Origin of the sequence: Kitasatospora sp. NPDC048286 (assembly GCF_043201735.1) — a bacterium.
Classification (GTDB): domain Bacteria; phylum Actinomycetota; class Actinomycetes; order Streptomycetales; family Streptomycetaceae; genus Kitasatospora.
The window spans coordinates 1-57306 of the sequence record NZ_JBICZE010000017.1 but is presented as its reverse complement, the minus strand read 5'-3'; the positions used below and the strand labels follow the sequence as shown (position 1 = coordinate 57306).

Annotated in this window: 51 protein-coding genes and 1 pseudogene; 39 read left to right on the top strand and 13 right to left on the bottom strand. The window is 72.4% G+C overall.

Annotation, left to right across the window (positions count from 1 at the left end; translation table 11 throughout):
* Positions 1 to 72: 72 nt before the first annotated feature.
* Positions 73 to 837 (bottom strand): sugar isomerase domain-containing protein, encoded by a 765-nt coding sequence (locus ACGF13_RS33070; protein WP_392882367.1) that lies wholly within the window; start codon positions 835 to 837, stop codon positions 73 to 75.
* A 221-nt stretch (positions 838 to 1058) separates the two neighbouring features.
* Here ACGF13_RS33070 and ACGF13_RS33065 point away from each other — a divergent pair, with 221 nt between their 5' ends.
* Complete coding sequence (locus tag ACGF13_RS33065; RefSeq protein ID WP_392882365.1) at positions 1059 to 1751, top strand: metal-dependent transcriptional regulator; 693 nt, start codon at positions 1059 to 1061, stop codon at positions 1749 to 1751.
* 397 nt (positions 1752 to 2148) lie between these two features.
* Here the strand turns inward: ACGF13_RS33065 and ACGF13_RS33060 are convergent, their stop codons facing one another.
* Complete coding sequence (locus ACGF13_RS33060) at positions 2149 to 2862, bottom strand: bifunctional DNA primase/polymerase (RefSeq protein WP_392882363.1); 714 nt, start codon at positions 2860 to 2862, stop codon at positions 2149 to 2151.
* Between the two features lie 306 nt (positions 2863 to 3168).
* Between ACGF13_RS33060 and ACGF13_RS33055 the strand changes: the two genes are divergently transcribed.
* Entirely contained in the window at positions 3169 to 4545 is a 1377-nt protein-coding gene (locus tag ACGF13_RS33055; RefSeq protein WP_392882361.1) for a transcriptional regulator, read from the top strand.
* A 229-nt stretch (positions 4546 to 4774) separates the two neighbouring features.
* The gene (locus tag ACGF13_RS33050) at positions 4775 to 5938 is read left to right on the top strand and encodes a hypothetical protein (RefSeq protein ID WP_392882358.1); all 1164 of its coding nucleotides are present in this window, start codon (positions 4775 to 4777) and stop codon (positions 5936 to 5938) included.
* A gap of 74 nt (positions 5939 to 6012) precedes the next feature.
* Here ACGF13_RS33050 and ACGF13_RS33045 read toward each other — a convergent pair whose 3' ends face one another.
* On the bottom strand, positions 6013 to 7143 hold the full coding sequence (locus tag ACGF13_RS33045; RefSeq protein ID WP_392882357.1) for an ABC transporter substrate-binding protein: 1131 nt from the start codon (positions 7141 to 7143) through the stop codon (positions 6013 to 6015).
* Positions 7144 to 7568: 425 nt separating this feature from the next.
* Between ACGF13_RS33045 and ACGF13_RS33040 the strand changes: the two genes are divergently transcribed.
* Both ACGF13_RS33040 and purU read left to right on the top strand, forming a co-directional pair.
* Positions 7569 to 8003 (top strand): hypothetical protein, encoded by a 435-nt coding sequence (locus ACGF13_RS33040; protein ID WP_392882355.1) that lies wholly within the window; start codon positions 7569 to 7571, stop codon positions 8001 to 8003.
* A gap of 109 nt (positions 8004 to 8112) precedes the next feature.
* Positions 8113 to 8979, top strand: coding sequence for a formyltetrahydrofolate deformylase (purU, locus tag ACGF13_RS33035; protein ID WP_392882352.1), 867 nt, complete (start codon positions 8113 to 8115; stop codon positions 8977 to 8979).
* 10 nt (positions 8980 to 8989) lie between these two features.
* Here purU and ACGF13_RS33030 read toward each other — a convergent pair whose 3' ends face one another.
* Genes ACGF13_RS33030 through ACGF13_RS33020 form a run of 3 tightly spaced genes read right to left on the bottom strand, consistent with a single transcriptional unit; the run spans position 8990 to position 10721 of the window.
* The gene (locus tag ACGF13_RS33030) at positions 8990 to 9136 is read right to left on the bottom strand and encodes a hypothetical protein (protein WP_392882349.1); all 147 of its coding nucleotides are present in this window, start codon (positions 9134 to 9136) and stop codon (positions 8990 to 8992) included.
* A gap of 50 nt (positions 9137 to 9186) precedes the next feature.
* Positions 9187 to 10158 carry a zf-HC2 domain-containing protein gene (locus ACGF13_RS33025; RefSeq protein ID WP_392882347.1) on the bottom strand — a complete coding sequence of 324 codons (972 nt, stop codon included), beginning with the start codon at positions 10156 to 10158 and terminating at the stop codon, positions 9187 to 9189.
* Positions 10155 to 10721, bottom strand: coding sequence for a sigma-70 family RNA polymerase sigma factor (locus ACGF13_RS33020; RefSeq protein ID WP_392882344.1), 567 nt, complete (start codon positions 10719 to 10721; stop codon positions 10155 to 10157). The genes ACGF13_RS33025 and ACGF13_RS33020 overlap by 4 nt, the downstream gene beginning before the upstream one ends.
* Before the next feature lie 647 nt (positions 10722 to 11368).
* Here ACGF13_RS33020 and ACGF13_RS33015 point away from each other — a divergent pair.
* Complete coding sequence (locus tag ACGF13_RS33015) at positions 11369 to 11842, top strand: ATP-binding protein (protein ID WP_392882342.1); 474 nt, start codon at positions 11369 to 11371, stop codon at positions 11840 to 11842.
* Between the two features lie 401 nt (positions 11843 to 12243).
* Here ACGF13_RS33015 and ACGF13_RS33010 read toward each other — a convergent pair whose 3' ends face one another.
* A complete protein-coding gene (locus tag ACGF13_RS33010; RefSeq protein ID WP_392882340.1) occupies positions 12244 to 13254 on the bottom strand; it encodes a GlxA family transcriptional regulator in 1011 nt (336 codons plus the stop codon).
* 120 nt (positions 13255 to 13374) lie between these two features.
* Between ACGF13_RS33010 and ACGF13_RS33005 the strand changes: the two genes are divergently transcribed.
* From ACGF13_RS33005 to ACGF13_RS32985, 5 genes are all read left to right on the top strand, one after another.
* Positions 13375 to 14697 carry an MFS transporter gene (locus ACGF13_RS33005; RefSeq protein ID WP_392882338.1) on the top strand — a complete coding sequence of 441 codons (1323 nt, stop codon included), beginning with the start codon at positions 13375 to 13377 and terminating at the stop codon, positions 14695 to 14697.
* A gap of 110 nt (positions 14698 to 14807) precedes the next feature.
* A complete protein-coding gene (locus ACGF13_RS33000; protein WP_392882335.1) occupies positions 14808 to 15335 on the top strand; it encodes a GNAT family N-acetyltransferase in 528 nt (175 codons plus the stop codon).
* A 132-nt stretch (positions 15336 to 15467) separates the two neighbouring features.
* Positions 15468 to 15827, top strand: a complete 360-nt coding sequence (locus tag ACGF13_RS32995) for a DUF4229 domain-containing protein (protein ID WP_392882333.1) — start codon at positions 15468 to 15470, stop codon at positions 15825 to 15827.
* Between the two features lie 35 nt (positions 15828 to 15862).
* On the top strand, positions 15863 to 16927 hold the full coding sequence (locus tag ACGF13_RS32990; RefSeq protein WP_392882331.1) for a LacI family DNA-binding transcriptional regulator: 1065 nt from the start codon (positions 15863 to 15865) through the stop codon (positions 16925 to 16927).
* 180 nt (positions 16928 to 17107) lie between these two features.
* Positions 17108 to 20512, top strand: a complete 3405-nt coding sequence (locus ACGF13_RS32985) for an SdrD B-like domain-containing protein (RefSeq protein ID WP_392882329.1) — start codon at positions 17108 to 17110, stop codon at positions 20510 to 20512.
* A gap of 75 nt (positions 20513 to 20587) precedes the next feature.
* Here the strand turns inward: ACGF13_RS32985 and ACGF13_RS32980 are convergent, their stop codons facing one another.
* Positions 20588 to 21796 carry an MFS transporter gene (locus ACGF13_RS32980; RefSeq protein WP_392882327.1) on the bottom strand — a complete coding sequence of 403 codons (1209 nt, stop codon included), beginning with the start codon at positions 21794 to 21796 and terminating at the stop codon, positions 20588 to 20590.
* Between the two features lie 468 nt (positions 21797 to 22264).
* On the opposite strand from ACGF13_RS32980, the gene ACGF13_RS32975 reads away from it, so the two are divergent.
* Complete coding sequence (locus ACGF13_RS32975) at positions 22265 to 23611, top strand: dicarboxylate/amino acid:cation symporter (protein ID WP_392882324.1); 1347 nt, start codon at positions 22265 to 22267, stop codon at positions 23609 to 23611.
* 297 nt (positions 23612 to 23908) lie between these two features.
* Here ACGF13_RS32975 and ACGF13_RS32970 read toward each other — a convergent pair whose 3' ends face one another.
* Positions 23909 to 24112 (bottom strand): cold-shock protein, encoded by a 204-nt coding sequence (locus tag ACGF13_RS32970; RefSeq protein WP_316526772.1) that lies wholly within the window; start codon positions 24110 to 24112, stop codon positions 23909 to 23911.
* A gap of 372 nt (positions 24113 to 24484) precedes the next feature.
* Between ACGF13_RS32970 and ACGF13_RS32965 the strand changes: the two genes are divergently transcribed.
* The 6 genes from ACGF13_RS32965 (at position 24485) to ACGF13_RS32940 (ending at position 30830) form a co-directional block, all read left to right on the top strand.
* Positions 24485 to 25411 (top strand): menaquinone biosynthetic enzyme MqnA/MqnD family protein, encoded by a 927-nt coding sequence (locus ACGF13_RS32965; protein WP_392882321.1) that lies wholly within the window; start codon positions 24485 to 24487, stop codon positions 25409 to 25411.
* A 209-nt stretch (positions 25412 to 25620) separates the two neighbouring features.
* A complete protein-coding gene (mqnC, locus tag ACGF13_RS32960; RefSeq protein WP_049651178.1) occupies positions 25621 to 26841 on the top strand; it encodes a cyclic dehypoxanthinyl futalosine synthase in 1221 nt (406 codons plus the stop codon).
* 30 nt (positions 26842 to 26871) lie between these two features.
* On the top strand, positions 26872 to 27597 hold the full coding sequence (locus ACGF13_RS32955; RefSeq protein WP_392882319.1) for a hypothetical protein: 726 nt from the start codon (positions 26872 to 26874) through the stop codon (positions 27595 to 27597).
* A 250-nt stretch (positions 27598 to 27847) separates the two neighbouring features.
* On the top strand, positions 27848 to 28435 hold the full coding sequence (locus tag ACGF13_RS32950; RefSeq protein WP_392882318.1) for a hypothetical protein: 588 nt from the start codon (positions 27848 to 27850) through the stop codon (positions 28433 to 28435).
* 169 nt (positions 28436 to 28604) lie between these two features.
* Entirely contained in the window at positions 28605 to 29300 is a 696-nt protein-coding gene (locus ACGF13_RS32945; RefSeq protein ID WP_392882316.1) for a demethylmenaquinone methyltransferase, read from the top strand.
* Positions 29301 to 29519: 219 nt separating this feature from the next.
* On the top strand, positions 29520 to 30830 hold the full coding sequence (locus ACGF13_RS32940) for a geranylgeranyl reductase family protein (RefSeq protein ID WP_392882315.1): 1311 nt from the start codon (positions 29520 to 29522) through the stop codon (positions 30828 to 30830).
* Positions 30831 to 31023: 193 nt separating this feature from the next.
* On the opposite strand, the gene ACGF13_RS32935 is transcribed toward ACGF13_RS32940, so the two are convergent.
* The 3 genes from ACGF13_RS32935 to ACGF13_RS32925 form a co-directional block, all read right to left on the bottom strand.
* A complete protein-coding gene (locus ACGF13_RS32935; RefSeq protein WP_392882312.1) occupies positions 31024 to 31392 on the bottom strand; it encodes a MazG-like family protein in 369 nt (122 codons plus the stop codon).
* A gap of 103 nt (positions 31393 to 31495) precedes the next feature.
* Positions 31496 to 32203, bottom strand: a complete 708-nt coding sequence (locus ACGF13_RS32930) for a peptidylprolyl isomerase (protein WP_392882310.1) — start codon at positions 32201 to 32203, stop codon at positions 31496 to 31498.
* 84 nt (positions 32204 to 32287) lie between these two features.
* Positions 32288 to 32938 carry a TetR/AcrR family transcriptional regulator gene (locus ACGF13_RS32925; RefSeq protein WP_392882308.1) on the bottom strand — a complete coding sequence of 217 codons (651 nt, stop codon included), beginning with the start codon at positions 32936 to 32938 and terminating at the stop codon, positions 32288 to 32290.
* A 94-nt stretch (positions 32939 to 33032) separates the two neighbouring features.
* Here ACGF13_RS32925 and ACGF13_RS32920 point away from each other — a divergent pair, with 94 nt between their 5' ends.
* Both ACGF13_RS32920 and ACGF13_RS32915 read left to right on the top strand, forming a co-directional pair.
* Entirely contained in the window at positions 33033 to 33698 is a 666-nt protein-coding gene (locus ACGF13_RS32920; protein WP_392882305.1) for a CatB-related O-acetyltransferase, read from the top strand.
* A 176-nt stretch (positions 33699 to 33874) separates the two neighbouring features.
* Entirely contained in the window at positions 33875 to 34873 is a 999-nt protein-coding gene (locus ACGF13_RS32915; RefSeq protein ID WP_392882302.1) for a DMT family transporter, read from the top strand.
* Positions 34874 to 34886: 13 nt separating this feature from the next.
* Here the strand turns inward: ACGF13_RS32915 and ACGF13_RS32910 are convergent, their stop codons facing one another.
* Positions 34887 to 35462 carry a hypothetical protein gene (locus ACGF13_RS32910; protein ID WP_392882300.1) on the bottom strand — a complete coding sequence of 192 codons (576 nt, stop codon included), beginning with the start codon at positions 35460 to 35462 and terminating at the stop codon, positions 34887 to 34889.
* A gap of 203 nt (positions 35463 to 35665) precedes the next feature.
* On the opposite strand from ACGF13_RS32910, the gene ACGF13_RS32905 reads away from it, so the two are divergent.
* From ACGF13_RS32905 to ACGF13_RS32815, 19 genes and pseudogenes are all read left to right on the top strand, one after another.
* The gene (locus ACGF13_RS32905) at positions 35666 to 36745 is read left to right on the top strand and encodes a sensor histidine kinase (RefSeq protein ID WP_392882298.1); all 1080 of its coding nucleotides are present in this window, start codon (positions 35666 to 35668) and stop codon (positions 36743 to 36745) included.
* A gap of 58 nt (positions 36746 to 36803) precedes the next feature.
* Positions 36804 to 37502 carry a response regulator gene (locus tag ACGF13_RS32900; protein ID WP_392882296.1) on the top strand — a complete coding sequence of 233 codons (699 nt, stop codon included), beginning with the start codon at positions 36804 to 36806 and terminating at the stop codon, positions 37500 to 37502.
* Positions 37503 to 38084: 582 nt separating this feature from the next.
* Positions 38085 to 38444: an NADH-quinone oxidoreductase subunit A gene (locus ACGF13_RS32895; RefSeq protein WP_030060100.1), complete on the top strand. Its 360-nt coding sequence runs from the start codon at positions 38085 to 38087 to the stop codon at positions 38442 to 38444.
* Between the two features lie 128 nt (positions 38445 to 38572).
* The gene (locus tag ACGF13_RS32890) at positions 38573 to 39127 is read left to right on the top strand and encodes an NADH-quinone oxidoreductase subunit B family protein (RefSeq protein WP_355265622.1); all 555 of its coding nucleotides are present in this window, start codon (positions 38573 to 38575) and stop codon (positions 39125 to 39127) included.
* On the top strand, positions 39124 to 39837 hold the full coding sequence (locus tag ACGF13_RS32885) for an NADH-quinone oxidoreductase subunit C (RefSeq protein ID WP_392882293.1): 714 nt from the start codon (positions 39124 to 39126) through the stop codon (positions 39835 to 39837). Before ACGF13_RS32890 ends, ACGF13_RS32885 begins: the two co-directional genes overlap by 4 nt.
* The gene (locus tag ACGF13_RS32880; RefSeq protein WP_392882290.1) at positions 39837 to 41177 is read left to right on the top strand and encodes an NADH-quinone oxidoreductase subunit D; all 1341 of its coding nucleotides are present in this window, start codon (positions 39837 to 39839) and stop codon (positions 41175 to 41177) included. The genes ACGF13_RS32885 and ACGF13_RS32880 overlap by 1 nt, the downstream gene beginning before the upstream one ends.
* A 17-nt stretch (positions 41178 to 41194) precedes the next feature.
* The gene (gene nuoE, locus ACGF13_RS32875) at positions 41195 to 42034 is read left to right on the top strand and encodes an NADH-quinone oxidoreductase subunit NuoE (protein ID WP_392882685.1); all 840 of its coding nucleotides are present in this window, start codon (positions 41195 to 41197) and stop codon (positions 42032 to 42034) included.
* The gene (gene nuoF, locus ACGF13_RS32870; protein ID WP_392882288.1) at positions 42034 to 43395 is read left to right on the top strand and encodes an NADH-quinone oxidoreductase subunit NuoF; all 1362 of its coding nucleotides are present in this window, start codon (positions 42034 to 42036) and stop codon (positions 43393 to 43395) included. Before nuoE ends, nuoF begins: the two co-directional genes overlap by 1 nt.
* Positions 43392 to 45869 (top strand): annotated as a pseudogene (locus ACGF13_RS32865) (NADH-quinone oxidoreductase subunit G); the annotation flags it as partial. The gene nuoF and the pseudogene ACGF13_RS32865, both read left to right, overlap by 4 nt.
* Positions 45870 to 46018: 149 nt before the next feature.
* Positions 46019 to 47347 carry an NADH-quinone oxidoreductase subunit NuoH gene (gene nuoH / locus ACGF13_RS32860; protein ID WP_392882286.1) on the top strand — a complete coding sequence of 443 codons (1329 nt, stop codon included), beginning with the start codon at positions 46019 to 46021 and terminating at the stop codon, positions 47345 to 47347.
* Between the two features lie 6 nt (positions 47348 to 47353).
* Entirely contained in the window at positions 47354 to 47962 is a 609-nt protein-coding gene (nuoI, locus tag ACGF13_RS32855) for an NADH-quinone oxidoreductase subunit NuoI (protein ID WP_392882284.1), read from the top strand.
* Complete coding sequence (locus tag ACGF13_RS32850; RefSeq protein ID WP_392882683.1) at positions 47962 to 48930, top strand: NADH-quinone oxidoreductase subunit J; 969 nt, start codon at positions 47962 to 47964, stop codon at positions 48928 to 48930. The genes nuoI and ACGF13_RS32850 overlap by 1 nt, the downstream gene beginning before the upstream one ends.
* Entirely contained in the window at positions 48927 to 49226 is a 300-nt protein-coding gene (gene nuoK / locus ACGF13_RS32845) for an NADH-quinone oxidoreductase subunit NuoK (protein ID WP_030060110.1), read from the top strand. The genes ACGF13_RS32850 and nuoK overlap by 4 nt, the downstream gene beginning before the upstream one ends.
* A 14-nt stretch (positions 49227 to 49240) precedes the next feature.
* Complete coding sequence (nuoL, locus tag ACGF13_RS32840) at positions 49241 to 51160, top strand: NADH-quinone oxidoreductase subunit L (protein ID WP_392882282.1); 1920 nt, start codon at positions 49241 to 49243, stop codon at positions 51158 to 51160.
* A gap of 34 nt (positions 51161 to 51194) precedes the next feature.
* On the top strand, positions 51195 to 52814 hold the full coding sequence (locus ACGF13_RS32835) for an NADH-quinone oxidoreductase subunit M (protein ID WP_392882279.1): 1620 nt from the start codon (positions 51195 to 51197) through the stop codon (positions 52812 to 52814).
* On the top strand, positions 52811 to 54448 hold the full coding sequence (gene nuoN, locus ACGF13_RS32830) for an NADH-quinone oxidoreductase subunit NuoN (protein WP_392882277.1): 1638 nt from the start codon (positions 52811 to 52813) through the stop codon (positions 54446 to 54448). The genes ACGF13_RS32835 and nuoN overlap by 4 nt, the downstream gene beginning before the upstream one ends.
* 311 nt (positions 54449 to 54759) lie before the next feature.
* Positions 54760 to 55770 (top strand): polyprenyl synthetase family protein, encoded by a 1011-nt coding sequence (locus tag ACGF13_RS32825; protein WP_392882275.1) that lies wholly within the window; start codon positions 54760 to 54762, stop codon positions 55768 to 55770.
* A 115-nt stretch (positions 55771 to 55885) separates the two neighbouring features.
* Positions 55886 to 56548, top strand: coding sequence for a response regulator transcription factor (locus ACGF13_RS32820; protein ID WP_359827817.1), 663 nt, complete (start codon positions 55886 to 55888; stop codon positions 56546 to 56548).
* A gap of 246 nt (positions 56549 to 56794) precedes the next feature.
* Positions 56795 to 57306: 2-oxoacid:acceptor oxidoreductase family protein (locus tag ACGF13_RS32815; RefSeq protein WP_392882273.1), on the top strand; the 512-nt coding region annotated here is incomplete at its 3' end.

Genomic DNA, 57306 nt, shown 5'->3' with positions numbered 1-57306 from the left:
GCGGCGGTCGGCGGGCGTGCGCGGGCGACCGGCCGGGGGTGGGCGGGGCGGTCCGGCGGGTGCGGGAGGGGCTCAGTAGGTGTAGAAGACCCGGTCGGCGTTCTCGGCCATCTGCTTGGCGTTCCACTCGGTGCCGCCGGGGACGTTGCCGGAGCGGAACAGCGGCGGCGCGGGGCACTCCCCGGCGGCCGCCCGGTCGGCCAGCCGGCCGACCGCCGAGGCGACCACGGCCTGCATCAGCGCGCTGGTCACGATGGTGGACACCGGGCCGAAGGTGGTCTCGGCGCCGGGGTGGGTCAGCTCGCCGTCGCCGACCGCGATCTTGCTGTCCAGCACCACGTCGCAGTGGTCCTTCAGGTAGGTGCCGGTCGGGTGCGCCGAGGAGACCTCCGCCGGGTACGCCAGCGAGGTCACGCCGACCACCTTGAGGCCGCGGTCCCGGGCGTACCGGGCCAGCTCGACCGGCATCACCTGGCGGCCGGAGAGCGAGATCACGAACAGCAGGTCCCCGGTGGTGGCCGGGGTGAGGTCCAGGGTGGCGGTGGCCAGCCCGGAGACCCGCTCCAGCGCGCTGGACAGCGGTGCGGGCATCACTGTCACCCCGGCCATCCCGGGCACGTTCAGCAGGTTCATCGGGACCAGCCCGCCGGCCCGGTACACCACGTCCTGGGCCGCCAGCGCGGAGTGCCCGGCACCGAAGGTGAAGACCCGGCGACCCTCGGTCATCGCCTCCGCCAGCAGCGCGGCGGCGGCCTCGATGGTGTCGGCCTCCTCCACGCGGACCCGCTGGAGGTGGGCGATCGCGGCGTCGAAGTACCGGTCGACCAGGTCGTTCATCTGCTGCCTTCGCTCTCTGCCGGGTGGGGGATCCGGCCGGGTGGGGTGGTCCGGGTGGTCCAGACCGCCGGTGGAGAAAGCTTCGGCGAGCACGGTCGCGCCCCGGCGGCACCGTTGTCAACAGGAACGAAACGGGCCTCCGGAGCCCCGGGGCGGGCCCGGTTGTCGGTCCCGTACGTCAGAATTGGCGGTGAGGACACCGAAGAACGGAGCCAGCGGCGATGTCTGGGCTGATCGACACCACTGAGATGTACCTTCGCACCATCCTGGAGCTGGAGGAGGAAGGCATCGTCCCGATGCGCGCCCGGATCGCGGAGCGCCTGGAACAGAGCGGCCCCACGGTCAGCCAGACGGTCGGCCGGATGGAGCGCGACGGGCTGCTCCAGGTCGCCGGGGACCGCCACCTCGAACTGACCGAGGAGGGGCGCCGGCTCGCGGTGCGCGTCATGCGCAAGCACCGCATCGCCGAGTGCCTGCTCGTCGACGTGATCGGCCTGGAGTGGGAGCAGGTGCACGAGGAGGCCTGCCGCTGGGAGCACGTCATGAGCGAGACGGTCGAGCGCAAGGTGCTCGCCATGCTCGGCCACCCCACCCAGTCCCCGTACGGCAACCCGATCCCGGGCCTGGACGAGCTGGGCGACACCAAGGCCGAGGGCGAGGGCTTCGACGCCGGGCTCGTCCCGCTGGACACCGTCAAGCCGGGCGAGGCCGGGGCCGACGTGGTGGTCCGTCGGATCGGCGAGCCGATCCAGACCGACAGCGCCCTGATGAGCACCCTGCGCCGGGCCGGCGTGCGGCCGGGTTCCACGGTCAAGGTGAGCGCCGGCGTCGGCGGCGTGCTGGTCGGCACCGGGGACAACGCGGCGGAGCTGGGCAAGGAGATCGCCCAGCACGTCTTCGTCGCCCAGGCCTGAGCCGCATCCGTCGCACCGAGAAGGGGCCCGCTGCTCTCCAGGCAGCGGGCCCCTTCGCCCTCCCCGTTCCCTCCCTCTCCCCTCCGCCCCTCCCGGCCCCTCCCGTTCCCCTCCACCTCCACCGCCGCCGCCCGGCTTCCCCGTCCGAGCGCCCCTGCCGGCGTCCCCACACATCGCAATTCCTCCCCTCGGCCGATCATGGCAATCCTTGAGCGCTGTCACTCGTACGAGGGGCTTCGTGGGTTGACCAGCGGGTACACGGAAGCCTTATCCGGACATGCGTATGACGGGCCCCGTCCCCGGTGGGAGACAAGGCCCGTCACGTGCGCGCGTTGTGTCGCGCGGTGCGCGCCCTCACCCGATCGGCAGAGGGCGGCCGTTCCGGGGTGAGCGGTGTTCAGCCCACCGGCGCCGGCTGGGCGGCCCGGGCGGTCCGGGCCGAGGCCGTCTCGCGGCCGCAGGCGTACGCGAGCGGGCTGATCAGTTCTGCGGCGTCCGGCAGCCAGCGGTTGAGTGCGGAGGGGGAGCGGGCCCACTGGGCGTACCCCAGGGAGCCGATCCTGGACGGCGGGGCGACCGTCCAGTCCCCCTCGCCGCGGGCGACCAGGTCCAGCCGACCGGGCGGCCAGCCGAGCCGGCGGAGCATCTCCGGGAGCCTGGCCGCGCCTCCGGGCAGCACCAGGAAGTGCAGCCGCCGCCCGATCCGCCCGGGCGCGGCGGGCTGGACCACCACCGGGCCGAGCTGGAGGTCCATCCGCTCCATCCGGGCGAGCGCCAGGCAGCCGGCCGTCTCCGGGACGTCCAGGACGTCGAAGGAACGCCCGGTGGGCAGCAGGACCGACGCGTCGGGCCGCTCGGTCCACCAGCGCCGCACCGCACCGGGGCCGGCGCTCGCCTGCCTCGCCCAGTCCGGGTCCAGCGGGTGGGCGCCCGGCAGGGTGCAGCGCCGGTCGGCGCAGGAGCAGCGGACTGCGCCGTCGCCGTCGTCGACCAGCCAGGCGCCCGGGGCCACCTCCCAGTGGCGGGTCTCGGCGTAGCCGACGGCTTCCACGAGTAAGAGGGGCGGGTCGGTGCTCTCGTTCCGGTCCTGGGCGTCGGGGATGTCTTCCACGGGGTGCTCAACTACCGTGTGTGAGGCTGGTTACGGCCCGATGGCGCCCGGTTGGGTGTATCCCGGCAATGTCACCCGTTCCGGTTAGTCGGCCGAGTTGAAGGGGCTGAGGGCAGGCGCAGCGGGGGCGCACAGGAGCATTTCCCGGGGCGCAAGGGGGGTGCGGTTCGTCACCGTGGGTATCCCGCTGGCGTTGCTGATCGCTAACCTTGTGTCAGATTCCTTGGATGGTCGGACAGTCGGCAACAGATCAGCAGAAGCGTCGCCCGCCGGCCGGGACCGGAGGGTGTGGGGAGGCGAAGCCCAATGGCCGCGAGACCACTCGTCGCACGACAGCCCAACGAGCGTCTGCAGCAACTGATCCAGGAGGCCAGCTGTTCCAACGCCGGCCTGGCCCGGAGGGTCAACCTCTGCGGCGCCGAACACGGGCTGGACCTTCGGTACGACAAGACCTCCGTGGCCCGCTGGCTGCGCGGCCAGCAGCCGCGCGGGCAGGCGCCGGCCGTGATCGCCGAGGCCCTGGGCCGCAAGCTCGGCCGCAGCGTGTCGGTCGAGGAGATCGGCATGGCGGACGGCAAGAACCTGAGCTCCGGCATCGGGCTCCAGTTCGCGCCGACCATCGGTGCCGCCCTGGAGCAGGTCTGCGAGCTGTGGCGCAGCGACGTCGGCCGGCGGGACTTCCTGACCGGTGCGACGGTCGCCGCCTCCGCGCTGGTGGAGCCCAGCCGGGACTGGCTGATCACCCCGCCGGACCCGGTGGTGGCGCGGGCCGGCGGCCCCCGGGTCGGCCCGACCGACGTGGCCGCGGTCAAGGCGACCACCGCGATGCTGGTCGACCTCGACCACCGCTTCGGCAGCGGCCATGTGCGCCCGGTGGTGGTGCACTACCTCAACTCGGTGGTCTCCGGCCTGCTCGGCGGCGCCTACCGGGAGGAGACCGGGCGCCAACTCTTCGCCGCGGTGGCCCGGTTGACCGAACTGGCCGGCTACATGGCGGTGGACACCGGGCAGCCCGGGCTCGCCCAGCGCTACTACATCCAGGCGCTGCGGCTGGCCCAGGCCGCCGACGACCGCGGCTACGGCGGCTACGTGCTGGCCGCCTCGATGAGCCACCTGGCGGCGACCCTCGGCAACCCGCGGGAGATCGCCCAACTCGCCCGCGCCGCACAGGAGGGCGCCCGCTCGGTGGCCACCCCGACGGCGATGGCGATGTTCTACGCCGCCGAGGCCCGCGGCCACGCCCTGCTCGGCGACGCCCGCTCCTGCGAGGCGGTGTCGGCCAGGGCGCTGGAGATGATGGAGAAGCGCCGCCCGGAGGACGACCCGGACTGGATCGCCCACTTCGACGACGCCTACCTCGCGGACGAACTGGCCCACTGCCACCGGGACCTGGAGCAGGCGGGCCAGGCCGAGCACTACGCCCGCCGGGCGCTCGACCTGCACCCGCCGACCAGGGTCCGGCGCCGCGCGGTGGACCTCGTCCTGCTGGCCACCGCTCAGCTCCAGCAGCGGGACCTGGAACGCGCCTGCGAGACGGGTGCTCAGGCGGTCCGGCTGCTCAGCGGGCTGCGCTCCAACCGGGGCGTGGAGTACCTGGACGAGTTCCGGCGCCGGCTGGAGCCGTACCGGGAGCAGCGGGTGGTCCGCGAGTTCCACGCCCGGGCGGACGCCGAGGCGGCGTAGCGTCCGCCTCCGCGGCTCCTCCCCGTCCCCGGGGCCCGGGCGTCGGCCCGAGCCCGGGGCGGTCGCGGATCGTCTGTGCAGGGAGCGTGATGGATGTCCCGCCCACGTGGTCACCCGGTGAGGCGAACCGGTAGCGTGGGCGCGACGTCCAAGGAACTGTGATGCTCCCAAGAACCGACGAGATGTGGTCCGCCATCAGTGCGCGGTCCTGCACAGGTGAGGAATCGCGTTGAGTCAGCGCCGCTCGTACCCGAACTCCGGTGACTTCAACCTGGACGACCTGTTCCGCCCCGAGCCCGGCCAGCCGGGGCAGCCGCAGGCCCACTCGGCCGTGCCGCCGGTGGGGCAGCCTTCCGGGCAGCCGGAGTACCTCGGCGAGGGTGCGCACGCGCTGCCGACCCAGGCCATGCCCGCGCAGCCGATGCCCGGGCCGGGTGCCTCGTGGGGCGGGCAGCAGCCCGGTTACGGTGCCCCGCAGCCCGATCCGGCCCCGGAGACCCAGTACCTGCCGCCGTACCCGGCCGGCGACCCGCAGGCCGGCTACCCGGCGGCGCAGGCCCAGCCCGGCTACCCGCAGCCGCAGCCCGCGCCCGGCTACCAGGCCTACCCGCCGGCCGCGCAGCCGCAGCCGGGCTACCCGGCCCAGGACTACCACCAGGGCTACGCCCCCGAGCAGGGGCAGAGCTACGGCCAGGGCTTCGAGCAGGGCTTCGACGCGACCCAGGCGGGCGCTCAGGGGCGCGGCGGCCGCCCGTCCAACAAGCTGATCATCGGTGGCGTGGTGGCGGGCTGCGCGGTGGCCGGCATCCTGGTCGCGGTGCTGATGGGCGGCGGCGACGGCGACGCCAAGGACGACAAGAAGTCCACCCCGGTGGCCGCCACCGCCAGTACCGCCCCCACGGCCGGGACGCCGAGCACGAGCGGCTCCGGCGCGGCCGTCGACCCGGACGTCAAGGCCCAGGCGCAGCCGCTGTCGGACCTGCTGGGCACCGCGAGCGACAGCCGCAGCGCGGTGGTGTCCGCGGTCGCCTCGGTGCAGAAGTGCGACAAGCTGCCCGAGTCCCAGCAGGCGCTGTCCGGCGCGGCCGGCAAGCGGCGCGAACTGCAGAGCAAGCTCGGCCAGCTGAAGACCGACAAGCTGCCCGGCGGCCAGCAGCTGGCCGACCAGCTCAACGCGGCCTGGACGGCCTCGGCCCAGGCCGACGACGAGTACGCGGCCTGGGCGCAGGACGCGCAGGGCTCCTGCGACGCGAAGAAGCAGGACAACCAGCACTACAAGAACGCCGTCCAGGCCAGCGGCACCGCGACCACCGCGAAGAAGCAGGCCGCCACGCTCTGGAACGCGATCGCCGCCCAGACCGGACTGCCCAACCGGAGCGATGGGGACCTGTGAGCGACCGGGGCCTGTGAACGACGAGGGGGACGGACCCGAAGGCCCGTCCCCCTCCCGCTCCGGCGCGGTCCGCGTCAGGCCGGCGGACGGCCCCCGGTGAGCGCCCAGCGGATGTCCACGAAGCCCGGCTGCTGCAGGGTCATCCGGCCGTTCTTGACCACCTGGTAGGTGACCCAGGTGTTCACCAGCCGCGGCGACCCGCTGCTGGGCAGCATGTTGGTGGTGCCCCAGTTCAGCGGCGGGGTGATCCCGACGTCGATGCCCTCGCCGCTGTCCAGCAGCGAGGAGACGGCCTTCGAGGTGACCGGCTTCCCGGCCTCCGCCAGCTTCTGCGCCGCCGTCCGGAACACCTCGTACGCGACCCAGGTGGTCTGCACGCCGGGGTCGGAGACGTCGATGGGGTGCCCGCCGGTGGTGTCGGTGCGCACCACCGCGCGCAGCCCGTCCCAGATCTTCGCGGACTCCGGCGGGTACCAGCTGGTGACGTAGGCGCCGCCGAGCGGGCCGGTGTCGCCGCCGGTGGAGTCCACCACCGACTGCTGGACGCTGCCGATCACCGAGGCGATCCGGGTGTTCTTCACGCTGACCCGCCGGTAGGCGTCCAGCAGGTTGCCGGTCGGCTCGGCGGCCAGGGCGCTGGTGATGCAGTTGCCCTGTTCGTCCTTGCCGATCGCCTTGCGGATCACCGGGGTGTAGTCGGAGGACTGCTCGGGCGCCTTGACGTCCGTCAGCTTGATCCCGGCCGGCCGCAGCGCGGTGCCCAGGTAGCCGAGCAGGTTGTCGCCGGCCGGGGTGTCCGGGCGGATCAGGGAGACGGCCTTGCAGCCGGCGTCGACCAGCTGGCGGCCGTTGCCCGCGATCAGCGCCGGCATGCCGCCGTCCACCGGGTAGGACAGCGGGCTGGAGAACTCCGGCTGGGAGAGCCCGTAGCCGCCGATCAGCGGGATGCCGGCGCGCTCCAGCACCGGCATGAACGCCTCGCCCCACTGGCTGTAGGAGCCGATCACGGCGACCGCCTTGGCGTCCACCGCCTGCTGGGCACAGGCGCGGGCACCGTCCGGGGTGTTGTGCTCGTTGCAGGTGATCACGCGCAGCCGGTGGCCGTCCAGTCCGCCCTTGGTGTTGACGTCCTGGCCGATGGCGGAGGCGAGCGCCGTCATGCCGGGGCGGTCGGCGGAGCCCGTGCCGGCCGGCGCCCAGGTCATCACAACAAGGTCATTGCCGCTGGTGGAAGCATCGGCCGATCCGCCGCACGCGGAGGCCGAGAAGAGGGTGGGGAGCAGGGCCGCGGTGGTCGCGGCGGCTGCGATCGGGCGTCGGCGGCGGCGTCGCCCGACCTGGGGACGGGCTTGGAAGGAGTCCCTTCGGCTGGTCATCGGCATTCCCTCTCTGGGCGCCCTCCGGCGCGCCGGAGCAAGCCAAGCCCCGGTGCCACAAGTCGAGAGGGCCGAAGTGCGAACGAATGGCGAACGGCCGCCGAACTCCGAGGAGGTACGCGTGTAGATCGCGAGTGGAGCGCGAACAGACGGGGAACGTACGATCGTTCACCATGTCCGCCAGCACAGAATCTTCGTATCGGTCTGCCCGAAACACTTCTCGTCCGAGCCACCGCTCCAGCACGATGGGCGGCATGCCGCTCAACGACCTGCCCTGGTGGCGCTGGCGAGCCCGACTGCGCTCGGCGCTGCACATGCTGTCCGACCCCGGTTTCCAGCAGGACACCTGGCTGACCGGACGGGAGGGCTACGGTGACGTGACCGACGCCGTCTACCGGCTGGTCGAGGACACCTGGCTGGACCGCTGGTCGGCCGAGAAGTACGTCGGGACGATCCTCCGCGACCCGGCCGAGGCCGCGCTGGTGGACGTCGCGGTGCTGCGGGCCGTGCAGATGCTGCACGAGGTCGGGGCGGACGCGCCGGCCTCCGCCTACCTCGGCCACCCCGGCTGGCCGGAGACCGTCCGGGCCGCCCGCGAGGCGCACGTCGCGCTGGCCACGGGCGACGGGGACGACCCGGACGCGCCGCCGAAGTCGCTGGACGTACTGCGCATCCTCACCCAGGTCTGACCTCCGGACGCCCGCCGTCCCGCAGTACGGGCAGCGGGGCGGCAGGTGTCCGGGATGTGACACGCTGGACCATCCACGCACGTCACGACCTCAGAACGGGATACCCCCAGTGGAACAGCAGCCGGTCGGCGCCCAGTACGTCCTCACGCTGTCCTGCCCCGACAAGCAGGGCATCGTCCACGCGGTCTCCAGCTACCTCTTCATGACCGGCTGCAACATCATCGACAGCCAGCAGTTCGGGGACGGCGACAGCGGGCTCTTCTTCATGCGGGTGCACTTCTCCGCCCCCGAGCCGGTCACCGCGGACAAGCTGCGGGCCAGCTTCGCCGCGATCGGCGCCTCGTTCGGGATGGACTGGCAGATCCACCCGACCGAGCAGCGGATGCGGATCGTGCTCATGGTCAGCAAGTTCGGGCACTGCCTGAACGACCTGCTCTACCGCACCCGGATCGGCGCCCTGCCGGTGGAGATCGCCGCGGTGGTCTCCAACCACACCGACCTGCGGGACCTGACCGAGAGCTACGGCATCCCCTTCCACCACATCCCGGTCACCAAGGACACCAAGGCCCAGGCCGAGCGGCAGCTGCTCGACCTGATCGCGGCGGAGGACGTCGAGCTGGTCGTGCTGGCCCGCTACATGCAGGTGCTCTCCGACCAGCTGTGCACCGAGCTGTCCGGCCGCGTGATCAACATCCACCACTCCTTCCTGCCGAGCTTCAAGGGCGCCAAGCCGTACCACCAGGCGCACGCGCGCGGCGTGAAGCTGATCGGCGCCACCGCGCACTACGTCACCGCCGACCTGGACGAAGGCCCGATCATCGAGCAGGAGGTCGCCCGGGTCACCCACGACGTCAGCCCCGACCAGCTGGTCGCGCTCGGCCGGGACGTCGAGTGCCAGGCGCTGGCCCGCGCGGTGAAGTGGCACAGCGAGCACCGGGTGCTGCTGGACGGGACCCGTACGGTCGTCTTCGCTTAGGCCTTCAGACCTAGGGCCGGGAGAGGAGCGGGAGCGCGTGCAGCACCTCGCGCACCGCGGTCCGGTCGCCGTGCTCGCCGACCGGCAGCCGGTCCGGGTCCCGGTGCGCCGCGGCGAGCTGGCACAGCTCCAGGCCGTCCAGCACCATCGAGGCCACCGGCTCCCCACCCGCGCCGCCGCTGCGTTCGTCGCCGCCGTCGAGGGTGATCAGCCACTCGCCGCCCGCCGGGCCGGTCGGACCCCGCCCTCCGGCAGGCCGGGCGCCCCGGCGTGCTCGGGCCGGGCCGCGCGCAGCCCGGCCAGTGCCCGGGGGAGCAGCCGGACCACCAGCTCCACCATCTGCCGCAGGTGCTGCGGCGCCGGCGGGTCGTACGGGTAGGCGACCGCCCTGGCCACGTCCTCGCCGTGCACGAAGCACTCGAAGGCGCGGTCCACGAAGGCGTCCCGCAGCGGCAGCACCGCGAAGCCGTAGTCGACCGGGGTGTTGCCCTGGGGCGCGAGCGCGGCACCGCGCACCAGGTCGTGGGCCTGCCGCCGCCAGCGGGAGCGCACCGACTGCGGCGCCAGGCCGCCCTGGTCGGCGATCAGCCGGGCGGTGCGCGCGGTGATCGTGTCGTACGGGCCGCCCTGCGGTGGGACGCGCGGCACGGCCGGCCCGGCGGCCGGCTCCTGCGGCGGCACCCGCCGTCCGGCCGGCGCGGCGGGCAGGCCGGGGAGGGCCGGCACCGGGTCGGGCAGGCCGAGCGCCAGCGCCAGGAAGCCGTCCACCGCGGTCAGGTGGCCCAGCACCTCGGCCGGGCGCAGCCGCTCGGTGCCGCCGTGCCACGGCAGTTCGGCCACCTCCAGCCACTCCTCCGGGCCGAGGTCGCGCAGCAGCGCGTCGAGCTTGGCGGTCTCCGCCGTGTACGGCATGCCCCAGGCGGGGACGGGCAGTTCGGCCGGCCGGCGGGCCAGGCACCAGTCGAGCACCTGCTGACGCAGCGGGCCCGGCTGGTCCAGCGGCTCGTCCAGGGAGAGCCAGCCGGCCGCCTCGCGCAGCCGGGCCGCCTCCTCGGCGCACTCCCGGCAGTCGCCCAGGTGCTGCTCCAACTCGGCGGCCTCGCGGGCCGGGCAGGCGCCGAGGGCCCACGCGCCGAGCAGCGAGCGCAGGGCGTCGTGCCGCTCCTCTGTGCTGCTCACGTCTCCCCGTTCCCGTCCCCGGCCGCGGCCTGGCGGGCGCGCTCGTCGGCCAGTTCGGTGGCCAGCAGCTCCAGACCGAGCCGCATCCGCTGCTTGGCGGCCTGCTCGCTGATGCCGAGCAGCCGGGCCGTCTCGCGGTAGGTGCGGCCGTCGTAGTACGTCACCGCGATGGTCTCACGCAGGGGTTGGGGCAGGGAGTCGACCACGTACTGGACCCGGGCGGCGGTGGCCACGGCGCGTATCTCGGCCTCCGCGCCCGGTGCCCGCTCGGCGGCCCGCCGCGCCCGCAGCCGTTCGACGGCGCGGTGGTGGGTCAGCGCGCCGAGCCAGGAGCGCAGGGTGCCCCGGGCGGGGTCGTAGTCCTCGGGGTGCTCCCAGACGTGGGCGAAGATCTCCCGGGTGAGCTGGGTGGCGGCGGCCTGGTCGGCCAGTATCCGCCCGGCCAGGCCGTGCACCATCGGTGCGAGCTGGTCGTAGAGTTCGCCGAGCGCGGTCTCCTCGCCGCGGGCGAGGCGGCGCTGCAACTGCTCGTCCCAGCGCGGGTTCCGCTCCGGGGTGGCCATCGGGAAACCACCCTCCTGACCGGGTTCGCTGGCGTACCCAACGGTATCTTGCGGCCGGGTGGCGCCGGGAGCGATTCCGGCAAGATCGGAACCGTTCCGAGCGTTTCGCCCTCCTCATGGATGGGCCCTCCGGTAGGGAGGTGCCGCACGCCTTCCGGCTCCCGGCCCGGGGGAGTGGCCGGGGGTGCGTCCCGCGGCCGCCCGGGGTCGTTCGGGGCCGTTCGGGGCGCCGCTGTTCGACCGCCGTCGGACACATGTCGCACGGGTGGTTCGCGAGTGGCGGGCGGGGCTCGCGCGACGCGCGGCGGTAGGTTCCCGACGGCGGGACCGGCAGGTCGGCCCGGGCCGGACGATCACCGGTGCGAGGCTCGCGAGAGTGAGCGGGACAGTATGCACTCCCCTGTCGCCCGATCGCCGGAATATGCCCGAAGCGCTTGCTGCTGTCGGTCCCCCCGCCCATCCTGAGGCGTATTCGTGTCGCGGCCGGTACCCGACCGACGAGGCGGCGCGGACGAGTGGGCGCGGGCGGACGGATCGGGCGGGCGCCCGGGTGCGGCTCGGGTGGCACCGGGCGACGTGCGAGGGCCCGCCGGCCGATCCGGCCCGATCGGAACTAAGGCCGAACTGCGAGTGCGGGTGGTGGAGCGGTGCAGGTTCTTCAGGTACAGCTGGCGGTCCAGGCTGACCCCGCCGAGGTCGGCCGGGCCCGCCGGTGGGTGCGCTCGAGGCTGCTGAACCACGGGGTGGACCCGGACGCGCCGATGGCCGAGACGGTGGTGCTGGTGGTCTCGGAGCTGGTGACCAACGCCGTGGTGCACACCGGCTGTCCGGCCGTGCTGAGACTCTGTCTTCCGGTGGCGGACGGGAGCGGTGCGGGCGGGCCGGCCGTCCCGCTGCGGGTGGAGGTCGCCGACGCGAGCCAGGCCGCCCCCACCCCGCGGCACGCGGGCGCCGACCAGGACGCGACCAACGGCCGCGGCCTGGAACTGGTCGAGCTGCTCTGTGAGCGCTGGGGCTGGGACCCGGAGGGCTCGGGCAAGCGGGTCTGGTGCGAGATCGGCAGCGACGCCCGCCCGGCCGATCCGCTGGCCGACGTGGACTGGGCGGCATTGGCGCAATAGCGGCTTTCGCGGCGGCCGTCGGACGGTGCCTGACTCCGGTGCTGATCACCGGCCGAAAGGTGACGCAACCATTCCGAATTTCGGACTAGCCATTGACGTGACGTATCCGACTGATCACGCTTGGGTGCGGCGCTCCGTCGCGAGGGGACGCCGAGGGGACGTCCGTCCACCACCGCGGAGCTGCTGTCCAGGGGATTCGTGTCAGCAGGGGGGATCGCGGACGGGTCGCGGACCGCTCCTCGGCGAGTGCGGAGGGTGCGGCGCTGGTTCAGGGCCCGCGCGCGCTGTTTGGATGGCGGCCTGCCGTGCTGTGCCGGAGGCGCGCGCGGCCGGCCGCCATCCAAGGCGCCGTCGGGGAACGACGGGATCCGGCCACCGGCGGCCCGGTTCCCCGGCCGCGCTCAGGAAGCCTGCCGGGTGGGGCCTTCGGGAACGGCGAGGCCTTCGGGGACGGCGCGGAAGGTGCGTCGGTAGGCGCTCGGCGCGACGTCGAGCCGGCCGCGCAGCTGCAGCCGCAGAGAGGCGGCGGTGCCGAATCCGGACTCCCGGGCGACCTGGTCGATCGTCAGATCGGTCCGTTCCAGCAACTGCCGGGCCCGCTCGGTGCGCTGGGTGGTGATCCACTGGCCGGGGCTGGCGCCGGTCTCCTCGCGGAAGCGCCGGGTGAAGGTCCGGACGCTCATCCCCGCCCGGTCGGCGAGCCGGCGCAGCGCCAGCGGCTCGTCCAGGTGCTCCAGCGCCCAGGCGCGCACCGCGGCGGTGCCGCTGTCGTCGGCGTCCACCGGGCTCGGGGCCTCCACGTACTGCTTCTGGCCACCCTCGCGCCACGGCGGCACCAGGCAGTTGCGGGCCACCGCGTTGGCGACCGCGCTGCCGTGGTCGCGGCGCACCACGTGCAGGCAGAGGTCCACCCCGGCGGCCACCCCGCCGGAGGTGAGGAGGTCGCCGTCGTCGGTGTAGAGCACGTCGGGGTCCAGTCGCACCCGGGGGAACAGCCGGGCGAAGTGCTCGGTGTAGCGCCAGTGGGTGGTGGCCGGGCGGCCGTCCAGCAGGCCGGCGGCGGCCAGGACGAAGGACCCGGTGCAGATCGACATCAGCCGGGTGCCGGGCCGGATCCGTGCCAGCGCGTCGGCCAGGGCCGGGGTGAAGCAGGCGTCGGCGACGTCCGGGGCGGAGTCGGCGGACGCCGGGATCAGCACCGTGTCGGCCCGCTCCAGCAGTTCGGGCCCGTGGTCGACCAGCACCCGGAAGTCGGCGCTGGTGGTGACCGGCCGTCCGTCCAGGGTGCAGGTGGCCACCTCGTACAGCGGCCGGCCGGCCGGGTCCCTGGCGCCGCCGAAGATGCGGGCGGGGATGCCGAGTTCGAAGGCGATCACGCCCTCCAGCGCGAGTACCGCGACCAGGTGTGCCATGCCGTCCCCTCGGGCGTCGGTGGGTCCGGGCCAGGCTACCGCGACCCTTGGCCCGATTCTTGCGAAAGCTGTCGTTCAGGCCACTCGTCCGGCTCCGGGCCGCCCGGAACACTCGTCCGCGTGACCGAACGCAGCACCCCCGCCCCCACCGTCCCCCGCTCCGAACCGCTCGCCCCGGCCCGACGCCCCCGGGTGCACTACGCCTGGGTGGTGGCCGCCGTCTCCCTGCTCGTGCTGCTCGGCTCGGCCGGCTTCCGCTCCACGCCGAGCCTGATGATGGACGCCCTGCACAACGAGTTCGGCTGGTCGCTCGGGACGATCTCCAGCGCCACCTCCGTCAACCTGACGCTCTACGGCCTCACCGCCCCGTTCGCCGCCGCCCTGATGGACCGCTTCGGGGTGCGCCTGGTGGTGGTCTGCGCGCTGCTGACCATCTCCGTCGGCGCCGGGCTGACCATGCTGATGCGTCAGCCCTGGCAACTGGTGCTCTGCTGGGGCGTGCTGGTCGGCCTCGGCAGCGGCTCGATGGCCGGCGCCTTCGCCACCACCATCACCGGCCGCTGGTTCCGGGCCCGCCAGGGCCTGGTCACCGGGGTGCTGACCGCCGCCGGGGCGGCGGGGAACCTGGTCTTCCTGCCGGTCGGCGCCTGGCTGGTCGAGCAGCACGGCTGGCGCTCGGCCGTGGTCGTGGTCTCGCTCGCCGCCAGCGCCGTCGCCGTCCCGGTCCTGCTGCTGATGCGCGAGCGGCCCGCCGACCTCGGCCTGCTCCCGTACGGCGCCACCGAAGCCCCGCCCGCGCCGGTCGCCGAGGGCCGGGCCCTCACCCGCTCGCTGCGGGTGCTGCGGGACGCCGCCCGGAGCCGGGCGTTCTGGCTGCTGGCCGGCTCCTTCGCGATCTGCGGCGCCACCACCGCCGGCCTGGTCGGCACCCACTTCATCCCGGCCGCGCACGACCACGGCATGCCCGTCACCACCGCCGCGAGCCTGCTCGCCCTGATCGGCGTGTTCGACGTGCTCGGCACCGTCTTCAGCGGCTGGCTCACCGACCGGGTCGACTCCCGGCTGCTGCTGACCGTCTACTACGGGCTGCGCGGCCTGTCCCTGCTCCTGCTGCCGCAGCTGTTGGCCGGCTCGCTGCAGCCGCCGATCCTCGCCTTCGTGATCTTCTACGGCCTGGACTGGGTGGCCACCGTGCCGCCGACCGTCGCGCTGTGCCGCCGGCACTTCGGCGAGGACGCCCCGATCGTCTTCGGCTGGGTGCTCGCCGCCCACCAGATCGGCGCGGCCGTCGTCGCCGGGCTGGCCGGCCTGGCCCGGGACGCGCTCGGCAACTACGACCTCACCTGGTACGGCGCCGGCGCGCTGTGCGCGGTCGCGGTCGGGCTCTGCCTGGCGCTGCGCGGCACCGGGCGGGACGGCGGGGCGGTGCCGGTGCTCCCGTGACGTCGGGGCGGTGCCGGTGCCGGTGCTTCCGTGACGGTGGGGCCCGGTGGGCGGGGGCGGTGCCGGACCTCCCGGTAGGACGGTCGTACCGGAGGTCTAGGCTCCGCCTCATGGCGCTCATCTTCACCCTGGACCCGAAGCTCGACCCCGACCTGCGCACGGACGTCGTCCGGCTGTGGGTCGACGTCACCAACGCGGGCGGGGCGGTCGGTTTCGTGGCGCCGGTCACCGAGGACGAGGTCTGGGACACCGCCGACCGCCAGTTCGCCGGGGTCGAGCCGGACGGCCCGGACCGGCTGCTGGTCGCGCACGAGAGCGGGACGGGCCGGCTGGTCGGCCTGCTGTTCTTCGAGTCGATGCGCTTCGGCCTGATGGACCATTGGCGGATGCTCAAGCGGGTCATGGTGCACCCGGACTTCCAGGGCCACGGCCACGGGGCCGGGCTGCTCGCCGAGGCCGAGCGGGTGGCCCGGGAGTGGGGCCTGGAGTCGCTGCGGCTCACCGCGCGCGGCGGCCTGGGGCTGGAGCGCTTCTACGCCCGCAGCGGCTACCGGGAGGTCGGCCGGGTGCCGGCCGCGATCCGGGTCGCCCCCGGGGACGACCGGGACGACATCACCATGTGGCTCGACCTGCGCTGACACCCGCCCGGGGGCGGACCGGGACGGACCGCGGCGGCCGGGCGGGCCGGATCGGTGCCCCGTGCCCCGCGCCGGCCGTCAGGCATGCTTGACTGGAGGACCCGCCCCAGCGCAAGAAGAAGGATGTGTCGAGTGACCAGCAACGGCCCGGAGAAGTCGCACGCCACGCTCCGCTACACCTCCCTGCGGGTCAGCATCTTCCTCGGCTGCCTGCTGGTGGCCCTGCTGCTCGGGCACTTCCAGATCATCCCGGTCAGTGGTGAGGCCGGCATGATCTTCCTGTTCCTGCTGGCCGCGATCGCCTCCGCGCCGCTCAGCTACGTGCTGCTGAGCAAGCAGCGCGACGAGATGTCCGCGCAGATCAGCGGCAGGGTCTCCGGGATGCGCAGCCGTACCGCCGAGCGGAACGCCGAGGAGGACGCCGCCGACGACGCCGCCCGCGCGGCCGCCGCCGACGACGCCGCCCGCGCGGCCGCCGCCGGCCAGAGCTGACCCCGGCTCCGCCCCGCCCCACGAGCGCAGCCGCCGTGCCCGCCACCAGAGACTCCGAGCCTTCCGAGCAGACGCCCGCCGAGGGGGCGCTCGGCACCTGGCCGGCCCCCGTCCGCCGGCCCACCGGACGGGACGTGGCCCGGCTCGCCGGGGTCTCCCAGGCGACCGTCTCCCTGGTCTTCTCCGGTGCCGAGGCCGGCCGACGGGTCTCCGAGGCCACCCGGGAGCGGGTCCGGGAGGCCGCCCGCAGCCTCGGCTACCGCCCGCAGGCGGCAGGCCGGCAGCTGCGGCTCGGCCGCAGCGGGATGATCCTGCTGGCCGTGCCGAACCTCCAGGGCCCGTTCTTCGGCCGGGTGCTGGAGGGCGTCCACGAGGAGGCCGGCCGCAACGGCCTGGCCGTCGTGGTCAGTTCCGGCTGGGGCCGCGCCACCCTCGCCGAGGCCGCCACCGCCGGCCGCTTCGACGGCCTGCTGATCTGCTCCCCGGACGACAGCCAGCTCGGCGAGCTGCCCGCCGACACCCCCGCCGTCTTCCTGGACGCCGACCCCGGCACCGACCGGGCCCGCCCGACCGTCGAGCTCGACGTGGCCGGCGGGATGCGCGCCGCGGTCGAGCACCTGGCCGCGCTCGGCCACCGCCGGATCGGCCGGCTGCGCTCCAGCCACTCCGCGTACACCTTCCGGGTCCGGCAGGCCGCCTTCGAGCAGGCCGTGCGCGAACTCGACCTGGACGTCGTGGAGTTGGGCGTGAGCCTGAACGACGGCCACCGGGCCGCGCGGACCGTCGCGAGCCGGCTGCTGGAGCGGGCGGACCGGCCGCGCGCGGTGATCTGCGACGACGACGTGGTCGCCTCCGGGGTCTACCAGGCCGCCGCCGAGCTGGGGTTGCGGGTGCCCGAGGACGTGTCGGTGGTCGGCATGGACAACGTCGCGGTGGCCGCGCTGCTCGCCCCGCCGCTGACCACCGTCGACCTGCCCGGCGAGGAGCTGGGTCGGGTGGGCGCCGCCGCGCTGGCGGCCCTGCTGCGCGGCGAGCGGGTGGCGTCGGTCGCACCGCTGGCCACCTCGCTGGTGCTGCGCTCCTCGACTGCCCGGGCGTGATGACCCCGGGTGACCGTCCTGTTGCGTTATCGCGATTCGGCTGCCCGAGTCACTAGCCCAAACGGGTGAAAAATCGTCTTAACCGCTCGTGCCGTGCCTCCTTTCGGATGAATAAACGATGAGATCCACGGCATGCGGACGCTACCCTCACGTTCTCCACGCCTGTCCCGGGCGGCCAGAATGGCCACGGCCTTCGGCCTCTTCGCGGGCACGCTGCTCACCGGTACCCTCACCGCCCCGCCCGCCGACGCGGCCGTCAGCTTCACCAAGACGGTCGACAAGGCCACCGTGGCGCCCGGTGAGAACGTCACCTACACCCTGCACTACACGTGCTCGGTGACCGACTGCGCCAACGGGCGCATCACCGACACCCTGCCCGCCGGAATGGAGTTCGTCGGCTGGAGCCCCGACAACTCCACGGTGGACGTGGCGGGTTCGACTGTCCCCGCCGCCGGCAGCGTCGGCGGCACCCTCGGCATCAAGCTCCTCCCCCTCAGCCCGGGGACCACCGCGACCATCAAGGTCGTCCTCAAGTTCCCCAACTTCACCACCCCCAACAACACCAAGACCGTCAACTCGGCCACCCTGACCTCCGACGGCGAGCCCGAGCAGAAGGGCTCCGCCACCACCACGGCCGTCGTCCAGCCCGACTACAAGGTCACCAAGGGCGTCCAGACCAGCAGTCAGGACGGCCGCTCGGTCACCTACCAGTTCAGCGCGTGCTCCACCAGCGGCGTCCCCAACGTCGACCTGGACGCCAGTCGGCTGGTCGACACCCTGCCGCCCGGTGCCGTCGTCGACACAGGCCGCTCGCCGGGCTGGACCCGGGACCCGAACAACCCCAACCGCTGGATGTACGACATCGGCGACTTCCGGGCCGGCAACGGCCAAGCCGGCTGCCGCATCCCCGGTGTGCTGGTCGTCAACTTCCCCGACCCGACTTTCCCCAGCGGCACCACCGCCACCAACTCCGTCGTCCTGCAGGGTGACCCGCTCGGCCCCGAGGGCATGCGCGACCTGTCCAACGCCACCGCCCAGTCCCCGACCTTCAAGCCGCCGACCACCGGCATCAAGGTCGCCGCCTCCAAGATGTGGCAGGGCAAGGTGGTCTCCGGCGACGTCGCCTCCTTCAGCCTCCACGCCGGCAACACCGCCGGCCCCGCCACCAGCCTGGTGATGACCGACCCCGGCTCCGGCACCACTGCCGACCTCTACAACTGGCTGATACCGCAGGCCGTCCAGATGGAGCCCTGGAACCCCACCAGCATCGGCCTCAAGCTGCAGTACCGCCTCAACGGCGACCAGACCTGGAAGACCTTCACCCCCGGCAAACCCCTCAACGGCTCCGAAACCCGCCGCATCACCTTCGCCGAGGGCAAGGGCGACCCGGCGGGCGACGTGCTCGGCATCCCGGCCGGGCGCTGGCTCGACGGGCTGCGCTTCCAGTGGGACGGCCCCATTCCCACCGGCTGGAGCCCCGGCAACGCCGTGCAGGTCCTCGCCCAGGTCGTCGCCACCGGCCACGACGGCCGCACCGCACCCACCCCCCTGCACAACTGCGTGGACGTGACCGGCACCGACGCCTCCGGCAAGACCGCCTCGGCCAGTGCCTGCGCCGACTCCACCGTCAGCGCCGCCACCAACCTCGGCGCCACCAAGACCACCACCTCCGGCGCCGTCCTCGCTCCCGGCGGCGTCGCCACCTTCCGGATCGCCCCGTACAACCGCACCGGGCGCGACCTCGGCACCCCGCTCGTCCTGTACGACCTGCTGCCGCAGGGCCTCGTCTACCAGGACGGCAGCGCCCGCCCCGACCCGGGCTACTCGCAGTCCGTCGCTCCGAAGTCCGTCCAGGTGCTGCCCGGACCTGACGGCCGCCAGCTGCTCAAGATGACCTGGCCGGCCGGCGCGCCCGACATGGCGTACCTCAACGACGACAAGGCGTACCGGATCCTGATCGACGCCCAGGTCGCGGGCAGCGCCAAGCCCGGCACCCTCACCAACGACGTGTACGTCACCACCGAGGGCGCCACCGCACCCGTCACCTGCTCCTACTTCGGCACCGACAGCGGCGTGCCCGACAGCAAGGACCTCAACGGCAACGGCAACACCACCGAGACCATGTGCCACGCCTCCTCGCAGGTCGAGGTGCAGGTCCCGGCCGTGCTGCGCTCCTTCAAGGAGGTCAGGGGCGACCTCGACAAGGACTACGCCACCACCGGCACCACCACGCCCGGCGGCGGCATCTCCTACCGGCTGACCGTCCGCAACGACTCGCCCGACCCGGTCACCGACTTCGTCGCGTACGACAAGCTGTCCACCCCGGGTGACTCGTACGTGCTGCGGCCGGACATCGCGCGCGGCTCCGCCTGGACGCCCTCGCTGGCCCAGCCGCTGACCTCCAGTGACCCGACCGTGGTGATCGAGTACACCACCTCGCCGAAGCCCTGCGTGTCCGGAGCGATCACCGTGCCCGGGCCGTGCGACGCGAACGCCCGGTGGAGCACCGACTTCCCCGGTCCCGGCAACGCCACCTGGTTCAAGGTCAGCCGGCCGGGCACCCTGCCGTCGGGCGGGCTGTTCACCCTGACCTGGCCGATGGTCGCCTCGGTGGACGCCGGCAACGCCGACTTCGCGTGGAACAGCTTCGCCTACACCGCCACCGACTCCACCGGCAGCCCGCTGCTGCCGGCCGAGCCCGCCAAGGTCGGCGTCGGCGTCCAGGCGCCCGTGCCGCCGAACAACGCGCTCGGCGACCACGTCTGGATCGACCGCGACCGCAACGGCATCCAGGACTCCGGCGAGAGCGGGGTCCCGGGCGTCCGGGTGGAGCTGCTGGACGCGGCCGGACAGCCGGTCCGCGACAAGCTGGGCAAGCCGGTCACCACGGTGACGGACGCGGACGGGAACTACCTGTTCGAGCAGCTGCCCGACGGGGAGTACGCGGTGCGCTTCGACCTGGCGACCGTCCCGGCGGACGCCAAGGTCACCGTGCGGCACGCGGGGAAGGACCCGGCGCGGGACTCGGACGCAGACCCGGCCACCGGGACCACCCAGACGGTGCGGCTGTCGGGCGGGGCGCGGGACCTGAGCCTGGACCTGGGGCTGGTGCCGGCGGATGCGCCGACGCCGACGCCGACGCCTACTCCCACTCCGACGCCTACTCCCACGCCGACTCCGACGGGTTCGCCGACGCCGACCTCGTCCCCGTCTCCGACCTCGTCGTCGACGCCCACCCCGACGAACTCGCCGTCCCCGACGGGTTCGCCGACGCCGACGAACTCGCCGACGGGTTCGCCGATGCCGACGAGTTCGCCCTCGCTGACGGGCAGCCCGACCGGCACCCCGTCGGGCACCCCGACCGACGGCCCGTCGAACGGCCCGTCGTCGACCGAGCCCCCGAGCACGGGTGAGCCCGGTGCCCCGTCGCAGGATCCGCAGCGGCCGTCCCCAGGGCAGGGGAGCGGCGAGCTGCCCCACACCGGTGGGCCCGGCCTGCTGCCGGCCGTGCTGGGTGCCGTCGCCCTGGGCTTCGGTGTGCTGTTCACGGTGATCGCCCGGCGCCGTCGGGGCCGTCACAGCTGATCATCCGTAACCGAAGGACAAAGACTGTGCCCGCCGGCCAGACCGCCGGCGGGCACAGTCGTCTGTGGGGGTGGGTCAGCCCACCGGGACGGGCTGCGCGGCGGTGGCCACCGGAGCCGGGTGGAACCAGCGCCGGGCGCCGAACAGCAGCAGTCCGCCGAGCGCGATCCCGCCCACCGCGCACATCGCCACCGGGCGCAGCGAGTCCTCGGCGAGCTTGCCGGAGACGGCGTAGCCGAGCGAGTTGCCGGTGGCGAACAGCGTGACCAGCCAGGCGAAGGCCTCGGTCACGGTGCCGGTCGGGGCCAGTTCGGCGACCAGCACGAACGCCGCCGCGAGCAGCGGGGCCAGCATGATCCCGGAGAGGAAGGCCAGCGCGGCCATCGGGTACGGCCCGGGCAGGGTGACCAGCGGCAGGTAGGAGGCGGCCATCGCGAGCGCCATCACCCAGGTGCGGGTGGCCGTGCTCTGCCGCCAGTCGACCGCGCCGTAGGCGAGTGCGCCGAGCAGGCCGGCGAGCGCGGCCAGCGCCAGCAGGGTGCTCCCGCCGCCCGGCAGTTCGCCGGCGTGCCGCTCGGCGTAGGCGATGAACAGCACGTTCTGGGCGCCGACCGCCCAGCCGGCCCCGGCCAGGCCGATCAGCAGCAGCACCAGGCCGGGGGAGCGCAGCGGTCCGAGCAGTCCGGCGGACTGCTCCCGGGCCGGGGCGCGCCAGGCCCGGGCGGGCCCGGTGGTGGCCACGATCAGCGCGCCGGCCAGCCCGAGCCCGGCGGCCACCCAGAGCGCGGCGACCGGGCTGAACAGTCCGGAGATGGCGGCGACGGCCAGCGGCCCGGCCACGTAGAGCGTCTGCTGGGAGGCGGAGTCGAAGGCGTACGCGGTGTCGAGCTGCTTCTCCTCGACCACGTCCGGCCAGAGCGAGCGCAGGCAGGGCTCCAGCGGGGGCATGGCGAGACCGGCGATCGCGGCCCCGACCGGTGCGCCGATCGCGGAGCCGGGGGCGAGGGCGAGCAGCGCGTACCCGCCGCCGGCCACCACGGCGGAGGCGAGCAGGACCCTCGGCTGCCCGGTGCGGTCCACGATCCGGCCGAGCACCGGCCCGCCGATGGCGGCGGCGAACGCGTAGGCGGAGGTGGCCAGTCCGACCCGGCCGTACGGCACCCCGGCGTCGCGCAGGGCGAGGGCGATGACGAGGGCGGTCATGCCGGCGGGCAGACGGCCGAGCAGGGTGCCGAGCAGCAGGCGGGTGACGTGCGGGGCACGGAGCAGGGCTAGGTAGCCCATCGGCGTCCTCTCCGGGTGGGCAGGCAGGGGCGGGGACGCCGACAAAGTTATACGTATAACCGCTCAGTGGTCAATCGGACCGCCGAGCTGACCTGATGGGGCGTCAGCTTCGTTCGTGCCCGGAGTTCGAGTTCGCGGTGCGCCCGAAGAGGGCAGGAATTCTGCGTGACCTCAAACAAGTACTTTGAACATCTCAAACCTTTGCTGCTAACGTATCGGCCATGACAGCCTCAGACGCACTGCGGATGCACGGCCCGGGCCAGCTGCCCGGCGCCGCCCGCCCGTGTGCTCTGGCCGGTGCTGTGGACAGCCCGCGCCGTTGTCGCGCCCCGCGCTGTACCGCCCTGTGCTGTACCGCGGCGGCACGCCCCTGACCGGGGCCCGACCTCTCCCGTCCGGCCCCGCGCCGTGCCGCCTGCTCCGCCCCCACCTCACCGTCAGCAACGCCCTCCCCGGAGACGCTCCCCCATGTCCACAGCGCCCGAGGCGACCACGTCGCCGTCCGTGCTCGCCCGCATCCGCAAGACGCCCTTCTGGGTGCAGATCGTCGCCGGCCTCGTGCTCGGCGTCGGCCTCGGCTACCTGGCCCGCGCCGCCGACATCTCCTGGCTGGCCACCACTCTGGAGACCATCGGCAAGATCTTCGTCCAGCTGCTCAAGCTGGCCGTCCCGCCGCTGGTGTTCACCGCGATCGTGGTGAGCGTCGCCAACCTGCGCAATGTGACCAACGCGGCCCGCCTGGCCACCCGTACGCTGCTCTGGTTCATGATCACCTCGCTGATCGCGGTCGGCATCGGCATCGGCCTGGGCCTGCTGACCAACCCGGGCGAGGGCACCAACCTGAAGACCGAGGGCCTCAAGGCGCTCGACTCCAAGGGCACCTGGGTCGACTTCCTGACCGGGATCTTCCCGACCAACATCGTCGACTCCTTCGCCAAGGTGAACGTCCTCCAGATCGTCTTCCTGGCGGTCGTGGTCGGCGCGGCGATCATCAAGCTCGGCGCCAAGGCCGAGCCGGTCCTCAAGCTCAGCGAGTCCGTGCTGGAGCTGACCCAGACCGCGCTGTGGTGGGTCATCCGGCTCTCCCCGCTCGGCACCCTCGGCCTGATCGGCAAGTCCGTCGCGAAGTACGGCTGGGACCTGCTGAAGCCCTTCGCCACGCTCACCCTGGACATCTACCTCGGCTGCGCCCTGGTGCTGTTCGTCGTCTACTCGCTGGTGCTGCGCTTCGCCGCCGGGCTCAACCCGGTGCACTTCTTCAAGGGCGCCTGGCCCGCGATCCAGCTGGCCTTCGTCTCCCGCTCCTCGGTCGGCACCCTGCCGGTCACCCGCCGCGTCACCGAGCGCCTCGGCGTCCCGAGCGAGTACGCGTCCTTCTCGGTGCCGTTCGGCGCCACCACCAAGATGGACGGCTGCGCCTCGATCTACCCGGCCGTCGCCGCGATCTTCGTCGCCCAGGTCTTCAACGTCGAGCTGGGCATCAAGGACTACATCCTGATCGCCTTCGTCTCGGTGGTCGGCTCGGCCGCCACCGCGGGCCTCACCGGCGCGATCATCATGCTGACGCTGACCCTGTCCACCCTGGGCCTGCCGCTGGAGGGCGTCGGCCTGCTGCTCGCCATCGACCCGATCCTGGACATGATGCGCACCGCGACCAACGTCGCCGGCCAGGTCGTCGTGCCGATCGTGGTCGCCGCCCGGGAGCGGATCCTGGACGTCGCCGCGTACAACAACCCCTCCGGGGACCTGTACGAGGAGGACGCGAAGCCGGCCGTCGCCGCAGGTCAGGGCGAGGCGGCCCCGGTCGCGGCCTGAGGCCCGTCCGGCCTTCCGGCCCGGCCGCTCGGCCGGAGGTCGGATGTCCGATCGGACGTCAGAGGGGGTGTTCGATCCGCGACGGAAAGGGCCCTCTCCCGGTGACGGGAGAGGGCCCTTTCCGCATTCCTTCGTTCCGCACCCGAACTTCCGTCCGGTTCGCGGCTTTCGAAAAGGCAGGGGGCCCGCCGGATGGGCGGGCCCCCTTGGGTACTGCTCTTGTGCTCACGGTGGCGACTGTCGGGAGCCGCCGACGGACCCGTTCGGGTCCCGAGCGATCAGATCATCAGAGGATGGTCAGACAGCGCTGACGTTCTCCGCCTGCGGGCCCTTCGGGCCCTGGGTGACGTCGAAGGTGACCTGCTGGTTCTCCTCCAGCGAGCGGAAGCCGTTCGCGTTGATGGCGGAGTAGTGAACGAAGACGTCGGGGCCGCCGCCCTCCTGGGCGATGAAGCCGAAGCCCTTCTCAGCGTTGAACCACTTGACGGTTCCCTGAGCCATGCCGTTCTCCTTGCGATGCGTGTCGGGGGCCACACCGTGTGACACCCGGTCCGCTGCGCTGATCGCCCTGCCTCCGGACGTGTCCGAAATTTTTCGATATTGCTGAAAAACTACAAAAAGCCTGCGGTTACATGCTCCGCAGGCTTCAAGTACTGCAAGGGGAATCAAACTGCAACTGAGGGCAACGCTAGCATGCGGCCGCTGTGACGACCAGAGGTCACTTGCGGCGTGGAAGGCGCGTGTCGTAAGGGCGGGAGCGGTCGCGGAAAGGCGTGCCGGAGGCGCGTGAGGGCGTGTCGGGTGGCCGGTGCGGGCCGCCGCGAACAGCAGGCATACGCTGCGGGGAGGCACGAACAGCAAGGGAGCGGCGCAGTGGCAGCACCGGAAGCACGAACCCCGGACGCGCGGACGCGGGAGCCCCGACAGAACACCCCGGACACCCCGGTCAGGCCCCGGGTCGGCCACATCCAGTTCCTGAACTGCGTACCCCTCTACTGGGGGCTCGCCAGGACCGGCAACCTGCTCGACCTGGACCTCACCAAGGACACCCCCGAGAAGCTGAGCGACCAGCTCGTCGGCGGCGCCCTCGACATCGGCCCCATCACCTGCGTGGAGTACCTGCGCAACGCGGACGACCTGCTGGTCCTGCCGGACATCGCGGTCGGCAGCGACGGCCCGGTGATGTCCTGCCTGATCGTGAGCAAGGTGCCGCTCGCCGACCTCGACGGCCGCAGGGTCGCCCTCGGCTCCACCAGCCGCACCTCCGTGCGGCTCGCCCGGCTGCTCCTGGAGGAGCGCGAGGGCGTGCGCCCGGACTACTTCAGCTGCCCGCCGGACCTCAGCGCGATGCTCGCCGAGGCCGACGCCGCCGTCCTGATCGGCGACCCGGCCCTGCGCGCCTACCTCGGACAGGCCGCCGACCTCGGGCTGACCGTCCACGACCTCGGCGAGATGTGGAAGGAGTGGACCGGCCTGCCGTTCGTCTTCGCGGTCTGGGCGGTGCGGCGCGAGTTCGCCGAGCGCGCCCCGGAACTGACCGCCGCGGTGCACCGGGCCTTCCTGGAGTCCCGCGACCTGTCGCTGGTCGAGGCCACCAAGGTGGCCGAGCAGGCCGCCCGCTGGGAGTCCTTCGGGGCTGACGTGCTGGAGCGGTACTTCAGCGAGGCGCTCGACTTCTCGCTCGGCGAGCGGCAGCTGGCCGGCGTCTCCGAGTTCGCCCGGCGGGTCGCGCACGACAGCGGGTTCGCCCCGGACGTCGCGGTGCGGCTGCTGGAGCCGGCGGCCCTGCCGGTGGGGTGACCGGTCCTGCCGACGGGGTGACGGGCGTTGCCGCGGGGCGACGGGCCCTGCCGGTGGGGTGACCGGCGTCGTCGCCGGGGTGACGGGTCCTGCCGCCGGGGTGACCGGCGTCGTCGCCGGGAGTGACAGCGGAGGTGGGCGGCCGAATGTGCTGGCGTAGGCTGGTTCGGCCGTACCCCAGTAGCACTTGAGAGAGAGAAGGCCGCCAGGTGACCGAGCTCGCAGCGACCACCCTCGATGCGTCCAGCACCGACCTGAAGGCCGTGCTCGACCGGGCCGCCGCCGGCGGCCGGATCACCCCGGAGGAGGCGCTGGAGCTCTACCGCTCGGCGCCGCTGCACGCGCTCGGCTCCGCCGCCGACGCGGTGCGCCGCCGTCGCTACGCGGGTACCGAGCACATCGCGACGTACATCATCGAGCGCAACATCAACTACACCAACGTCTGCGTGACGGCGTGCAAGTTCTGCGCCTTCTACGTGCCGCCGAAGAGCGACAAGGGCTGGTCCCGCGAGCTCGACGAGATCCTGCGCCGCTGCGCCGAGACGGTCGAGCTGGGCGGCACCCAGATCATGTTCCAGGGCGGCCACCACCCGGACTACGGCGTGGAGTACTACGAGCGCGCGTTCTCGGCGATCAAGGCCGACTTCCCGCAGCTGGTGATCCACTCGCTGGGTGCCTCCGAGGTCGAGCACATGGCGCGGATCTCGGGCGTCTCCGTCGAGGAGGCCATCACCCGGATCCACAAGGCGGGCCTGGACTCCTTCGCCGGCGCCGGCGCCGAACTGCTGCCGGAGCGGCCGCGCAAGGCGATCGCCCCGCTGAAGGAGTCCGGCGAGCGCTGGCTGGAGATCATGGAGATCGCCCACGGCCTCGGCGTGGAGTCCACCTCCACCATGCTGATGGGCACCGGCGAGACCAACGCCGAGCGGATCGAGCACCTGCGGATGATCCGCGACGTGCAGGACCGCACCGGCGGCTTCCGGGCCTTCATCCCGTACACCTACCAGCCGCAGAACAACCACCTGAAGGGCTCGACCCAGGCCACCGTCTTCGAGTACCTGCGGATGATCGCGATCGCCCGCCTGTTCCTCGACAACGTCGCCCACATCCAGGGCTCCTGGCTCACCACCGGCAAGGAGGCCGGCCAGCTGTCGCTGCACTACGGTGCGGACGACCTCGGGTCCGTGATGCTGGAGGAGAACGTCGTCTCGGCGGCGGGCGCCAAGCACCGCTCCAACCTCACCGAGCTGATCCACCTCATCCGGGCCGCCGACCGCGTCCCGGCGCAGCGCTCGACCACCTACGAGCACCTGCGCGTGCTGGACGACCCGGCCAACGACCCGGTCGACCCGCGGGTCGCCTCGCACATCGCCTCCACGGCGATCGAGGGCGGCACCGCGCACCCCGAGCTGAAGATCCTGGACAACTGACCCCTCTCCCCACGGTGCGCTGACCCCGTCATGCTGACCCTGCACCGGGCGGCGTTCCTGCTGCCCGACCCGGCCGATCCCACCGCCCCGTCCATCGCCGACGGGGCGGTGGTGGTGCGTGGCGAGCTGGTGGAGGCGGTCGGGCCGTACGAGGCGCTGGCGGCCGCGCACCCGGGAGCGCGGGTGCGGGACTGGGGAGCGGCCGTGCTTGCCCCCGGGCTGCGCAATCCGTACGGGCACTGGCTGCTGGAACGGGCGTACCACCCGGATCCGCGGGAGGAGGTCGGCCTCGAACCGGTCGCCGACGGGCTGGCCGGATCCACGGACGAGACGCGCTGCGGGGCCAGCGCGCGGCGGGGGCTGCAGCGGATGCTCGGGTACGGGGTGACGGCGGTGGCCGGGCCCTTCGAGCGGGCCTCGGTGCGGACGGCGGTGGCGCGGTCGGGGGTGGTGGGGCTGCCTGGCTCCGGATCTTCCGGTTCTGGCTCCTCCGGCTCCTCTGGCTCTTCCGGCTCTTCCGGCTCCTCGGGTGGGGGCGTGGGGCCGCTGGATCCGTTGGCGGTGCTGCCGTTGGCGCAGGCCGTGTACGGGCGGGTGGCGGCCGGGGGGCGGGCGGACTTCGCGGTGTTCGCGGTCGCGGGTGTCGGGAGTGCCGTGGGCCTCGCGGGTGCCGCGGGTGCCGCGGCCGTCGAACCGGCGGCGGGCGGGTGCCTGGCCACGGTTCTGGGCGGGCGGTTGGTGTACCGCCGGCGGTGAGACGACCGTCACGGCGGGCGCGACGTACCCGCCAGTAGCCGGAATCCCTTGTGGTGTACGGGACTTCCTTCGTGTGCACCCGAACTCCGGTGCTGGTTGCGGAGAGTGATTGCCCTTTCATCGTGACCTGAGGGCCCGCCAGCGGATACGATCCCGGACAGCTCACTCCGTACCCTCACCACACCACTGCCCGCGCCCGCGGGCGGCGGGGCCGTGTCCCCGGCCCCGACGGCAAGCCAGGACAGGAACCATGCGACCCGCGACCGTTCCCCCGCCGCGCATCCCGCGGTTGGGCCGTGGTTGGTACCTCGCCGCCGTGCTCAGCGCCGTGCTGGCCGTCGGCATGTGCCTGCTGGGTTGGCGTCAGGCCGACCAGGCCGACCGGATCGAGGCGCACCCGGTGAGAGTCGAGGGGGTCGTCACCCAGCTCCCGACCGGCGGCGGCACCTACAGCGCCGTCAGCTACCGGGCCGGCGGCGAACCGCACACCGCGGCCGCGCTTCCGCTCTCGGACGGCGTCAGGCTCGGCGACAAGGTCTGCCTGGAACACGCCGCCGACGACCCGGGCGCGGTCCGGATCTGCGGCGACACCTACCCGCAGCCGGTCGGCGTGGGCCTGGCCCGGTTCAGCGTGCCGGTGGGAGTCGTGCTCTTCCTGATCTGCGTGCTGCGCATCCGGCGGCACCACAAGGCCCTCGCAGTCCGCAGCGGGAAGGGGAAGCTGGCCGCCAACCTCGCCCTGGCGACCGGGGCGCTGGCGGACGGGATGCCCGCGATAACGCACGGAAAGCGGTCCCGCCGGCGGCGCCGCGCGGGCGGGCGGCGCGCTCAGCACTGACGGGCGGCGGGCTCGGCACTGACGGGCGGCGGGCTCAGTGTTGACGGGCGGAGAGCTCGGCGCTGACGGGCCCGTGGGCGTGGCCCGGCGGGTGGTGCTCCAGGTGCGCCCCGAGGGTCGGCGTGCCCCCTTGGTCGGGGTGTCCGTGCGAGGGTGAACAATGGGGGGCGTGACCCGAGCCTCTCTGGACAAGCAGCCGCACGAAGTCGCCGCCATGTTCGACGACGTCGCGGCCAAGTACGACCGCACCAACGACGTGCTCTCCCTGGGCCAGGCCCGCGCCTGGCGCCGGGCGGTGGCCGAGGCGGTGGACGCCGGACCGGGCGACATCGTGCTCGACCTCGGGGCCGGCACCGGCACCTCCTCGCTGCCCTTCGTCGAGGCCGGCGCGAAGGTCGTCCCCTGCGACTTCTCGGTCGGCATGCTCGCCGAGGGCAAGCACCGCCACCCCGAGCTGGCGCTCACCGCCGGCGACGCCACCCGGCTGCCGTTCGCAGACGACACCTTCGACTCGGTGACGATCTCCTTCGCGCTGCGCAACGTCCAGGACACCGACGCGGGGCTGCGCGAGATGCTGCGGGTCACCAAGCCCGGCGGCAAGCTGGTGATCTGCGAGTTCTCCACCCCGACCTGGACGCCGTTCCGGACGGTCTACACCGAGTACCTGATGCGCGCGCTGCCGCCGGTGGCCACCGCCGTCAGCAGCAACCCGGACGCGTACGTCTACCTCGCCGAGTCCATCCGGGCCTGGCCGGACCAGCCGGGCCTGGCCGCCAGGCTCCAGGACAACGGCTGGTCGAAGGTCGCCTGGCGGAACCTGACCGGCGGGATCGTCGCGCTGCACCGGGCGTACAAGATCGCGTAGCCGGGCGGTGGACGCGGCGGACGTGACGGACGCGGCGGCCACCTTGCTCGGGGGCGGGGCTGGTTCGCGGCCGGTGGTCAGGGCCGGTTCGCGGCCGGTGGTCGGGGCTGGTTCGCGGCGGGTGGTCGGGGGCGGGGGCGCAGTCGGTGGCGTGAGCGGAACTAGACTGCCGGAGGCAAAGCCGCCGTCCCCCAGCCGCAGTTCCAGGAGTGTGTCCACGTGTCCGAGACCGCAGCCGATCTGACGAAGCCGGACAGCCCCGTGGAGAGCACGGCCGACGTCATCGTGGTCGGCGCGGGCCCGGCCGGCTCCACCACCGCCTACTACCTGGCCCAGGCCGGGCTGGACGTGCTGCTGCTGGAGAAGACCGCCTTCCCGCGCGAGAAGGTGTGCGGCGACGGCCTGACCCCGCGTGCCACCAAGCAGCTGGTGGACATGGGCATCGACGTCTCCACCGAGAACGGCTGGCTGCACAACAAGGGCCTGCGCATCATCGGCGGCGGCGTCCGGCTGGAGCTGGACTGGCCCGAGCTGTCCTCCTTCCCCGACTACGGCCTGGTCCGCAAGCGCGCCGACTTCGACGAGCTGCTGGCCCGTCAGGCCGAGAAGGCCGGCGCGCGGCTCTACGAGCGCTGCAACGTCAGCGGCCCGGTCCTGGACGAGCGCACCGGCCGGATCGTCGGCGTTACCGCCAAGCTCGGCGACGAGAAGCGGCCGGTCACCTTCCGGGCCCCGCTGGTGGTCGCCGCCGACGGCAACTCCACCCGGCTCTCGCTCGCCATGGGCCTGCACCGGCGCGAGGACCGCCCGATGGGCGTCGCCTACCGCACCTACTTCACCTCGCCGCGCCACGACGACGACTACCTGGAGTCCTGGCTGGAGCTGTGGGACACCCGCGACGGTGACCGCAAGCTGCTGCCCGGGTACGGCTGGGTCTTCGGCATGGGCGACGGCACCTCCAACGTCGGCCTCGGCATCCTCAACTCCTCGCCGGCGTTCGGCGAGCTGGACTGGCGCGAGGTGCTCAAGGCCTGGTGCGCAAGCATGCCGGAGGAGTGGGGCTACACCCCCGAGAACATGACCGAGCCGATCCGCGGCGCCGCGCTGCCGATGGCCTTCAACCGGCAGCCGCACTACACCCGCGGCCTGCTGCTCGTCGGCGACGCGGGCGGCATGGTCAACCCGTTCAACGGCGAGGGCATCGCCTACGCGATGGAATCCGGCCAGATCGCCGCCGGGGTCATCGTGCAGGCCCTCGCCCGGGTCACCGACGGTGGCCGCGAGCGCGCCCTCCAGGCCTACCCGCGCATCCTCAAGGACGTGTACGGCGGCTACTACACGCTGGGCCGGGCCTTCGTGAAGCTCATCGGCAACCCCAAGGTGATGCAGATCGCCACCCAGCGCGGCCTCACCCACCCGATGCTGATGCGCTTCACCCTCAAGCTGCTCGCCAACCTCACCGACCCGCAGGGCGGCGACGCGATGGACCGCGTGATCAACGGCCTCGCCAGGGTCGCGCCGAACGCCTGACCCGGGGCCCGGGGCGTTCGTCCCGGGCGTTCGGTTCGGGCGTTCGCCCGGACGTTTGCCCCGGACGTTCGGCTCGGGACCGGCATCCCGTGGACCGCGGCGCCGAAGCCCACCGCGGCAGCCTCCTCGCCGCGCTCCGACCGGAGGCCTGACTCCTGCCACGGAGACGCTCGGCCCCGGACGGAGCGGTCGGCTACGCCTCTTCGGGTGTCTCTGCCGGGGCTGGGGCGGCGTCCGTCGTTCGGCGGGAGGCGGCGGAGCGCTGTTCGACGTAGGCGAGGCGTTCGGCGAAGACCCGGGCCGCGTCGGGGGTGAGGGTCCGGAGGGCGACGAGGGCGGAGAAGACGACGTCGCAGAGTTCGTGCTGGACGTCCTCCCAGGTGTGGGTGACGCCCTTGCGCGGGTTCTGACCGGTGGCGCCGATCACCGCCGCGCCGACCTCGCCGATCTCCTCGGAGAGCTTGAGGATCCGCAGCAGCCGTTCTTCCTGGGGCGACTGCGTGCCCTGCTCGTCCAGCCATGCGACCAGGTGGTCGACGCTCTCCCAGATCCGGCTGTCCATGCGGCGCTGCTCCTGCTCCCATGCGGTGTCGTTGGTGCTGCCACCGTACGGGAGCGGGGGCGGGCGGACATGGGCGGGCGGCAGGACGGGTGGCGGGTGCCGATCAGTGGGTGCTGATCTTCACGTTGCGGATGTTCACGGGGAGGTTGGGGAAGCCGTCGCCCGGGTTGTTCTGGTCGTCCTCGCCGCCGGCGGCGATCTTCTGGAGGACGTCCAGGCCGGCGGTGATCCGGCCGAACGGGGTGTAGGCGGGGGAGAGCTTGGTGTCCTTCCAGACGAAGAAGAACTGGCTGCCGTTGGTGTTCGGGCCGGCGTTGGCCATGGCCACGGTGCCGGCCGGGTAGGTGGCGCCGGTCAGGTTCTCGTCCGGGAACGAGTAGCCAGGACCGCCGCTGCCGGTGCCGGTCGGGTCGCCGCACTGGAGGACGTAGATCCGCTGGGTGGTGAGGCGGTGGCAGTGGCTGCGGTCGAAGTAGTCGTGCTCGGCGAGGAACCGGAACGAGAAGGTGGTGCAGGGCGCCTTGTCCGTCAGGGCCTCGAAGGTGATCTGGCCCTGGGTGGTCCGCAGTGTCGCGCGGTAGGGCTTCGCCGCCTTCTTGGCGTCGAACACCGGGATGCCCTTGAAGTTGTCCGCCGGGATGGCCGGTGTGTAGGTGCAGCCCGCGGCGGGGGCGGCGGCCACGGGGGCGTCCGCGATGGCGGTGCCGGTGCTCGCCACGAGCGGGAGGACGGTGGCGGCGGCGACCAGCGCCCAGCGCTTGCGGTTCACGTGACGGGCCTTCCGGGGGGTGGTGGACGGCGGGGTTGTCATGGGTGCATCATCCACGGCCGGGCGGGGATGCGGTAGGGGGTGGGGCGGCCGTGGTTCCCCGGGCGGCAGAAGCGTGAGGGCTCGTCAGTTCACCTCCGGGGCGGTCGTGGTGGGTGCGAAGAGTCCGGCGCGGGCGGCCAGGGCGGCGGCGTCGGCGGCCCGCTCGGCGGTGCGGGCGTCGAGCGGCTCGCCGGAGACGAACAGCCGGTAGTAGAGCGGTGCGGTGGCGGCCCGGACCACCTCGGCGCCATCCGTTCCGGCGGGCAGTTCGCCCCGGGCGACGGCCCGTTCGGCCACCTCGGCGGCCTGGCGGTGGCGGGCCGCGAAGAAGGCGCGCAGGGCGGCCGCGCCGACGTCCGAGCGCTGGGCCGCGGAGATCAGCGCGGTGGGCGTGGGGCTGAGCTCCGGGTCGGTGAAGACGCTGAACACCTCCTGGGTGATCCGCCGGAGGTCCTCCTGGAGATCTCCGGCGTCGGGCAGGGGCCAGGGTTGATCGGCGGAGGCGGTCAGGGCGTCGGCAACCAGGCCGTCGACCCCGCCCCAGCGCCGGTAGAGGGTCGCCTTGTGGATGCCGGAGCGGGTGGCGACCGCCTCGACGGTGAGGCCGTCGTACCCCTTGGCCGTCACCTCGGCGAGCGTGGCGGCGACCACCTCCGCCCGGACCCGGGCGCTGCGGCCGCCGGGGCGCGGGGTGGGGGTGCGGGGCTCCGGCTCGGGGTGGGCTGCTTCAGTCAAAGTCGACTCCAGTCGCGTTAAAGCTTGCCGTGGGGTGGAGGCCATGCGATGCTTATCGTAATGCGACTTGTGTCGCATTACGAGAGGAGCCTGCGTGTCCGCCACCGCCATTCCCGACCCCACCGCCCTCCACCCGCTCGCCGGTCACGACCGGGTCGTCCTTCTGCGCCCGCTCGTCACCGACCCGCGGATCGAGGTCGGCGAGTACACCTACTTCGACGACCCCGATGGAGCCACCCGCTTCGAGGAGCGCAATGTCCTCTACGCGTACGGCCCCGAGCGGCTGGTGATCGGCAAGTACTGCGCGATCGCCACCGGCACCCGGTTCCTGATGGCCGGCGCCGCTCATCCGACCGTCGGAGTCTCCACCTTCCCCTTCACCATGTTCGGCGGCAGCTGGACGGAGCGGACCCTCGACATCGTCGCGGGCCTGCCCAGCCGGGGCGACACCGTGATCGGCAACGACGTCTGGTTCGGCCACGGGGCCACCGTCCTGCCCGGCGTCCGGATCGGCGACGGCGCGATCATCGCGGCCGGAGCGATGGTCACCTCCGACGTCGAGCCGTACACCGTCGTCGGCGGCAATCCGGCCCGCCCGATCCGCCGCCGCTTCGACGAGGCCGACATCGCGCGCCTTCTCCGTGCGGCCTGGTGGGACTGGCCGACCGAGCTGGTCACCGAACACGTCCGCGCGATCATGTCCGGCACCCCGGCCGACATCGAGGCGATCGCCGCGGCGAACGGTCTGCTCGCCGTCTGATCCACCCGCGCCCCCGAAGGGCATTGATCACCGGCGGCCCGGTGCGCGAAGATGGCGCACCCTTGCTCCGTGCTCCACCCCGTCCACCGCCGGGCCTTTCGCCCGGCTCCTGGGTCCGTCCGACGCCGTACGGTACTCGCGCCTGCCGGTTCCGTCCGTTCGGAGGGTTCTTTCGCATGCCAGCCTCCTTGTCCGACCTGCCCAAGAGGTCGTCCTCGTCGGTCCTTCGTGATCTTCCGGTCCTGCTCGTGGCCGTGGTGTGGGGGTCGAGCTTCCTCGCCGTCCAGCGGGTGGCCGAGCCGGGGACGGTCGTGGCGATGCTCGTGCTGCGGTTCGGGCTGGTGCTGCCACTGCTCGGGGCCGTCGCCTGGCGCGCCCTGCGGAGGCTGAGCCGCGCCGAGTGGTTCGGCGGCGCCGCGCTGGGGCTGGTGCTCAGCGGGATCTTCCTGCTGGAGACCTACGGAGCCGTGCACACCTCTGCGACCAACGCCGGGCTGATCATCAGCCTCGCGATGGTGCTGACCCCGCTCGGCGAGAGCGCCCTCGGCCGGACCGCGCCACCGAAGGCCTTCCTCGCGGCCGCCGGACTGGCCGTCCTCGGCGTCGCCCTGCTCACCGGCGACGGCGGGCTGCGCCCTCCCGCGCTCGGCGACCTGCTGGTGCTGGGCGCCGCCCTCGTCCGGACCGCGTACGTCCTCGCGATGGCCCGCACCCGGGCCGTCCGCGACACCGACATGCTCGCCATCACCTGGGTCCAACTCGCCGTGGCCGCCGGGGTGTTCGCCGTCGTCGCGCTCCTGGCGGGGCCCGCGCCCTGGACGGTCGCGCGCTTGTACGGGGCCGACCAGTGGGCCTGGCTGCTGCATCTGTCCTTGTTCTGCACCCTGTTCGCCTTCTTCGTCCAGATGTGGGCCGTGCGGGCCACCTCGCCCTCCCGCGTCAGCCTGCTGCTCGGCACCGAGCCGCTGTGGGCCGCCGTCTTCGGCATCACCGTGGCCGGGAACCGGATGGGCCCGCTCGCCCTGCTCGGCGGGGCCCTGGTGCTGGTCGCGACCGAGTGGGGCCGACGCACCGCGCCCGCGCCCGCGCCCGAACCCGTGCCCGGCCCGGCCGGGGGCGAGGGCCCGAACGAGACCGATGCGACGGGGCCGAGCCCGGAGCCGACTCCGGTGTGACCGGCCGCCCTCGTCACCGGCGCCGCCGCAGCGTCCGGCGGGCGTAGTCGAGCGTGACCGCGCAGAGCAGCGGGCCCCAGGCGACCAGGGGCAGGTAGGCGAGCGTCATCACGACGGCGGCGAAGCCCTGCGGCGAGTCGGGGTCGGCCAGGTTGTGGGCCCAGCCGCCGAACAGCCCCTCCATGCCGAGGAACGTGAGCACCACCGAGCCCAGCAGCGCCGGGACGATCGCGGCGAGCGGCCGGACCCGGCGGCCGCCTATCAGCGGGAGCCACCGGGGCGCCACCAGCCCCCAGGGCCGGACCAGGCCCAGCGTCAGGAAGGCCAGCGACTCGGCCAGGGCGCTCAGGGCCACGCAGTAGACCGTGCCCCAGCCCGGCTGGTGTTCGGCGTAGGCCGCGGCCGTCGCGCCGGTGAAGCCGAGCGGGGCGCCGAACCCGAAGGCGATCCGCCACAGCCCCGAGGGGACGGTGGTGAGGACGGCGGCCTTGGCGGCGAGCCGGGCCCAGCGCGGCGCGGGCGGGACGTCCGGGGCGGTGGCGCCGGCCCGGTGGGTGGTGGCGCGGGCATTGATCACGAGCTTCGACACGGTGGTGGCCTCCTCTCGGCTCCGGCCTCCGTGGCCGGTGCGATGACTCAAGACTGGAGGCCCGGCGGGGGTTCGCGGCAGATGCCGATCGGGCTGTTCCTCCTGCTCAACCAGCCTTTGAAATATGCCGATCGGCACAGGCGCGCCGCCTGGGTGGCGTCGTAGTGTGACGGCAGTCGAAGAGTCGGGGAGAGGTGGTGACGATGACTCAGATCCTGTCCGGGATCGTCCTGGTCCTGGTGCCGCCGGCCTGGGCGGCGCGGCGGCGGTACGGGCCGGTGGCCGTGACGCTGGCGCTCGGGGCGGCGTCGGTCGTGGTCACGGTCGCCGTCTGGCTCCTTGGCCGCTGGGCGGAGGGGCAGCGCTGGGCCGGGCTGGCGGGCCTGGCCGAGCTGGCCGTCCTGCTGCTGGCCGTGGTCGTCAGCCTGCGCGCCGAGGACGGCCCGCGGTGTGCGGCGGCGGCCTGGACGGCATGCGGAGCGGTCGCCCTCTGGCCGTCCCGGTTCGCGTTCGTAGAGGGGCCCGCGGACACGCTCACGCTCTTCGGGTTCGGGTCGATGCTCTCCCTGCCGGCCGTGCTGGTCGGGCTCTACCTGCGGGGCCTGGACGAGGGGCGCAGGAAGGCGGTGGCCGAGGCCAGGCGGGCACAGCGACTCGAACTGGCCCACGACCTGCACGACTTCGTGGCGCACGACGTCAGCGGCATGGTCGCCCAGGCCCAGGCGGGGGCCTATCTGGCGGGGATCGATCCGGCCCGGGCGGCCGAGATGTTCCAGCGAATAGAGCAGGCCGGGCAGCGGGCGCTGGCCTCGCTGGACCGGACCGTGCAACTGCTGCGCAGCGAGGAGGGCGGCGGCCGCGGCCCGCAGCCCGGGCTCGCCGAACTCCTCGGGGTGGCCGAGCGGTTCACCGCGACCGGCGGCGCCGAAGTCCGGTTGGAGCTGCCGGAGGAGTCGGTTCCACGCGAGGTGGAGGGCACCGTCCACCGGATTGTGGTCGAGTCCCTGACCAATGTCCGGCGGCACGCTCCGGCCGCGCGCGTGGTCGAGATCCGGGCCCGCCGCTGCGGTGGCCGGCTGGAGCTGACGGTGACCAACGACGGTCGGGCACCGGGCCCGGCGGGGCGGTCTCGCCGGGGCGGCGGCAGCGGACTGCCGGGGCTGGCGGCCAGGGTGGAGGCCCTCGGTGGTTCGCTGGAGGCCGGCCCGTACGAGCGGGAGGCCTGGCAGGTGAGGGCGGTGCTGCCGCTGGAGGAGGCCGGCGCGGGGCCGGCGGGATCGTAGCGGCCGCCAGCGGATCGCCAGCGGATCGCCGGCGGATCGGTGACGGGGAGGTACGGGGATGGGTAGTGGCAAAGGGCCGGTTCGGGTCCTGATCGCGGACGACCAGGCGGACGTTCGCAGTGCGTTCCGGATGATCCTGGACGTCCAGCCGGACATGGTGGTGGTGGCGGAGGCGGCGGACGGTGCCGCAGCCGTGCAGGAGGCAAGGCGGCTGCGGCCGGATGTGGTGCTCGCGGACATCCGGATGCCGAAGCTCGACGGGCTGGAGGTCACACGCCAGTTGGCCGACCAGTGCAAGGTGATCGTGGTGACCACCTTCGACCTGGACGAGTACGTGCACACGGCACTGCGGCACGGAGCGGCGGGGTTCCTGCTGAAGCGCTCGGGGCCGGTGCTGCTGATCGAGGCGGTTCGGGCGGCGATGGCCGGGGACGCGTTGATCAGCCCGCAGATCACCGTACGGCTCCTGCGCCACATGGCCATCCCCGGCATGGAGCCGAAGCCCGGGCCGGGCGTCACGTCGGCTGCCGCTGCGGCGCAACCGACAGCCGGGCCGACGGAGGAACTGACCGCGAGAGAAAGGGAGATCGCCGAGCTGGTGGCAGACGGCGCGACCAACGCCGAGATCGGCGCCGGGCTGTTCATCTCACCTGGAACGGTGAAGAACCACCTCGCCAACGTCCAGCGCAAGATCGGAGCCCGTAACCGGGTGGGCATCGCGGCCTGGATCTGGGAGCAGACGGCCGGCCACCAGTAACCGACCGACCCCTGGCCCGGAGCGCGGCCCCGGGCACCCGGCCCCGGCCTGGAGCGCGGCCCCGGGCACCCTGCCCCCGGCCTGGAGCGCGGGCCCGGGCGCCCGGCGCCTGGCCCACTGCGACCAGCACCGGTGCACCGCCGAAGACCGCCTCGAGCGCTTGTGAACGAAGGGTCAAGCGAGCGTTCGGCCCCCCGCCACCCCTGCGAGTGAGCCGCTATAACACGTCAACATGACGCCCGGAAATTTGCTCCAGGCGACGCATAGTTGATATAGGAACACGCCCCTGACCAGCCGCTTCACGAGCAAATGCGACAGCTTGTGATCATTCGACTGCTTTGCGTCGACAAATTTGGGCATGTTCGTATTCGACCCCATTCGCATGGTGTCGTAGATCACAAAGAAGACGGTGAACTGCGTGTCGCAGATCACAAGCCGACGGGCATAGGATGCGCTCGTTCCAGGCTTTGTGAACTGCCTCACATGAGGTGGATCTCGGGAACCGGAACGCGGGTTCACCTCAGCGTGACCCGCCGGTTCCGATCTGCAGTCAAGGACGACTGGACGGAGGGAGCGGGGGCTATGAATGCCTACGCGCCGATCCTCGTACTCGGTGCCATCGCGGCGGCGTTCGCGGTCGGCTCCGTCGTGATGGCCTCACTCACCGGCCCCAAGCGCTACAACCGGGCCAAGTTGGAGGCGTACGAGTGCGGCATCGAGCCGACCCCGCAGCCCGTGGGCGGCGGTCGGTTCCCGATCAAGTACTACCTGACGGCGATGCTCTTCATCGTCTTCGACATCGAGATCGTCTTCCTCTACCCCTGGGCGGTGACCTTCGACGCCCTGGGGATCTTCGGGCTGGTCGAGATGCTCCTGTTCATCGCCACCGTCTTCGTCGCGTACGCCTACGTGTGGCGGCGCGGCGGCCTGGAGTGGGACTGAGCGCGGGGCGGTCCGAGCGCGGGGTGGCAACTCCACCCGTCCGCCGGCTGCGCGCCCGCTTGTGAACGAGCGGACAAGCCAGAACCGGCCCACGTATCAGAGGACTTGAGGGCATTGAGAGGGATCTGATGGGAATCGAGGAGAAGCTGCCGAGCGGCTTTCTGCTCACGACCGTGGAGACGGCCGCCGGCTGGGTGCGCAAGGCGTCACTCTTTCCGGCCACCTTCGGTCTGGCCTGCTGCGCGATCGAGATGATGACCACCGGGGCGGGCCGCTACGACCTGGCCCGGTTCGGCATGGAGGTCTTCCGGGGCTCCCCCCGGCAGGCCGACCTGATGATCGTGGCGGGCCGGGTGAGCCAGAAGATGGCCCCGGTGCTGCGCCAGGTGTACGACCAGATGCCCAATCCCAAGTGGGTCATCTCGATGGGCGTCTGCGCCTCGTCCGGTGGGATGTTCAACAACTACGCGATCGTCCAGGGCGTCGACCACATCGTCCCGGTGGACATCTACCTGCCCGGTTGTCCGCCCCGTCCGGAGATGCTGATGGACGCGATCCTGAAGCTGCACGACAAGATCCAGCACGAGCCGCTGGGCGTGAACAAGCGCCGGGCCGAGGAGCTCGGTGAGGCGCTCGCCCTGAAGGCCACCCCGATCAGCGAGATGCGGGGGCAGCTGCGATGAACGACCAGGTACCCGAGACCCGCCGCGAGCAGCCGGTCCGCGAGATCCCGGTCGAGGTGGTCGGCCGCCGCCAGGGCATGTTCGGCGCCAAGGACAGCGGCGACACCTCCGGCTTCGGCGGCCTGGCCGCCCCGATCGTGCTGCCCGGTCCGAGCGAACGCCCGTACGGCGGCTGGTTCGACGAGGTGGCCGACGAGCTGGAGGGCGCCCTGGAGGAGCAGGGCCTGGACCCGGTCGAGGTGATCGGGAAGACCGTGGTCGACCGCGGCGAGATCACCTTCCACGTCGACCGCGACCACCTGTTGAGGACGGTCCGGATCCTGCGCGACGACCCGGCGCTGCGCTTCGAACTGTGCCTGGGAGTGAGCGGCGTTCACTACCCCGGCGACAAGGGGCGCGAGCTGCACGCGGTCTACCACCTGCGCTCGATCACCCACGGCCGGCTGATCCGGTTGGAGGTCACCGCGCCGGACGCCGACCCGCGCATCCCCTCCGTGGTGAGTGTCTACCCGACCAACGACTGGCACGAGCGCGAGGCCTACGACTTCTTCGGCCTGGTCTTCGAGGGCCACCCGGCGCTCACCCGGATCATGATGCCGGACGACTGGCTGGGCCACCCGCAGCGCAAGGACTACCCGCTCGGCGGCATCCCCGTCGAGTACAAGGGCGCCCAGATCCCGGCTCCCGACCAGCGGAGGTCGTACAGCTGATGAACACCCAGCACTTTGGAGAGACCGAGGAAGCGGACGCCCGCGAGACCACCGAGGGCCGGGTCTTCACCGTCACCGGCGGCGACTGGGGCGAGGTGGTCGAGGCGGTCGGCCGGGCCGACGACGAGCGCATCATCGTCAACATGGGCCCCCAGCACCCGTCCACCCACGGCGTGCTGCGGCTGATCCTGGAGATCGACGGCGAGACGGTGAAGGAGGCCCGCTGCGGCATCGGCTACCTCCACACCGGCATCGAGAAGAACATGGAGTTCCGCAGCTGGGTCCAGGGCACCACCTTCGTGACCCGTATGGACTACCTGACCCCGCTGTTCAACGAGACCGCCTACTGCCTGGCGGTCGAGAAGCTGCTCGGCATCACCGGCGACGTCCCGGACCGCGCCAGCGTCATCCGGGTGATGATGATGGAGCTCAACCGGATCGCCTCGCACCTGGTCTGCCTGGCCACCGGCGGCATGGAGATCGGCTCCACCACGCTGATGATCTACGGCTTCCGGGACCGCGAGCTGATCCTGGACGTCTTCGAGCTGGTCACCGGCCTGCGCATGAACCACGCGTACGTGCGCCCCGGCGGCCTCGCCCAGGACCTGCCGCCCGGCGCCGTCGACCAGATCCGCGAGGCGGTCAAGGTCTTCCGCTCCCGGATGCACGAGTACGACAAGCTCGCCACCGGCAACCCGGTGTTCAAGGCCCGCCTGGTCGACGTCGGCTTCCTGGACCTGCCGGGCTGCCTGGCCCTCGGCGCCACCGGCCCGATCCTGCGCGCCACCGGCCTGCCGCACGACCTGCGCAAGACCGACCCGTACTGCGGTTACGAGGACTACGACTTCGAGGTCGCGATCGCCGACAGCGCCGACTCCTACGGTCGCTTCCTGATCCGCCTGGAGGAGATGAAGCAGTCGCTGCGGATCGTCGAGCAGTGCCTGGACCGGCTGCGGCCGGGCCCGGTCATGGTGGCCGACAAGAAGATCGCCTGGCCGGCCCAACTGGCCGTCGGCCCGGACGGGATGGGCAACTCCCTCGACCACATCCGCAAGATCATGGGCACCTCGATGGAGGCCCTGATCCACCACTTCAAGCTGGTCACCGAGGGCTTCCGGGTCCCGGTCGGCCAGGCGTACGCGGCGGTCGAGTCGCCCAAGGGCGAGCTGGGCGTGCACGTGGTCAGCGACGGCGGGACGCGCCCGTACCGGGTCCACTTCCGGGATCCGTCGTTCACCAATCTGCAGACGATGGCGGCGATGTGCGAGGGCGGCCAGGTGGCCGACGTGATCGTCGCGGTGGCCGGGATCGACCCGGTGATGGGAGGCGTGGACCGGTGACCAACGTCGAACTGGGACTGCCGGCGCTGCCGGCCGCACCGTACCCCGAGGAGGTGCACGCCCGGCTGGCCGCCGACGCCGCCGAGCTGATCGCCCGCTACCCGCAGCCCCGTTCGGCGCTGCTGCCGCTGCTGCACCTGGTGCAGGCCGAGGAGGGCTTCGTCAGCCCGACCGGGATCCGCTTCTGCGCCGAGCAGCTGGACCTCACCACCGCCGAGGTCACCGCGGTCGCGACCTTCTACACCATGTACCGGCGCCGCCCGGCCGGGAAGTACCACGTGGGGGTCTGCACCAACACCCTGTGCGCGGTGCTCGGCGGCGACCAGATCTTCGCCGAGCTCCAGGAGCACCTGGGCATCCGCAACAACGAGACCACCGAGGACGGCGAGCTCTCGATCGAGCACATCGAGTGCAACGCGGCCTGCGACTACGCGCCCGTGGTGATGGTCAACTGGGAGTTCTTCGACAACCAGACGCCGGAGAGCGCCCGGCAGCTGGTCGACGACCTGCGCGCCGGCCGCGAGGTCAGGCCCACCCGCGGCGCCAGGCTGTGCGGCTTCAAGGAGACCGCCCGGATCCTGGCCGGCTTCCCCGACGAGCGCCCGGGCGCCAACGACGAGTCCGGCGCCGGCGGCGCGCCCTCCCTGGCCGGCCTGCGGCTGGCCCGCGGCGAGGCCCTGCCCGGCACCCCCGGCACCAAGGTGGTCTCCCCCCGCCCCGAGTCCCCCCGCCGGGCAGCCAACGGCCGGCCCGCCAACGGCCAACCGGGTAACGGCCAGCCCGCCGACGGTCAGCCCGCCAACGGCCAACCGGGCAGCGGCCAGGCGACCAACGGCCAGGAAGGGAGCGAGGCGTGATGACCTCCGCCGAGCCGGCCGAGAAGATGCTCACCCCGGTCCTGTCCGACTCCTGGGACGACAGCCGCCCCTGGACGCTCGACACCTACCGCCGCCACCACGGCTACGAGGGCCTCAAGGCGGCCCTCGCCATGCCGCCGGACGACGTGATCGCCCTGGTCAAGGACGCCGGCCTGCGCGGCCGCGGCGGCGCAGGCTTCCCCACCGGCATGAAGTGGCAGTTCATCCCGCAGAACGACGGCAAGCCGCACTACCTGGTGGTCAACGCCGACGAGTCCGAGCCGGGCACCTGCAAGGACATCCCGCTGCTGTTCGCCAACCCGCACGCGCTGATCGAGGGCATGATCATCGCCTCCTACGCGATCCGCTGCGACCACGCCTTCATCTACCTGCGCGGCGAGGTCGTCCCGGTGCTGCGCCGGCTGCACGCGGCCGTCGCCGAGGCGTACGGGGCGGGGCTGCTGGGCCGGAACATCCTCGGCTCCGGCACCGACCTCGACATCACCGTGCACGCCGGCGCCGGCGCCTACATCTGCGGTGAGGAGACGGCGCTGCTGGACTCCCTGGAGGGCCGCCGCGGCCAGCCCAGGCTGCGGCCCCCGTTCCCGGCGATCGCCGGCCTGTACGCCTGCCCGACGGTGGTCAACAACGTCGAGTCGATCGCCTCGGTGCCGCCGATCCTGTCCCGCGGCAAGGAGTGGTTCAAGGCGCTGGGCACCGAGAAGTCCCCCGGCTTCACGCTCTACTCGCTCTCCGGCCACGTCACCAACCCCGGCCAGTACGAGGCCCCGCTCGGCATCACGCTGCGCCAGCTGCTCGACCTCAGCGGCGGCATCCGCGCCGGGCACCGCCTGAAGTTCTGGACCCCGGGCGGTTCCTCCACCCCGATGTTCACCGACGAGCACCTCGACGTCCCGCTGGACTACGAGGGCGTCGGGGCGGCCGGCTCGATGCTCGGTACCAAGGCGCTCCAGGTCTTCGACGAGACCACCTGCGTGGTGCGGGCGGTCACCCGCTGGACGGAGTTCTACGCCCACGAGTCCTGCGGCAAGTGCACCCCCTGCCGCGAGGGCACCTACTGGCTGGTCCAGCTGCTCAAGCGGATCGAGGCGGGCGAGGGCGTCGACGGGGACCTGGAGAAGCTCCTCGACATCGCCGACAACATCAACGGCAAGTCCTTCTGCGCGCTGGGCGACGGCGCGGCCAGCCCGATCGTCTCCTCGCTCCAGCACTTCCGGGCCGAGTACGAGCAGCACCTGGCCGAGCGCCGCTGCCCGTTCGACCCGGCCGCCTCCACCGTCTGGGCCGACGGCCCCCGCCCCGGCCACCAGTCCGCCACCGAAAGGGAGGTGCACGCGTGACGATCACAGAGCCAACCGCCTCCGAGACCGCGGTCGAACTGGTCACGCTCACCATCGACGGCGTCGAAGTGCGGGTCCCCAAGGGAACGTTGGTGATCCGGGCCGCCGAGACCATCGGCACCCAGATCCCGCGCTTCTGCGACCACCCGCTGCTCGACCCGGCCGGTGCCTGCCGCCAGTGCATCGTCGAGATCGAGGGCCAGCGCAAGCCGGTCGCCTCCTGCACCATCCCGGTGGCCGAGGGCATGGTGGTGCGCACCCAGCTCAGCTCGCCGGTGGCCGAGAAGGCCCAGCGCGGCGTGATGGAGCTGCTGCTGATCAACCACCCCCTGGACTGCCCGGTCTGCGACAAGGGCGGCGAGTGCCCGCTGCAGAACCAGGCGATGACCAGCGGCGCCGCCGACTCCCGCTTCGAGGGGATGAAGCGCACCTACGAGAAGCCGGTGCCGATCAGCAGCCAGGTGCTGCTGGACCGCGAGCGCTGCGTGCTGTGCGCGCGCTGCACCCGCTTCTCGCAGCAGATCGCCGGGGACCCGTTCATCGACCTGGTGGAGCGCGGGGCGCTGCAGCAGGTCGGCACCGGCGAGGGCGACGACTTCGAGTCGTACTTCTCCGGGAACACCATCCAGATCTGCCCGGTGGGCGCGCTGACCTCGGCGGCGTACCGGTTCCGCTCGCGCCCCTTCGACCTGGTCTCCTCGCCGAGCGTGTGCGAGCACTGCGCCTCGGGCTGCGCGCAGCGCACCGACCACCGGCGCGGCAAGGTGCTGCGCCGGCTGGCGGGCGAGGACCCGGCGGTGAACGAGGAGTGGAACTGCGACAAGGGCCGCTTCGCCTTCCGCTACGCCCAGCAGCGCGACCGGCTGACCACCCCGCTGGTGCGGGTGGACGGCGAACTGGTGCCGGCCTCCTGGCCGGAGGCGCTGGCCCGGGCGGCCGAGGGGCTGCGCGGGGTCCGGGCCGGGGTGCTGGCCGGCGGCCGGGTGACGGTCGAGGACGCCTACGCGTACGGGAAGTTCGCGCGGGTGGCCCTGGGCACCAACGACGTGGACTTCCGGGCCCGCCCGCACAGCGGTGAGGAGGCGGAGTTCCTGGCCGCCGCGGTGGCCGGGCGGGGCGTCGACCTGGACGGCACCGGGCCGGCCTACGAGGACCTCGACCGGGCGCCGACGGTGCTGCTGGCGGGTTTCGAGCCGGAGGAGGAGTCGCCGATCGTCTTCCTGCGGCTGCGCAAGGCGACCCGGGCGACGGGCCTGAAGGTGTTCTCGGTGGCCGCGTTCGGCTCCCGGGGCCTGGCCAAGCTGCGCGGCGCGCTGCTGCCCGCGGCCCCCGGCACCGAGCCGGAGTGGTTCGCGGCGCTGGCGGCGGACGAGCCGCTGAACGACGAGGCGGGCCGGGCGGCCGAACTGCTGCGCACCCCGGGTGCGGTGATCCTGGCGGGCGAGCGGCTGGCCGCCGTCCCGGGCGCGCTGACCGCGGTGCTGAGGCTGGCGCACGCGACCGGCGCGAAGCTCGCCTGGGTGCCGCGCCGGGCCGGTGAGCGCGGGGCCGTCGAGGCGGGTGCGCTGCCGGGCCTGCTGCCCGGCGGCCGTCCGGTGGCGGACGCGGCGGCCCGGGCGGAGGCGGCCGCGGTGTGGGGCGGGGCCGAGCCGCCGTCCCGGCCGGGCCGGGACACCGACGGGATCCTGGCGGCGGCCGTGGCCGGCGAGTTGGAGGCGCTGGTGGTCGGCGGGGTGGACCCGGACGACCTGCCGGATCCGGCGCTGGCCGACGAGGCGTTGGCGGCGGTGCCGTTCCTGGTGTCGCTGGAGCTGCGGCCCTCGGCGGTGACGGCGCGCGCCGACGTGGTGCTGCCGGTGGCGGCGGTGGCGGAGAAGGCCGGCACCTTCCTGGACTGGGAGGGCCGGGTGCGGATGTTCGAGTCCGCGCTCAAGCCGGACCAGCAGATGGGCCGGCACCTCCAGTCGGATCTGCGGGTGCTGAGCATGCTGGCCGACGCCCTGGGCCACCGGCTGGGCCTGCCGGACGTCCGGGCGGCCCGGCTGGAGCTGGACCGTTTCACCCCCTGGGAGGGCGGCCGCGCGGCCGACCCGGCGGCGCACCCGGGCGTGCTGCCCCGGCCGGCCGCCGGCCAGGCGGTGCTGGCGGGTTGGCGCCTGCTGCTGGACAACGGCGTGCTGCAGCAGGGGGACCCGCACCTGGCGGGCACCCGGCACCGGGCGGTGGTCCGGATCTCGGCGGAGACGGCCAAGGAGGTCGGCGCCGAGGCGGCCGCCGCGCTGCGGCTGACCGGCCCGGCCGGATCGCTGACCCTGCCGCTGGAGGTCACCGACTCGATCCCGGACCGCACGGTCTGGATCCCGCTCGACTCCACCCCGGGCGGCGCCCACCGCGCGCTCGGCACCACCGTCGGCCACCTGGTCACGATCACCGCGGCCGAACTCGACTCCGAACCCGAACCCGAACCGGAGACCGAACCCGCCGAACCCGCGGCCGAGACCGAGACCGAACCCGATCCCGAGCCGACGACACAGGCCCGGGCGGCACAGGCCAGGGCGACACAGGCCAAGGCGGCGAAGGCCCAGGAGACCGCGGACCACACCGCCGGCGAAGGGGAGGACCGATGACTTCGCAGCCGTACGAGACGCTCCACTTCTTCGGGCAGGACCCGTGGTGGCTGGTGCTGCTGAAGGCCGTGTTCTGCTTCGCCTTCCTGGTCCTGACGGTGCTGATCGCGATCGTCTGGGAGCGCAAGGTGGTGGCCTGGATGCAGCTGCGCATCGGGCCCAACCGGCACGGCCCGTGGGGCCTGCTGCAGTCGCTGGCGGACGGCGTGAAGCTGGCGCTGAAGGAAGACCTGGTGGTCAAGGGCTCGGACAAGGTGGTCTACATCCTGGCCCCGATCGTCTGCGCCATCCCCGCGTTCATGGCCTTCGCGGTGATCCCGTTCGGCCCGGCCGGCAACGAGGTGTCGATCTTCGGCACCCGCACGCCGCTCCAGCTGACGGACTTCCCGGTGGCGCTGCTGTACATCCTGGCGACGGCCTCGGTGGGCATCTACGGCATCGTGCTGGCCGGCTGGTCCTCGGGTTCGACGTACCCGCTGCTGGGCGGGCTGCGCTCGTCCGCGCAGATGATCAGCTACGAGATCGCGATGGGCCTGTCCTTCGCGGCGGTCTTCATCTACTCCGGCTCGATGTCGACCTCGGAGATCGTGGCGCACCAGCAACCGACCTGGTTCGCGGCGCTGCTGCCGGTCTCGTTCATCGTCTACGTCATCGCGATGGTCGGCGAGACCAACCGGGCCCCGTTCGACCTTCCGGAGGCCGAGGGCGAGCTGGTCGGCGGCTTCAACACCGAGTACTCCTCGCTGAAGTTCGCGATGTTCATGCTGGCCGAGTACGTGAACATGGTGACGGTCTCGGCGGTGGCCTCGACCCTCTTCCTGGGCGGCTGGCGGGCCCCGTGGCCGGTGTCGACCTTCTGGGAGGGCGCCAACCACGGCTGGTGGCCGATGCTGTGGATCACGCTGAAGATCCAGCTGCTGCTGTTCTTCTTCATCTGGCTGCGCGGCACGCTGCCCCGGTTCCGCTACGACCAGTTCATGAAGCTGGGCTGGAAGGTGCTGATCCCGGTCTCGCTGGTGTGGCTGGTGCTGATCGCGAGCGTGCGGGCGCTGCGCAACGAGGGCTACGGCTTCGGCCAGGTGGTGCTGTACGTGGGCGCCCCGGTCGGGGTGCTGCTGCTGCTGGCGCTGCTGCGGGACTTCGTGAGGAAGCAGCCGGAGGTCGAGGAGGCGCCTCCCAAGGGCGAGTTCGATCCGATGGCGGGCGGCTACCCGGTCCCGCCGATGCCCGGTCAGGTGCTCCCGCCGGTGCCGCGCCGGCGCAGTCGTGCCCCGAAGCAACTCCAGGACGCCCTCAACGGGGCCGACCATTCCGAAGGGAGCTGAACCGAGATGTCCGACCAGTCCGATCGTGCGGGCCGCCCCGAGCGGGCCGACCGTCCGTCGATCCTCGGCCCGGCCGCAGGCTTCGGCGTGACCTTCAAGGCCATGTTCAAGAAGCGGCTCACCGAGCAGTACCCGGAGCAGAAGAAGCCCACCGCTCCGCGCTTCCACGGCCGCCACCAGCTGAACCGGCACCCGGACGGCCTGGAGAAGTGCGTCGGCTGCGAGCTGTGCGCGTGGGCCTGCCCGGCCGACGCGATCTACGTGGAGGGCGCGGACAACCGGGACGAGGAGCGCTACTCCCCGGGCGAGCGCTACGGAGCGGTGTACCAGATCAACTACGCCCGCTGCATCCTGTGCGGGCTGTGCATCGAGGCCTGCCCGACCAGGGCGCTGACCATGACCAACGAGTACGAGCTGGCCGACTCCTCCCGGCGGGACCTCATCTTCACCAAGGAGCAGCTGCTGGTGGGCCTGTCCGAGGGCATGGTCGACACCCCGCACGCGATCTTCCCGGGCACCGACGAGGGCGCGTACTACCGGGGTGAGGTCACCGCGGCGGCGCCGGGGACGGTCCAGCAGGAGCGCACCGACCGGGAGAAGGAGGTGCGGCAGTGATCGCGCGGCTGGCGGAGGCGACCGGGACGACCTCGACGGGTGAGGCCTTCCAGTTCTGGGTGCTCGCGGTGATCGCGGTCGGCGGTGCGCTCGGCATGGTGCTGATGCGCAAGGCCGTGCACAGCGCGCTCTGCCTGGCGGCCACCATGCTGGCGCTGGCGGTCTGTTACATGGCCCAGGGCGCGGTGTTCCTGGGCGTGGTGCAGATCGTGGTCTACACCGGCGCGATCATGATGCTGTTCCTGTTCGTGGTGATGCTGGTCGGCGTCACCAGCGAGGACTCCCTGAAGGAGCAGCTGAAGGGCCAGCGGTTCGCCGCGGCCCTGTGCGGCCTGGGCTTCGGCGTGCTGCTGATCGCCGGGATCGCCAACGCGAAGCTGAACCACTTCACCGGGCTGTCCGAGGCGAACGCCGAGGGCAACGTGCCGGGTCTGGCCCGGCTGATCTTCACCCGGTACGTGTGGGCCTTCGAGGTCACCGGTGCACTGCTGATCACCGCGGCGATCGGCGCGATGGTGCTGACCCACCGGGAGCACGTGAAGGCGCCGAAGACGCAGCGCGAGCTGGCGGCGCAGCGGATCAGGGACAACATCCAGGTGCCGCCGATGCCGGCGCCGGGCGTGTACGCGCGGCACAACGCGGTGGACGTCCCGGCGCTGCTGCCGGACGGCACGGTCGCCGAGGACTCGGTGATGGCGACGCTGCGCGAGCGCGGCCAGGTCCGGGACGTCAGTCAGGCGATGCTGCAGCGGATGGCGGAGCTGGAGAACAGCACGGCGGACTGGCTGGGCCGTCCGTCCTCGGAGCGGCCGGCGGTGGCGTCCCCGCGCAAGTCGCTGGAGCCGGTGCCCGCGAACGGAGGGACCGCGAACGGCGGTCCGGCGAACGGCGAGCGGGCCGCGGCGAACGGCGAGCCGGTGGCGGCGAACAACGTGAAGCACCCGGCCGGCGAGGAGGGCACGGAGTGAACCCGGTCAACTACCTCTACCTGGCGGCCCTGTTGTTCACCATCGGCGCGGCCGGGGTGCTGATCCGGCGCAACGCGATCGTGCTGTTCATGTGCGTGGAGCTGATGCTGAACGCCTCGAACCTCGCCCTGGTGACGTTCTCCCGGCTGCACGGGACCTTGGACGGTCAGATCATCGCGTTCTTCACGATGGTGGTCGCGGCGGCCGAGGTCGTGGTGGGCCTCGCCATCATCGTCTCCATTTTCCGGACCAGGCACTCCGCTTCGGTCGACGACAGCAACCTGATGAAGCTGTAGGCGGAGGGCCTTCGGTGAACTCTCTCATTCCGCTGCTGGTGGCGGCTCCACTGGCCGGCGCCGCCCTGCTGCTGCTCGGCGGCCGGGCGCTGGACCGGTACGGCCACTGGCTGGCCACCGCGCTCGCGGCGCTCTCGTTCGGCTTCGGCCTGGCCCTGTTCTCGGACATGCTCGGCCGTGACGCCGAGCACCGGGCGGTCGGCGTGCACCTGTTCAGCTGGATCCCGGTGAACGGCTTCCAGGCCGACGCCTCCTTCCTGCTCGACCAGCTGTCGATGACCTTCGTCCTGCTGATCACCGGCGTCGGCACGCTGATCCACCTCTACTCGGTCGGCTACATGGCGCACGACGAGCGCCGACGCCGCTTCTTCGCCTACCTGAACCTGTTCCTGGCCGCCATGCTGCTGCTGGTGGTCGCGGACAACTACCTGCTGCTGTACTTCGGTTGGGAGGGCGTGGGCCTGGCCTCGTACCTCCTGATCGGCTTCTGGCAGCACAAGCCGAGTGCGGCGACGGCGGCGAAGAAGGCCTTCATCGTCAACCGGGTCGGTGACGTCGGCCTGTCCGTCGCGATCATGCTGATGTTCGCCGAGTTCGGCTCCTTCGCCTTCGGTCCGGTCTTCGGCGGTGCGCACGAGGCGAGCGAGGGCAAGCTGACGGCGATCGGCCTGATGCTGCTGCTGGCGGCCTGCGGCAAGTCGGCGCAGGTGCCGCTGCAGTCCTGGCTGGGGGACGCGATGGAGGGCCCGACCCCGGTGTCGGCGCTGATCCACGCGGCCACCATGGTGACCGCCGGCGTCTACCTGATCACCCGCTCCTCGGCGATCTTCGACCTGGCGCCGGACGCGCAGACCGCCGTGGTGGTGGTCGGCGCGGTGACGCTGCTGTTCGGTGCGATCGTCGGTTGCGCCAAGGACGACATCAAGAAGGCGCTGGCCGGCTCGACCATGTCGCAGATCGGCTACATGGTGCTGGCGGCCGGGCTCGGCCCGATCGGCTACGCCTTCGCGATCATGCACCTGGTGACCCACGGCTTCTTCAAGGCCGGGCTGTTCCTCGGTGCCGGGTCGGTCATGCACGGCATGAACGACGAGGTGAACATGCGCCACTACGGCGGCCTGCGCAAGTACATGCCGGTCACCTTCGTCACCTTCGGCCTCGGCTACCTGGCGATCATCGGTTTCCCGGGCCTGTCCGGCTTCTTCTCCAAGGACAAGATCATCGAGGCGGCCTTCGCCAAGGGCGGTACCGAGGGCTGGATCCTCGGGCTGTGCGCGCTGGTCGGCGCGGCCGTCACCGCGTTCTACATGACCAGGGTGATGGTGCTGACCTTCTTCGGGGAGAAGCGCTGGCAGCCCACTGGCGACACCAGCGGCTCCGCCGCGGGCGAGGGCAAGGCCCCGCACCCGCACGAGTCACCCCGGACGATGACCGTCCCGATGGTCCTGCTGGCCTTCGGCTCGGTCTTCGCGGGCGGGCTGTTCGCCTTCCACGACTCCTTCCTGAGGTGGCTGGAGCCGGTCACCGGGTACGAGGAGGGCAACTCCCCGCTCGCCCCGCTGACCGTCACCCTGCTGACCACGGCCTGCATGCTGGCCGGCGTCGGCCTCGCGTACCTGATGTACGGGCGCTCGCCGGTCCCGGTGGTGCCTCCGGTCGGCTCCCCGCTCACCCGGGCCGCCCGCCGCGATCTGCTGCAGGACGACTTCAACCACGCGGTGCTGGTGCGGCCGGGCTCGGCGCTCGCCGCGGCGCTGGTGTTCTTCGACAGCCGCGGCCTGGACGGCGTGGTCAACGGCCTGGCCGCCGCGATCGGCGGGCTCTCCGGCCGACTGCGGCGGATCCAGAACGGCTTCGTCCGCTCGTACGCGCTCTCCATGTTCGGCGGCACGCTGGTGCTGGTCGCCACGACTCTCCTGATGAGGTCCACGTGATGACTCGTCCTGATATCCGTTGGGGGGAGCGGGCATGAGCGTCCTTCTGACCGCCACCTGTGCCGTCCCGGCGGCCGGCGCGGTGCTGACGGCCGCGCTGCCCGCCGGGTCCTCCGAGAGCCGGCGCAGGACCACCAAGGCCGTCGCGCTGGGCGTCTCGGTCGTCACCCTGGCGCTGGCCGCCGTGGTGGCGACCCGGTTCGACCCGCACGGCACCCGCTTCCAGCTGAACGAGTCGTACAGCTGGATCCGCTCCTTCGGCGTCAACTTCTCGCTCGGCGTGGACGGCATCGGAGCCGTGCTCGCCCTGCTCACCGCCGTGCTCGTGCCGCTGGTGATCCTCGCCTCCTGGCACGACGCCGACCCGGGGCCGGCCGGGCCCGACGGCAGCTTCGAGAACAGGCGCCGCACCCAGGGCTTCTTCGCCCTGATCCTCGCGGTGGAGGCGATGGTGGTCGTCTCCTTCTACGCCACCGACGTCTTCGTGTTCTACGTGTTCTTCGAAGCCATGCTGATCCCGATGTACTTCCTGATCGGCGGCTTCGGGGACCGCGCGGGCGGTCCCGAGTCGGCGCGCCAGCGCTCCTACGCGGCCGTGAAGTTCCTGCTCTACAACCTGCTCGGCGGCCTGGTGATGCTGGCCGCGGTGATCGGCCTGTACGTGATCGCGCAGGACCAGGGCTTCGGCACCTTCGACCTGCCGACGCTGACCTCGGCGATCGCCGACGGCCGGCTCCAGCTGACCGGCACCGCCGAGAAGGCGCTGTTCCTGGGCTTCTTCTTCGCCTTCGCGGTGAAGGCCCCGCTGTGGCCGCTGCACACCTGGCTGCCGAACGCGATGGGCGAGTCCACCGCCGGCACCGCGGTGCTGATCACCGCCGTGGTGGACAAGGTCGGCACCTTCGCGATGCTGCGCTTCTGCCTCGGGCTGTTCCCGGACGCCTCGAAGACCTTCGCCCCGGCGATCCTGGTCCTCGCGCTGGTCGGGATCGTCTACGGCGCGCTGCTGGCGGTCGGCCAGAAGGACATCAAGCGCCTGGTGGCGTACGCCTCGATCTCGCACTTCGGCTTCATCATCATGGGTGTCTTCGCCCTGACCAGCCAGGGCCAGAGCGGCGCCACCCTGTACATGGTCAACCACGGCCTGTCCACGGCGGCGTGGATGCTGGTGGCCGGGTTCCTGATCTCCCGTCGCGGCTCGCGGCTGATCGCCGACTACGGCGGTGTGCAGAAGGTCGCTCCGGTGCTCGCCGGGACGTTCCTGATCGGCAGCCTGGCGACGCTGTCGCTGCCCGGGCTCGCCCCGTTCGTCAGCGAGTTCCTGGTGCTGGTGGGCACCTTCACCCGCTACCCGGCGATCGGCGTCGTGGCCACCTTCGGCATCGTGCTGGCCGCGCTGTACGCCCTGCTGCTGTACCAGCGCACCATGACCGGCCCGGTGAAGGAGGGCGTGCGCACCATGCCCGACCTCAAGCTCCGCGAACTCGCGGTGGTCGGCCCGTTGGTGGCGCTGACCATCCTGCTGGGCGTCTACCCCAAGCCGCTCACCGACCTGGTCAACCCGTCGGTGAACGCGACGCTCTCGCAGATCCACCAGACCGACCCGGCGCCGGCCCACCCGGTCGCCGCCACCTCAGGAGGTGAGCAGAAGTGAGCGCCACCGCAGTGCTCGCCGCCGCCGGCGGCAACACCGCCAGCATCCCGGCGCCGCACATCGAGTACGGGCAGCTGTCCCCGATGCTCGTGGTGTTCGCCGCCGCCGTGGCCGGCGTCCTGGTGGAGGCCTTCGTACCCCGCCGGTACCGGCACTGGACCCAGGTGACGCTCGCCCTGGCCGGACTGGGCGGCGCCTTCGTCGCCGTGGTGGTGCTGGCCGTGCAGAGTCACGGCTTCACCCGGATCGACCTGCTGGCCATGGAGACGGTTGCGATGGACGGCCCGGCGCTGTTCCTCCAGGGCGTGATCCTGCTGGCCTCGGTGGTCGCGGTGCTCACCTACGCCGAGCGGAGGCTGGAGCCCAAGGCCGGCGGCCTGCCCGCCGACGCCTTCGCCGCCCAGGCCGCCGCCACCCCCGGCGGCGAGCAGGAGCGGGCCGCGGTCCGGGCCGGCTTCGCCACCAGCGAGGTCTTCCCGCTCACCATGTTCGCGGTCGGCGGCATGCTGCTGTTCCCCGCCGCCAACGACCTGCTGACCATGTTCGTGGCGCTGGAGGTCTTCTCGCTGCCGCTGTACCTGCTGTGCGCGCTGGCCCGGCGCCGCCGACTGCTCTCCCAGGAGGCGGCGGTCAAGTACTTCCTGCTCGGTGCCTTCGCCTCGGCCTTCTTCCTGTTCGGCACGGCGCTGCTGTACGGCTACGCGGGCAGTGTGAAGCTCGGCGACATCGGGGACGTCATCTCCGGCAAGGCGATGACCACCCCCGCGCAGCTGAGCACCACCCAGAGCGACGCGCTGGTGCTGACCGGCCTGGCGATGCTGGCGGTCGGCCTGCTGTTCAAGGTCGCCGCGGTGCCCTTCCACTCCTGGACCCCGGACGTCTACCAGGGCGCGCCGACCCCGGTGACCGGCTTCATGGCGGCGGCCACCAAGGTCGCGGCCTTCGGAGCCTTCCTGCGGCTGTTCTACGTGGCCTTCCCGGGCCTGCGGCTGGACTGGCGGCCGGTCATGTGGGGCGTGGCGATCCTCACCATGGTGGTGGGCGCGGTGCTCGCGGTCACCCAACAGGACGTCAAGCGCCTGCTGGCGTACTCCTCGATCGCGCACGCCGGGTTCATCCTGACCGGCGTGATCGCCGTCAACAAGCAGGGCATCTCCTCGGTGCTGTTCTACCTGCTGGCGTACGCCTTCGTGACGCTCGGGGCGTTCGCGGTGGTCACCCTGGTGCGCGACTCCAAGGGCGAGGCGACCCACCTGTCCAGCTGGGCCGGGCTGGGGCGGCGTTCGCCGCTGGTGGCGGGGGTGTTCGCGCTGTTCCTGCTGGCCTTCGCCGGAATTCCGCTGACCTCCGGGTTCACCGGGAAGTTCGCGGTCTTCCAGGCCGCGGCCAGCGGGGGGGCGACGCCCCTGGTGGTCGTCGGTGTGCTGAGCTCGGCGGTGGCCGCGTTCTTCTACATCCGGGTCATCGTGCTGATGTTCTTCTCGGACCCGCAGCCCGGCGGCCCCACGGTGGCGATCCCCAGCGCCTTCACGGCGACCGCGATCGGGGTGGGGGTGCTGGTCACGCTGGGTCTCGGGCTGCTGCCCCAGTACTTCCTCGACCTCGCGTCCAAGGCCTCGCTGTTCGTGCGCTGACCTTTACGTCCCCCGCTCTCGACCAGGGCCCCGTCCGGGCCGCGCCCAGTTCGCGCGGCCCGGACGGGTCTTTGTCGGGTACGGGGGCCGGGGGAGTTCCGGGAGCTCTCCCACCTTTATTTCCAGCCGAATTCGCCCCCACCGCCGTCCGGCCCGCACAGCCGCCCTGACCAGGGCATCAGGCCCGATCATGACAGGATCCGCACGCCCGTGCAGTGATCCACTCGCGACCGGATACCCTGCCTGTATGGCCAGCGGCGGCACTCAGGGACCAGGCCGCTAGATCGACCAGGGACAGAGGAGTGGTCTTCGTGACCGTCGTGGAACCCTTCGGGCTCAGCGTGCAGGACCGCGACCTGACCCGGGATGTCCAGGCCGGACTGGACGCGGTGGAGGCGGCGCTCGGTGAGGCCGTCAAGAGCGACGTCCCCTTCATCACCGTCACCGCCAGTCACCTCCTCGAGGCCGGCGGCAAGCGCTTCCGTCCGCTGCTCCTGCTGCTGGCGGCCCAGTTCGGCGACCCGGGGGCGCCCGGCGTGGTGCCCGCCGCCGTGGTGGTCGAACTGACCCACCTGGCCACGCTGTACCACGACGACGTCATGGACGAGGCGCCGGTGCGCCGGGGCGCCCCGAGCGCCAACTCCCGCTGGGACAACTCGGTCGCGATCCTCACCGGCGACTTCCTGTTCTCCCGCGCCTCCCAGGTGCTCTCCGACCTCGGCCCGGAGGCCGTGCGGATGCAGGCCGAGGCCTTCGAGCGGCTGGTCACCGGCCAGATCCTGGAGACCCGCGGCCCCGGCCAGGACATGGACCCGCTGCTGCACTACCTGGACGTCCTGGAGGGCAAGACCGGCTCGCTGATCGCCGTCTCCTGCCGGATAGGAGCGCTGATGGCCGGTGCCGAGCGCGAGCTGGTGGACACCCTCGGCGAGTTCGGCGAGCGGATCGGCATCGCCTTCCAGCTGGCCGACGACGTGCTCGACATCGCCAGCGACGGCCACGAGTCCGGCAAGACCCCCGGCACCGACCTGCGCGAGGGCGTGCCGACCCTGCCGACCCTGCTGCTGCAGCAGATGCCCGCCGACCCGGCCGACCCGGACGACGCCCGGCTGCGCGAACTGCTCGACCAGGACCTCTCCGACGACGAGCTGCACGCCGAGGCGCTGCGCCTGCTGCGTGCCCACCCCGCGCTGCAGCGCGCCCGCGCCGAGACCCTGCGCCGGGCCGAGGAGGCCCGGGCGCTGCTGGCCCCGCTGCCGGACTGCGCGGCGAAGGCCGCCCTGGAGGGCCTCTGCGACGCGGTGGCGATCCGCACCATGTGAGCCCCGACGGGGGCCGTGCGGGCCCGGCCGCGATGTGGCCGGGCCCGCCCCCTCGGCGCGTCCGGGGATGGGGGAGACTGACTCCCGTCAGCCCACGCCTGCCGGGAAGGTCGTTATGCGTCGCGTCGTCATCGCCGAGGACTCCGTACTGCTGCGGGAGGGACTGACCCGGCTGCTCACCGATCGCGGCCTGGAGGTCGTGGCCGGGGTCGGGGACGGCGACGCCCTGGTGAAGACCATCCACGACCTGGCCGCGGCCGACGCCCTGCCGGACGTGGTGGTCTCCGACGTGCGGATGCCCCCGAGCCACACCGACGAGGGCCTGCGCGCCTGTGTGGAGCTGCGCGGCCGCTACCCGCAGCTGGGCGTGCTGGTGCTGTCGCAGTTCGTGGAGGAGCGCTACGCCTCGGAGTTGCTGGCCGGCTCCACCCGGGGCGTCGGCTACCTGCTCAAGGACCGGGTCGCCGAGGTGCGCGAGTTCGCCGACGCGGTGGTCCGGGTCGCCGAGGGTGGCACCGCGTTGGACCCCGAGGTGGTGCAGCAGCTTCTCAGCCGCAGCCGCAAGGGCGACGTTCTGGCCAATCTCACGCCGCGCGAGCGTGAGGTGCTCGGGCTGATGGCGGAGGGCCGCACCAACGCCGCGGTGGCCAGGCAGCTGGTGGTCTCGGACGGCGCGGTGGAGAAGCACGTCAGCAACATCTTCCTCAAGCTGGGTCTGGCGCAGAGCGCCGAGGACCACCGCCGGGTGCTGGCCGTGCTCACCTACCTCAACTCCTGACACCCGCCTCGTTGAGCGCATCTCGGCCAAGGTTCGCCAGGTGTCTCGCGCCCGCCCGCCCGAGCCGGAATGATCTCCGGCAGGCGGGTGTTGACGCTTGTGTGCTGTGTTGCCGCGGGCCGGTGAATTAACTGCCGTGGCTCCGGCCGCCGTCGAGTCGGCCCGCATAGGATGCGAGAGGTGCACCAGGCGGACGGGGCACGGGGCCGCGCCCGCGGTGGTGCGCCCACGAGGAGGTCCGCGGCAGTGACCAGTCAGGTCGATCAGTCAGAGGCAGTGGACGGACCGGACGGCGACGAGACCCGCGCCGGGAGCGGTGGTGTCCGCTCGGGTTCGGCTGCTCCCGCGGGACCGCCGGCCACGGGCGGCCCTCCGGTGAAGCCGGGCAAGCCGATCCGCAGACTCGATCGGGTGATCATTCGTTTCGCCGGTGATTCCGGTGACGGCATGCAGCTGACCGGTGACCGTTTCACTTCGGAGACGGCGTCGTTCGGTAACGACCTGTCGACGCTGCCGAACTTCCCGGCGGAGATCCGGGCGCCTGCCGGGACTCTTCCGGGTGTCTCCTCCTTCCAGTTGCACTTCGCGGACCATGACATCCTGACTCCGGGTGACGCGCCGAACGTGCTGGTCGCGATGAATCCGGCGGCGTTGAAGGCGAACCTGCCGGACCTGCCGCGCGGCGCGGAGATCATCGTCAACACCGACGAGTTCACCAAGCGCGCGCTGGCGAAGGTCGGTTACGCGGCGGATCCGTT

Coding starts and splice junctions, on each gene's coding strand:
- ACGF13_RS32835 (WP_392882279.1), top strand. CDS start 51,195: ATGAGCGTCCTTCTGACCGCCACCTGTGCCGTCCCGGCGGCCGGCGCG.
- ACGF13_RS32980 (WP_392882327.1), bottom strand. CDS start 21,796: ATGGGCTACCTAGCCCTGCTCCGTGCCCCGCACGTCACCCGCCTGCTG.
- ACGF13_RS33020 (WP_392882344.1), bottom strand. CDS start 10,721: ATGGCCACCCCGGAGCGGAACCCGCGCTGGGACGAGCAGTTGCAGCGC.
- ACGF13_RS33000 (WP_392882335.1), top strand. CDS start 14,808: ATGGCGCTCATCTTCACCCTGGACCCGAAGCTCGACCCCGACCTGCGC.
- ACGF13_RS32935 (WP_392882312.1), bottom strand. CDS start 31,392: ATGGACAGCCGGATCTGGGAGAGCGTCGACCACCTGGTCGCATGGCTG.
- nuoI (WP_392882284.1), top strand. CDS start 47,354: ATGTCCGACCAGTCCGATCGTGCGGGCCGCCCCGAGCGGGCCGACCGT.
- ACGF13_RS32970 (WP_316526772.1), bottom strand. CDS start 24,112: ATGGCTCAGGGAACCGTCAAGTGGTTCAACGCTGAGAAGGGCTTCGGC.
- ACGF13_RS32895 (WP_030060100.1), top strand. CDS start 38,085: ATGAATGCCTACGCGCCGATCCTCGTACTCGGTGCCATCGCGGCGGCG.
- ACGF13_RS32880 (WP_392882290.1), top strand. CDS start 39,837: ATGAACACCCAGCACTTTGGAGAGACCGAGGAAGCGGACGCCCGCGAG.
- ACGF13_RS32915 (WP_392882302.1), top strand. CDS start 33,875: ATGCCAGCCTCCTTGTCCGACCTGCCCAAGAGGTCGTCCTCGTCGGTC.
- nuoF (WP_392882288.1), top strand. CDS start 42,034: ATGACCTCCGCCGAGCCGGCCGAGAAGATGCTCACCCCGGTCCTGTCC.
- ACGF13_RS32900 (WP_392882296.1), top strand. CDS start 36,804: ATGGGTAGTGGCAAAGGGCCGGTTCGGGTCCTGATCGCGGACGACCAG.
- ACGF13_RS32985 (WP_392882329.1), top strand. CDS start 17,108: ATGGCCACGGCCTTCGGCCTCTTCGCGGGCACGCTGCTCACCGGTACC.
- ACGF13_RS33010 (WP_392882340.1), bottom strand. CDS start 13,254: ATGGCACACCTGGTCGCGGTACTCGCGCTGGAGGGCGTGATCGCCTTC.
- ACGF13_RS32930 (WP_392882310.1), bottom strand. CDS start 32,203: ATGACAACCCCGCCGTCCACCACCCCCCGGAAGGCCCGTCACGTGAAC.
- nuoH (WP_392882286.1), top strand. CDS start 46,019: ATGACTTCGCAGCCGTACGAGACGCTCCACTTCTTCGGGCAGGACCCG.
- ACGF13_RS32975 (WP_392882324.1), top strand. CDS start 22,265: ATGTCCACAGCGCCCGAGGCGACCACGTCGCCGTCCGTGCTCGCCCGC.
- ACGF13_RS32885 (WP_392882293.1), top strand. CDS start 39,124: ATGAACGACCAGGTACCCGAGACCCGCCGCGAGCAGCCGGTCCGCGAG.
- ACGF13_RS32820 (WP_359827817.1), top strand. CDS start 55,886: ATGCGTCGCGTCGTCATCGCCGAGGACTCCGTACTGCTGCGGGAGGGA.
- ACGF13_RS33055 (WP_392882361.1), top strand. CDS start 3,169: ATGGCCGCGAGACCACTCGTCGCACGACAGCCCAACGAGCGTCTGCAG.
- ACGF13_RS32905 (WP_392882298.1), top strand. CDS start 35,666: ATGACTCAGATCCTGTCCGGGATCGTCCTGGTCCTGGTGCCGCCGGCC.
- ACGF13_RS32890 (WP_355265622.1), top strand. CDS start 38,573: ATGGGAATCGAGGAGAAGCTGCCGAGCGGCTTTCTGCTCACGACCGTG.
- ACGF13_RS32950 (WP_392882318.1), top strand. CDS start 27,848: ATGCGACCCGCGACCGTTCCCCCGCCGCGCATCCCGCGGTTGGGCCGT.
- ACGF13_RS33070 (WP_392882367.1), bottom strand. CDS start 837: ATGAACGACCTGGTCGACCGGTACTTCGACGCCGCGATCGCCCACCTC.
- ACGF13_RS33040 (WP_392882355.1), top strand. CDS start 7,569: ATGCCGCTCAACGACCTGCCCTGGTGGCGCTGGCGAGCCCGACTGCGC.
- ACGF13_RS33065 (WP_392882365.1), top strand. CDS start 1,059: ATGTCTGGGCTGATCGACACCACTGAGATGTACCTTCGCACCATCCTG.
- ACGF13_RS33045 (WP_392882357.1), bottom strand. CDS start 7,143: ATGACCTGGGCGCCGGCCGGCACGGGCTCCGCCGACCGCCCCGGCATG.
- ACGF13_RS32955 (WP_392882319.1), top strand. CDS start 26,872: ATGCTGACCCTGCACCGGGCGGCGTTCCTGCTGCCCGACCCGGCCGAT.